At 73.2% G+C, this 57,167-nt stretch carries 48 protein-coding genes (1 of these 48 running past the window's edge); 26 read left to right on the forward strand and 22 right to left on the reverse strand.

The annotated features are described in order from the left end of the window. The first annotated feature begins 332 nt into the window (after nt 1-332). Complete coding sequence (locus AB0O36_RS31600) at nt 333-1,157, forward strand: hypothetical protein (RefSeq protein ID WP_365116090.1); 825 nt, start codon at nt 333-335, stop codon at nt 1,155-1,157. A gap of 709 nt (nt 1,158-1,866) precedes the next feature. Here the strand turns inward: AB0O36_RS31600 and AB0O36_RS31605 are convergent. The 3 genes from AB0O36_RS31605 to AB0O36_RS31615 form a co-directional block, all read right to left on the reverse strand. Further along, nucleotides 1,867-2,742: a geranyl diphosphate 2-C-methyltransferase gene (locus AB0O36_RS31605; RefSeq protein ID WP_365116091.1), complete on the reverse strand. Its 876-nt coding sequence runs from the start codon at nt 2,740-2,742 to the stop codon at nt 1,867-1,869. Between the two features lie 108 nt (nt 2,743-2,850). Further along, nucleotides 2,851-4,299 carry a family 2 encapsulin nanocompartment cargo protein terpene cyclase gene (locus AB0O36_RS31610; protein ID WP_365116192.1) on the reverse strand — a complete coding sequence of 483 codons (1,449 nt, stop codon included), beginning with the start codon at nt 4,297-4,299 and terminating at the stop codon, nt 2,851-2,853. 770 nt (nt 4,300-5,069) lie between these two features. After that, on the reverse strand, nt 5,070-6,482 hold the full coding sequence (locus AB0O36_RS31615) for a family 2B encapsulin nanocompartment shell protein (protein ID WP_365116093.1): 1,413 nt from the start codon (nt 6,480-6,482) through the stop codon (nt 5,070-5,072). 428 nt (nt 6,483-6,910) lie between these two features. Between AB0O36_RS31615 and AB0O36_RS31620 the strand changes: the two genes are divergently transcribed. The 4 genes from AB0O36_RS31620 (at nt 6,911) to AB0O36_RS31635 (ending at nt 12,264) form a co-directional block, all read left to right on the forward strand. Further along, nucleotides 6,911-7,693 carry an SDR family oxidoreductase gene (locus tag AB0O36_RS31620; protein ID WP_365116095.1) on the forward strand — a complete coding sequence of 261 codons (783 nt, stop codon included), beginning with the start codon at nt 6,911-6,913 and terminating at the stop codon, nt 7,691-7,693. A gap of 22 nt (nt 7,694-7,715) precedes the next feature. Continuing rightward, the gene (locus AB0O36_RS31625; RefSeq protein WP_365116097.1) at nt 7,716-10,334 is read left to right on the forward strand and encodes a bifunctional FO biosynthesis protein CofGH; all 2,619 of its coding nucleotides are present in this window, start codon (nt 7,716-7,718) and stop codon (nt 10,332-10,334) included. A gap of 164 nt (nt 10,335-10,498) precedes the next feature. Next, on the forward strand, nt 10,499-11,128 hold the full coding sequence (locus AB0O36_RS31630; RefSeq protein ID WP_365116099.1) for an RNA polymerase sigma factor: 630 nt from the start codon (nt 10,499-10,501) through the stop codon (nt 11,126-11,128). Further along, nucleotides 11,125-12,264 (forward strand): CU044_5270 family protein, encoded by a 1,140-nt coding sequence (locus tag AB0O36_RS31635; RefSeq protein ID WP_365116100.1) that lies wholly within the window; start codon nt 11,125-11,127, stop codon nt 12,262-12,264. The genes AB0O36_RS31630 and AB0O36_RS31635 overlap by 4 nt, the downstream gene beginning before the upstream one ends. Before the next feature lie 102 nt (nt 12,265-12,366). Here AB0O36_RS31635 and AB0O36_RS31640 read toward each other — a convergent pair whose 3' ends face one another. After that, nucleotides 12,367-13,062 carry a hypothetical protein gene (locus tag AB0O36_RS31640; protein WP_365116101.1) on the reverse strand — a complete coding sequence of 232 codons (696 nt, stop codon included), beginning with the start codon at nt 13,060-13,062 and terminating at the stop codon, nt 12,367-12,369. Nucleotides 13,063-13,211: 149 nt separating this feature from the next. Next, the gene (locus AB0O36_RS31645) at nt 13,212-14,294 is read right to left on the reverse strand and encodes a tyrosine-protein phosphatase (RefSeq protein ID WP_365116102.1); all 1,083 of its coding nucleotides are present in this window, start codon (nt 14,292-14,294) and stop codon (nt 13,212-13,214) included. A 424-nt stretch (nt 14,295-14,718) separates the two neighbouring features. On the opposite strand from AB0O36_RS31645, the gene AB0O36_RS31650 reads away from it, so the two are divergent. The 4 genes from AB0O36_RS31650 to AB0O36_RS31665 all read left to right on the forward strand — a co-directional run bounded on the left by AB0O36_RS31650 (nt 14,719) and on the right by AB0O36_RS31665 (nt 18,098). Next, nucleotides 14,719-15,819: an ADP-ribosylglycohydrolase family protein gene (locus AB0O36_RS31650; protein WP_365116195.1), complete on the forward strand. Its 1,101-nt coding sequence runs from the start codon at nt 14,719-14,721 to the stop codon at nt 15,817-15,819. Between the two features lie 195 nt (nt 15,820-16,014). Beyond that, entirely contained in the window at nt 16,015-16,875 is an 861-nt protein-coding gene (locus tag AB0O36_RS31655; protein WP_365116103.1) for a TIGR03619 family F420-dependent LLM class oxidoreductase, read from the forward strand. Nucleotides 16,876-16,963: 88 nt separating this feature from the next. After that, complete coding sequence (locus AB0O36_RS31660) at nt 16,964-17,650, forward strand: hypothetical protein (protein WP_365116104.1); 687 nt, start codon at nt 16,964-16,966, stop codon at nt 17,648-17,650. 49 nt (nt 17,651-17,699) lie between these two features. After that, nucleotides 17,700-18,098 carry a VOC family protein gene (locus tag AB0O36_RS31665; RefSeq protein WP_365116105.1) on the forward strand — a complete coding sequence of 133 codons (399 nt, stop codon included), beginning with the start codon at nt 17,700-17,702 and terminating at the stop codon, nt 18,096-18,098. Here AB0O36_RS31665 and AB0O36_RS31670 read toward each other — a convergent pair. The 3 genes from AB0O36_RS31670 to AB0O36_RS31680 form a co-directional block, all read right to left on the reverse strand. Next, the gene (locus AB0O36_RS31670; RefSeq protein ID WP_365116106.1) at nt 18,095-18,301 is read right to left on the reverse strand and encodes a hypothetical protein; all 207 of its coding nucleotides are present in this window, start codon (nt 18,299-18,301) and stop codon (nt 18,095-18,097) included. The genes AB0O36_RS31665 and AB0O36_RS31670 overlap by 4 nt on opposite strands. 78 nt (nt 18,302-18,379) lie before the next feature. Continuing rightward, nucleotides 18,380-19,174, reverse strand: coding sequence for a DUF4239 domain-containing protein (locus AB0O36_RS31675; RefSeq protein WP_365116107.1), 795 nt, complete (start codon nt 19,172-19,174; stop codon nt 18,380-18,382). Between the two features lie 36 nt (nt 19,175-19,210). Then, nucleotides 19,211-19,582: a helix-turn-helix domain-containing protein gene (locus AB0O36_RS31680; protein WP_365116108.1), complete on the reverse strand. Its 372-nt coding sequence runs from the start codon at nt 19,580-19,582 to the stop codon at nt 19,211-19,213. 208 nt (nt 19,583-19,790) lie between these two features. Here AB0O36_RS31680 and AB0O36_RS31685 point away from each other — a divergent pair, with 208 nt between their 5' ends. After that, nucleotides 19,791-20,387 (forward strand): NAD(P)H-binding protein, encoded by a 597-nt coding sequence (locus tag AB0O36_RS31685; protein ID WP_365116109.1) that lies wholly within the window; start codon nt 19,791-19,793, stop codon nt 20,385-20,387. After that, the gene (locus AB0O36_RS31690; RefSeq protein ID WP_365116110.1) at nt 20,384-20,830 is read left to right on the forward strand and encodes a nitroreductase family deazaflavin-dependent oxidoreductase; all 447 of its coding nucleotides are present in this window, start codon (nt 20,384-20,386) and stop codon (nt 20,828-20,830) included. The genes AB0O36_RS31685 and AB0O36_RS31690 overlap by 4 nt, the downstream gene beginning before the upstream one ends. A gap of 23 nt (nt 20,831-20,853) precedes the next feature. On the opposite strand, the gene AB0O36_RS31695 is transcribed toward AB0O36_RS31690, so the two are convergent. Beyond that, nucleotides 20,854-21,180 (reverse strand): hypothetical protein, encoded by a 327-nt coding sequence (locus tag AB0O36_RS31695; RefSeq protein ID WP_365116111.1) that lies wholly within the window; start codon nt 21,178-21,180, stop codon nt 20,854-20,856. Between the two features lie 217 nt (nt 21,181-21,397). Then, on the reverse strand, nt 21,398-22,960 hold the full coding sequence (locus AB0O36_RS31700) for an APC family permease (RefSeq protein WP_365116112.1): 1,563 nt from the start codon (nt 22,958-22,960) through the stop codon (nt 21,398-21,400). 283 nt (nt 22,961-23,243) lie between these two features. On the opposite strand from AB0O36_RS31700, the gene AB0O36_RS31705 reads away from it, so the two are divergent. Together AB0O36_RS31705 and AB0O36_RS31710 are read left to right on the forward strand one after the other, a co-directional pair. Continuing rightward, a complete protein-coding gene (locus AB0O36_RS31705) occupies nt 23,244-24,335 on the forward strand; it encodes a DNA alkylation repair protein (protein WP_365116113.1) in 1,092 nt (363 codons plus the stop codon). Nucleotides 24,336-24,433: 98 nt separating this feature from the next. Continuing rightward, nucleotides 24,434-26,290, forward strand: coding sequence for a hypothetical protein (locus AB0O36_RS31710; RefSeq protein ID WP_365116115.1), 1,857 nt, complete (start codon nt 24,434-24,436; stop codon nt 26,288-26,290). A gap of 93 nt (nt 26,291-26,383) precedes the next feature. On the opposite strand, the gene AB0O36_RS31715 is transcribed toward AB0O36_RS31710, so the two are convergent. From AB0O36_RS31715 to AB0O36_RS31745, 7 genes are all read right to left on the reverse strand, one after another. Beyond that, nucleotides 26,384-27,871 carry an aldehyde dehydrogenase family protein gene (locus tag AB0O36_RS31715; protein WP_365116118.1) on the reverse strand — a complete coding sequence of 496 codons (1,488 nt, stop codon included), beginning with the start codon at nt 27,869-27,871 and terminating at the stop codon, nt 26,384-26,386. Next, the gene (locus AB0O36_RS31720) at nt 27,868-29,607 is read right to left on the reverse strand and encodes a D-aminoacylase (RefSeq protein ID WP_365116120.1); all 1,740 of its coding nucleotides are present in this window, start codon (nt 29,605-29,607) and stop codon (nt 27,868-27,870) included. Before AB0O36_RS31720 ends, AB0O36_RS31715 begins: the two co-directional genes overlap by 4 nt. A gap of 496 nt (nt 29,608-30,103) precedes the next feature. Then, the gene (locus tag AB0O36_RS31725) at nt 30,104-31,225 is read right to left on the reverse strand and encodes an LLM class flavin-dependent oxidoreductase (protein WP_365116122.1); all 1,122 of its coding nucleotides are present in this window, start codon (nt 31,223-31,225) and stop codon (nt 30,104-30,106) included. A 94-nt stretch (nt 31,226-31,319) separates the two neighbouring features. Continuing rightward, nucleotides 31,320-32,108, reverse strand: a complete 789-nt coding sequence (locus AB0O36_RS31730; protein ID WP_365116124.1) for a glucose 1-dehydrogenase — start codon at nt 32,106-32,108, stop codon at nt 31,320-31,322. Nucleotides 32,109-32,126: 18 nt separating this feature from the next. Further along, on the reverse strand, nt 32,127-33,074 hold the full coding sequence (locus tag AB0O36_RS31735) for a TIGR03619 family F420-dependent LLM class oxidoreductase (protein WP_365116127.1): 948 nt from the start codon (nt 33,072-33,074) through the stop codon (nt 32,127-32,129). A gap of 97 nt (nt 33,075-33,171) precedes the next feature. Next, nucleotides 33,172-34,461, reverse strand: a complete 1,290-nt coding sequence (locus AB0O36_RS31740; RefSeq protein WP_365116198.1) for an ATP-binding protein — start codon at nt 34,459-34,461, stop codon at nt 33,172-33,174. Nucleotides 34,462-34,622: 161 nt separating this feature from the next. Next, nucleotides 34,623-35,303 (reverse strand): response regulator transcription factor, encoded by a 681-nt coding sequence (locus AB0O36_RS31745; RefSeq protein ID WP_365116130.1) that lies wholly within the window; start codon nt 35,301-35,303, stop codon nt 34,623-34,625. A 91-nt stretch (nt 35,304-35,394) separates the two neighbouring features. Here AB0O36_RS31745 and AB0O36_RS31750 point away from each other — a divergent pair, with 91 nt between their 5' ends. The 7 genes from AB0O36_RS31750 (at nt 35,395) to AB0O36_RS31780 (ending at nt 43,960) form a co-directional block, all read left to right on the forward strand. Then, nucleotides 35,395-36,000, forward strand: a complete 606-nt coding sequence (locus tag AB0O36_RS31750) for a hypothetical protein (RefSeq protein ID WP_365116133.1) — start codon at nt 35,395-35,397, stop codon at nt 35,998-36,000. Beyond that, nucleotides 35,985-37,133, forward strand: coding sequence for a peptidoglycan-binding protein (locus AB0O36_RS31755; RefSeq protein ID WP_365116135.1), 1,149 nt, complete (start codon nt 35,985-35,987; stop codon nt 37,131-37,133). The genes AB0O36_RS31750 and AB0O36_RS31755 overlap by 16 nt, the downstream gene beginning before the upstream one ends. Further along, a complete protein-coding gene (locus AB0O36_RS31760; protein ID WP_365116137.1) occupies nt 37,130-37,837 on the forward strand; it encodes an ABC transporter ATP-binding protein in 708 nt (235 codons plus the stop codon). The genes AB0O36_RS31755 and AB0O36_RS31760 overlap by 4 nt, the downstream gene beginning before the upstream one ends. After that, entirely contained in the window at nt 37,837-39,108 is a 1,272-nt protein-coding gene (locus AB0O36_RS31765; RefSeq protein ID WP_365116139.1) for an ABC transporter permease, read from the forward strand. The genes AB0O36_RS31760 and AB0O36_RS31765 overlap by 1 nt, the downstream gene beginning before the upstream one ends. A gap of 128 nt (nt 39,109-39,236) precedes the next feature. Next, entirely contained in the window at nt 39,237-39,683 is a 447-nt protein-coding gene (locus tag AB0O36_RS31770; RefSeq protein ID WP_365116142.1) for an NUDIX domain-containing protein, read from the forward strand. A 200-nt stretch (nt 39,684-39,883) separates the two neighbouring features. Next, complete coding sequence (locus AB0O36_RS31775; protein ID WP_365116144.1) at nt 39,884-41,293, forward strand: oxygenase MpaB family protein; 1,410 nt, start codon at nt 39,884-39,886, stop codon at nt 41,291-41,293. A 216-nt stretch (nt 41,294-41,509) separates the two neighbouring features. Next, complete coding sequence (locus AB0O36_RS31780; protein ID WP_365116146.1) at nt 41,510-43,960, forward strand: protein kinase; 2,451 nt, start codon at nt 41,510-41,512, stop codon at nt 43,958-43,960. A gap of 96 nt (nt 43,961-44,056) precedes the next feature. On the opposite strand, the gene AB0O36_RS31785 is transcribed toward AB0O36_RS31780, so the two are convergent. Continuing rightward, nucleotides 44,057-45,292: an amidohydrolase family protein gene (locus AB0O36_RS31785; protein WP_365116148.1), complete on the reverse strand. Its 1,236-nt coding sequence runs from the start codon at nt 45,290-45,292 to the stop codon at nt 44,057-44,059. Nucleotides 45,293-45,465: 173 nt separating this feature from the next. On the opposite strand from AB0O36_RS31785, the gene AB0O36_RS31790 reads away from it, so the two are divergent. The 3 genes from AB0O36_RS31790 (at nt 45,466) to AB0O36_RS31800 (ending at nt 49,933) form a co-directional block, all read left to right on the forward strand. Then, nucleotides 45,466-48,528 (forward strand): BTAD domain-containing putative transcriptional regulator, encoded by a 3,063-nt coding sequence (locus AB0O36_RS31790; protein WP_365116151.1) that lies wholly within the window; start codon nt 45,466-45,468, stop codon nt 48,526-48,528. A gap of 157 nt (nt 48,529-48,685) precedes the next feature. Then, nucleotides 48,686-48,886: a hypothetical protein gene (locus tag AB0O36_RS31795; RefSeq protein ID WP_365116153.1), complete on the forward strand. Its 201-nt coding sequence runs from the start codon at nt 48,686-48,688 to the stop codon at nt 48,884-48,886. A 252-nt stretch (nt 48,887-49,138) separates the two neighbouring features. Further along, the gene (locus AB0O36_RS31800; protein ID WP_365116155.1) at nt 49,139-49,933 is read left to right on the forward strand and encodes a class I SAM-dependent methyltransferase; all 795 of its coding nucleotides are present in this window, start codon (nt 49,139-49,141) and stop codon (nt 49,931-49,933) included. Here AB0O36_RS31800 and AB0O36_RS31805 read toward each other — a convergent pair. Both AB0O36_RS31805 and AB0O36_RS31810 read right to left on the reverse strand, forming a co-directional pair. Next, complete coding sequence (locus AB0O36_RS31805) at nt 49,917-51,818, reverse strand: sialidase family protein (protein WP_365116157.1); 1,902 nt, start codon at nt 51,816-51,818, stop codon at nt 49,917-49,919. The two genes, AB0O36_RS31800 and AB0O36_RS31805, sit on opposite strands and share 17 nt — an antisense overlap. Before the next feature lie 143 nt (nt 51,819-51,961). Then, complete coding sequence (locus AB0O36_RS31810) at nt 51,962-53,584, reverse strand: FadD3 family acyl-CoA ligase (RefSeq protein ID WP_365116159.1); 1,623 nt, start codon at nt 53,582-53,584, stop codon at nt 51,962-51,964. A gap of 152 nt (nt 53,585-53,736) precedes the next feature. Here AB0O36_RS31810 and AB0O36_RS31815 point away from each other — a divergent pair, with 152 nt between their 5' ends. From AB0O36_RS31815 to AB0O36_RS31825, 3 genes are read left to right on the forward strand one after another with little or no spacing between them, the layout of a single operon-like run. Further along, the gene (locus AB0O36_RS31815) at nt 53,737-54,888 is read left to right on the forward strand and encodes a lipid-transfer protein (protein WP_365116161.1); all 1,152 of its coding nucleotides are present in this window, start codon (nt 53,737-53,739) and stop codon (nt 54,886-54,888) included. Nucleotides 54,889-54,904: 16 nt separating this feature from the next. After that, on the forward strand, nt 54,905-55,360 hold the full coding sequence (locus AB0O36_RS31820; protein WP_365116163.1) for an OB-fold domain-containing protein: 456 nt from the start codon (nt 54,905-54,907) through the stop codon (nt 55,358-55,360). Continuing rightward, a complete protein-coding gene (locus AB0O36_RS31825) occupies nt 55,357-56,148 on the forward strand; it encodes an enoyl-CoA hydratase/isomerase family protein (RefSeq protein WP_365116165.1) in 792 nt (263 codons plus the stop codon). The genes AB0O36_RS31820 and AB0O36_RS31825 overlap by 4 nt, the downstream gene beginning before the upstream one ends. A gap of 45 nt (nt 56,149-56,193) precedes the next feature. Here the strand turns inward: AB0O36_RS31825 and AB0O36_RS31830 are convergent, their stop codons facing one another. Both AB0O36_RS31830 and AB0O36_RS31835 read right to left on the reverse strand, forming a co-directional pair. Next, nucleotides 56,194-56,658, reverse strand: a complete 465-nt coding sequence (locus AB0O36_RS31830) for a hypothetical protein (protein WP_365116167.1) — start codon at nt 56,656-56,658, stop codon at nt 56,194-56,196. Nucleotides 56,659-57,052: 394 nt separating this feature from the next. Further along, nucleotides 57,053-57,167: the 3' end of a peptidylprolyl isomerase gene (locus AB0O36_RS31835; protein ID WP_365116170.1), read on the reverse strand. 386 nt of this gene lie beyond the right edge of the window; only the last 115 of its 501 coding nucleotides appear in the window; its start codon lies beyond the right edge, outside the window — the gene reads right to left on this strand; its stop codon occupies nt 57,053-57,055.

Consider the following 57,167-nt stretch of genomic DNA (forward strand, 5'->3'; position numbering starts at 1 on the left):
CCTTCGTCGCGTCGCCCGGAGGGCGATGGCCCGTTGGGCCACCCTTGACAGGCCTGCCGGCCCCGCAACGACAAGGACTGTCGGGCCGCCCCCGGGGGACGGCACGGGGGGACCGAGGGCACCTCGGGTCTGGCGTTGGCGGGCACGGGCAGCGGCTCCGCTCGGCCAGCCGCCCTCCGGGCGGGAAGCCGAATCGCAGTCGACGGGATGACTGCACGAAACGACGCCCAGGGCGCATCAGATCGCTACGCGCTCCTGTCTCTCAGCGGATTGGGCCTGGCTATCGTGCGAGGGCCGTTTCAGGCCAGTGATCAGCTCTTACGATCGCGTCCATGTCGACCACACCATCCGTCCCTGTCCTGCGCGGCAGCGGCGGCGCCGTTCTCTGCTACGAAGATGAGGCACTGACGCTGCGCCGCGGGGACGAAGAGATACGCATCCCCTTGCAGGCCGTGCGGGAAGTCATACCGGACCGCCGGGCCGTGACTGTCGAACTGCGGGTCCCCGCCGGCGGCACGCCCGTCACGCACCGAGTTCGTGGCGTCAGCGAGGCTGCGGCAGGCCTGTTCGCGATGGGGGTGGGCGCGGCCCTGGCCGCGCTGCCGGAGCCGGACCCGTCCTTCGACGGCGCCTCGCTCGTGACGACCCGCTCGCTGCGCACTCCGGGGCCGTCCCCCAGCATCGGCGAGAGGGCAAGGCATCACAGCTTCAAGGTGATCGCTTTCGGGCCCGGCCTCGTCGCACTCATCCTGACCTGCGTGCTGTTCATCATGCACGGAGAGGCGGGCATGCTCCTTCTCGCGGTCCCGATGGGACTCGTGAACGTGTTGTTCAACGCCGTGAGTGCCGGCGCAGCTTACGGGACCCTCCGCATGTGGCGTCTCCCCCGGCACGTCATCACGGTGATGGCCGTGCGCACCAGTCCGAACGGTGCGCCGGGGAAGTACAAGTACACGGACCCGAGCGGCCAGACCCACAGCTGCGACCGGAACACGTACGCGAGCCAAATCGAAATCAGCTACCACCCGGACCACCCCGGCCAACCGGTCGATATCCATCCCGTCTCCACACGTGTGGCGGCCACCATCGGGACCTTGCTGCTGTGGGCCGTCACGGCGGGCCTCATCTTCGTGGCAATGATGGCCGCCACCCATTGACCCTCACGTGCGGACTGCAGAACGTCAGCCTGGGGCTGCCGACGTCGGTCTGACGCCGAGAGCTGCCGCGACGAGAGGTCTCCCTGTTTGCGCCCGTCAACCTGTCTGCGGACGCTGCCATCCGATCGGTCCGCACACGGACGGCCTGTCGGCCGCCATGCCCTGAATGCCCACGTAGCGATCGACGGCGGCCTATGTCCGGCCACCGGCGGGCCGGATTCGCCTTCCGGCAGGAGCACGTAGCGATCTGACGCGCCCTGGCCGCCCTTTCGTGCAGTCATCCCGACGACTGCACTTCTGCTTCCGCCCGGAGGGCGGCCGGCCGAGCGACAGCCGCTGCCCGTGCCCGCCGAAGCCAGAGTCGATGGCGCCTCGGTCCCCCCGTGCCATCCCCCGGGGGCGGCCCGACAGTCCTTGTCGTTGCGGGGCCGGCAGGCCTGTCAAGGGTGGCCCGAAGGGCCATCGGCTTGCCGACGCGACGAAGGAGCGCCCTTGACAGGACTGACGGACCCGTAATGACACTGGGACTGACGGGCCACCCCCGGGCACCCCTGCGATTCCGTCCGGGCGGAGCCACGGCACACCCCCGACCGAGCCCGGTGGGGCCGGGGGGAGTAGCGGGCCGCCGCAGTAGCGCCGTAGACAAAAGGGCCGGGCCCGTGGGATTCCCACGGGCCCGGCCCCTCGTCTCGGCAGCAACCGCCGACGGTCAGACGCGGTCCGCCGCGATCAGGACGTACTGGAACGAGCCGTCCTCGTAGGACTTGATGAAGGCCTCCTCGATGCCGGTGACCAGGGAGGAGGTCGCCCGCAGCTTCCAGTACGGGAGGGTGTCCGGGGTCAGGTCGATGATGGCCTGGGGGACGAGGCGGTTGTCGGCCATGGCCCGCAGGTACTCGCGGCGGGAGTGGATGTTGCACTCGAAGTGGGCGTTGATCTGGGAGACCCACTTCGAGGGCTGGCCGTAGCGCGGGTTCCAGCAGCCCGTGATGGTCACGTAGCGGCCGCCCACGGCCAGGATGCGGGAGTGCTCGGCCATCAGGTCGTGCAGATCGACGTACATGCTGGACTCGTTGTTCCAGGAGCCCGCCGCCTGGCCCGTCTCGAAGGGCATGTCGAGCATGTTGCAGACCCGGGAGCGGACGGAGTCCGAGATGCCCAGTTCGGCGGCCCGGTTGTTGCCGAAGTCGGCCTGCTTCGAGGAGAGCGTGACGCCCTCCACCTTGCAGCCGAAGCGCTGGTGGGCCATGACCATGGAGCCGCCGCGGCCGCAGCCGGCGTCGACCAGGGTGTCGTCGTGGCCGATGGACCCCAGGTTGTCCAGCAGGACATCGGTCTGAGCCGATTCCAGGCGGTGCAGCTCGGCGACCAGCTTCTTCTCGTACGCGCTGTCCTCGGTGTCGCCGAGGGCGGCGTGGTCGACCTCACCGATGCCGTAGTGGTGGTGGTAAAGGCCGTCGACGTCGCCCAGGCGCAGGTTGACCGGCCGGGCCTCGGCGTTCCAGTAACGGGCGATGTCGCCCTGGTAGGGGGTCGCCGGGGCGGGGATGAACGCGGCGGTGGAGGGGCTGATCTCGGTGGTCACGTATATGTCCAATCCTGTTACCGGAAGTCGGTCGGCTATCAGAAGTCGGTGGGGTTACCGGAAGTCGGTGGGTTACCGGAAGTCAGTGGGTTACCGGAAGTCGGTGGGTTACCAGAAGTCGGGCAGGCTGTAGCGGTAGGTGTTGTTCATGTGCCAGTAGTGGTTGCCGTCGACCCATGCGGCGACGCCCCGGAGGAATCGCAGGACGCGGGGGTCGGGGCAGGAGGCGGCCAGCTCGGCGGAGGCCGACTCGAACTCGTGCATGAGGTCGTTGTGGACCTCGACCGCCTTCAGGTAGGCGTCCTTGTCGGACAGGCCCTCGCGTTCGGCGATCACCACCGGCAGGTTCAGGTGCTTGCCGCGGGCGTCGAGTTCCTTGGTGTACGAGTACAGGTCGTTCATCACGGTGGTGGCGTTGCCCGCGAGCGCGATGACGCGCTGCATGGGGGGCAGCGCGTGCAGTTCGGCCGGGAGTTCGTAGCCGCCGACCGTGTCGGTGATGGTCGGGCAGGGGCGGAAGTTGTTGAACTGCCGCATCCCCAGGTACTCCCACACCTCGGGCACGTAGTCCGTCTGGGCCCAGGCGGCCTCGGCGAGGTAGCCCATGTGCAGGCGGGCCATGTCGTGCCGGAAGCGGTCGGCCTGGGCCGGGGTGGCCATGTGGGTGAAGTACTCCATGGCGGAGCGGTAGGAGCGGCGCGCGGCGTCCGAGAGGAGCGATTCCTCCCAGGCCGCCCCGTACGCCTTCGTGGTGTGGACGGGGTCGAGGGCGGTGTGCGCCATCAGGAGCCGTCCGCCGAGGCCGACGGGCGAGCCGCCGTGGTCCTCGCAGTAGACGTCGTCGACCACGTTCTCGGCGACCATCAGCCGGGTGGCGACCATCAGGTGGTCGACGGTCGGGGCGTCCGGGTGGCAGGCGACCATGTAGCGGCCCACGGAGAAGCCGTCGAACTGGTCCTCCCACTCCGGCGGGTACGCCTCCACCTCGTCCACAGCCCACCGCTTGATGCGGCGGCTGACCTCCGCGACCCGTACGGGGTCGGGCTCGGCGATGGGGTGGTGGTAGAGGCCGGGGATCGCCCTGCCTTCCGCACGGGCGGGCGGGGAGGCGGTGGCCTGGTCGGGCAGGAGCGCAGCAGCGGCGGTCGCTGCTGCGGTCGCTGCGGCCGTCAGGTCCGCCGGGGTGGCCGGGGCCGGGTCGGCGGCCGGCGGCTGCTCGCGCGGGGTGAAGTACAGCCCCGAGGTGCCGACCCCGCTGGGGCCGCGCATGATCCGCTCCAGGGCGGGGTGCGCCTCCCGGGCCGGGGTGCCGGTGGCGGCCTCCCGTTGCGGCGCGGCGACGAGGTCACCGCCGGGGGCGTCCGCGCCGAAGTCCACGCCGGGGGCCGCAGCCGGGGCTGCGGTGGGGACGGGCGCGGGTCCGGGGACGGGCGCGGGTCCGGGGACGGGCGCGGGTCCGGGGACGGGCGCGGCTGCGACAGGGTGCGCAGCCGCGGCCGGGGCTGCGGCAACCGGCGGTTCGGGGATCGACGGGCGGGCGGCCGGCCCGAAGGGCAGTGCGGGCACGGTCGGCAGCGCCCGCCGGGGGGTCCCGGCCGGGGCGGCGGACCCCTCGGGCGTCCCGGCCGCGGTGCCGGCACCCACCGCGGCACCCACCGCGGCCGCGACGGCGGCCACCGCGGCGACCGCGTCCGTGACGGCATCGCCCGACGTGACGGCATCGCCCGCCGGGAGGGCGTCGACGCCGCGGCCGTGGCCGTGCGCGCCGAAGCGGGCTGCGGCGCCGGGCAGGCTCGGCTGAAGGGGGGAAAGCCCGGGCTCGGGCATCCAAGGCTCCTCGGTGAAGTGAGTGGTAGGTCCCTCCCGGGCCCCGGTCCGCGTCCGCGCGCCCGCCCCGCCGACCTGCCCGGGGGAAGGCCCGGGCGGGTCGGGGCGGAAGCGTCGGAGGGAGGGGGAAGGGCCCGGGAGGGCCCTGGACGGGGCCGGGACGGCGGCCCCGCAGTCGGTTCCGCATACGGGTTCCACGCCGCCTGCGGGTTCGGCACCGCTTGTGCGTCGGCACCGCTTCCGGGTTCGGCACGGCCTGCGGGTTCGACACGGCCGACAGGTTCGACACGGCCGACGGGCTCGGTCCCGCCCGGCAGGCCGGTCCCGCCTACAGGCCCGGTCCGGCCCGCAGGCTCGGTGCCCACAGGCGCGATCCCACCCACAGGCGCGATCCCACCCGCAAGCGCGATCCCACCCACAGACGCGATCCCACCCACAGACGACGCGATCCCGCCCGCAAGCGCGGTCCCGCCGGCCGGCACACAGTCCCGTCGGCCGGCTCAGTCCTGCCTGCGGGCGATCTGTACGTTCTCCAGCACGCCGAGCGCGTCGGGCACCAGGACGGCGGCGGAGTAGTAGGTGGTCACCAGGTAGGACATGATCGCCTGCTCGCTGATGCCCATGAAGCGCACCGACAGGCCCGGCTCGTACTCCTCCGGCAGCCCGGTCTGGCGCAGGCCGATGACGCCCTGGTTCTCCTCGCCGGTACGCATGGCGAGGATGGAGCTGGTGTTCTCCTTGCTGATCGGGATCTTGCTGCAGGGCAGGATCGGGACGCCGCGCCAGGCCGGGACCTGCTGTCCGCCGAGGTCGACGTGGTCCGGGTAGAGCCCGCGGGCGTTGAACTCGCGCCCGATCGCCGCGATGGTCTTGGGGTGGGCGAAGAAGAACTTGGTGCCGCGACGGCGGCACAGCAGCTCGTCCATGTCGTCCGGGGTGGGCGGACCGGAGTGGGTCTGGATCCGCTGCTTGAAGGAGGCGTTGTGGAGCAGGCCGAACTCGCGGTTGTTGACGAGTTCGTACTCCTGCCGCTCGCGCAGGGCCTCGATGGTCAGCCGGAGCTGTTCCTCGGTCTGGTTGTGCGGCCCGTTGTAGAGGTCGGCGACCCTGGTGTGGACCCGGAGCACGGTCTGCGCGATGGAGAGCTCGTACTCGCGCGGGTTGAGGTCGTAGTCGACGAAGGTGCCGGGGATCTCCGGCTCGCCGATGTGGCCGGCCGACATCGCGATCTCGGCCTCGCCGTGCTTGTTCTGCCGCTGGAGCGGCAGCGAGCTGAACCGCTCCAGGTGCCCCTGCAGGGCGGGGGCCAGGGCGGCCACGGCCTCGAAGTCGGCGCGGGAGAGGGTGAGCAGGGTGCCGGGGGTCTCGGCGGTGGCCGTGTAGTCCCAGGTGGCGTCCGCGTCGAGCAGGGCGTTCTCGCCGAAGTGCTCGCCGTCCGCGAGCACGGCCACGCGGACCTCGTCCCCGTACTTGCCGACGGAGGTCTGGCCGATCCGGCCGTGGGCGATCAGGTGGATCTGCTCGGCGGGGCCTCCGCGCCGGACCAGGACTTCGCCCGCCTGGAAGTCGCGCTGGACGCAGCGGTTGGCGAGGCCGATCAGCACGCCTTCGTCGTCGAAGCCGCGGAGCAGGGCGAGTTCGCCGAGCTCGCGGGGGATCACGCGGACGGCGGCGCCGTCCTGGACGAACTCGATCCGGCCGTCGCCGACGGTGTAGGTCAGCCGGCGGTTGACCCGGTAGGTACCGCCCTTGGTCTCCACCCAGGGGAGCGTCCGCAGCAGCCAGCGGGAGGTGATCTCCTGCATCTGCGGGGCGGACTTGGTCGTGGTGGCAAGGTTGCGGGCCGCCGCCGTGGCCAGGCTGGACTGCCGCGGGGGCTGCAGCTGTGCCTCGGGGCCGGTGTCAACGCTCATCGGACGAGAACTCCTTCGCAGGGGCCGTGGACGGCGGGCATCCCCGCGTCACCGGTGAAAGAGAAGAGAAGAAATGAAGAACGGAGAAATGGAGGAAGGGGGGAATGGGGGTGGATGTCGGGGAATCCGTGGAATCCGTCCAGATCCTGGGGAACAGTAACGGCCCGTGCGTCCATTCGACCCCACGAACCGGCTGGCATTACCTCGATACGGTGATCTTGTGCGGCGCAGTGTTTGCCGGGCTGATCAGCTGCATTTCGGCCGTGACCGAGAACGGCCCCCGTCGTCCCGCCCCCACGGCCGGGAACATCCCCCGGTTCCCATCCCCTCCGGCCGGGAACACCCCCCGGCGTCCCACCCCTTCCCTCCTGCGGGCCCGCCACCTAATCTGACCCGCCGTCAGACAAATGGCCCCGCCGGGAGGCGACATGCTGCTGCAAGGGAAGACCGTCATCGTCTCCGGCGTCGGCGCCGGGCTCGGCCACCAGGTCGCCTCGACCGTCGTACGGGACGGCGGGAACGCCGTGCTCGGGGCGCGCACCGAGGCCAACCTCGCGAAGTCCGCCGCCGAGATCGATCCCGACGGCACCCACACCGCCTACCGCACCACCGACATCACCGACGAGGCCCAGTGCCGGGCCCTGGCGGAGCTCGCCGTCGAACGCTTCGGCCGGATCGACGCCGTCGTCCACGTCGCGGCCTGGGACTCGTACTTCGGCGGCCTGGAGGACGCCGACTTCGGGACCTGGCAGCAGATCCTCGACGTCAACCTGCTCGGCACCCTCCGCATGACCCGGGCCTGCCTCCCTGCACTCAAGGAGAACGGCGGATCGGTGGTCATCGTCGGCACCCAGTCCGCCGTCGCCGCGCCGAACGAGGTGCAGCAGGCCGCCTACGCCGCCTCCAAGGGCGCCCTGACCTCCGCGATGTACTCCATGGCCCGCGAGCTCGGCCCGCACCGGATCCGGGTCAACACCGTGCTGCCCGGCTGGATGTGGGGGCCGCCGGTGCAGGCGTTCGTCACCTTCACCGCGCACGGCGAGAACGTCCCCGAGGAGACCGTCAAGGCCCGGCTCGCCGAGCGCATGGCCCTGCCGGAACTCGCCACCGACGGTGATGTCGCCGACGCCGCGGCCTTCCTCGCCTCGGACCGGGCCCGGGCGATAACCGGCCAATCCCTGCTGGTCAACGCCGGAGAGCTGATGCGATGACGACCGATCGTATGCTCGGCGCATGACCAATACGGGGAATCTGCCCGCCGACGCAGCTCCGACCGACAACGCCATGCGCCGCGCACTGCGGCGGGCCCGCGACGGCGTCGCGCTCGACGTGACGGAGGCCGCCGTCCTGCTCCGGGCGCGCGGCGCCGACCTGGAGGACCTCACGTCCTCCGCCGCGCGGGTCCGCGACGCCGGCCTGGCCGCCGCCGGCCGGCCGGGCGTCATCACGTACTCGAAGAGCGTCTTCATCCCGCTGACCCGGCTGTGCCGCGACAAGTGCCACTACTGCACCTTCGCGACCGTGCCGGGGAAGCTGCGCCGCGCCGGGCACGGGATGTACATGTCCCCCGACGAGGTCCTCGACGTCGCCCGCCGCGGCGCCGAACTGGGCTGCAAGGAAGCGCTGATCACCCTCGGCGACAAGCCTGAGGACCGCTGGCCCGAGGCCCGCGAATGGCTCGACGCGCACGGGTACGACGACACGCTCGCCTACGTACGGGCCATGTCGATCCGCATCCTGGAGGAGACCGGCCTGCTGCCGCACCTCAACCCGGGGGTCATGTCCTGGGCCGACTTCCAGCGGCTCAAGCCCGTGGCGCCGTCCATGGGCATGATGCTGGAGACCACGTCGGAGCGGCTGTGGTCGGAGCCCGGGCAGCCGCACCACGGCTCCCCCGACAAGGAGCCGGCCGTCCGGCTGCGGGTGCTGGAGGACGCCGGCCGGTCCTCCGTGCCCTTCACCTCCGGGCTGCTGATCGGCATCGGCGAGACCCTTCAGGAGCGGGCGGAGTCGCTGTTCGCGCTGCGCCGCGTCTCCCGCGCGTACCACGGCGTCCAGGAGCTGATCATCCAGAACTTCCGCGCCAAGCCGGACACGGCGATGCGCGGGATGCCGGACGCCGAGCTGGACGACCTGGTGGCCACCGTGGCCGTGGCCCGGCACATCATGGGCCCCGCGGCCTGCCTGCAGGCCCCGCCGAACCTGGTCGACGACGAGTACGGGCGGCTGATCGGCGCGGGCATCGACGACTGGGGCGGGGTGTCGCCGCTGACGCCCGACCACGTCAACCCCGAGCGCCCGTGGCCGCAGATCGAGCTGCTGGCGGAGCGGTCGGCCGCGGCCGGTTTCGAGCTGCGCGAGCGGCTGTGCGTGTACCCGGAGTTCGTGCGGCGGGGCGAGCCGTGGCTGGACCCGCGGGTGCTGCCGCACGTACGGGCGCTGGCCGATCCGGAGACCGGGCTGGCCCTGGCGGACGCCGAGGTGACGGGGCGCCCCTGGCAGGAGCCCGACGAGGCGTTCACCGCCGCCGGGCGGACCGACCTGCACCGGACCATCGACAGCGAGGGCCGCACCGGGGACCGGCGCGAGGACTTCGACCACGTCTACGGGGACTGGGAGGCGCTGCGGGAGGCCGCGGCGCCCGGCATGGCCCCCGACCCGGGCCGGGCGGGGATGGCACCGGAGCGCATCGACGCCGACGTACGGGCGGCGCTGTCGACGGCGGCGGACGACCCGACCCGGCTGACCGACGCGGAGGCGCTGGCGCTGCTGCACGCGGACGGGCCGGCGCTGGACGCGCTGTGCCGGATCGCCGACGGGCTGCGGCGCGACGTGGTCGGCGACGAGGTCACTTACGTCGTCACCCGGAACATCAACTTCACCAACGTCTGTTACACCGGCTGCCGGTTCTGCGCGTTCGCGCAGCGGCGGACGGACGCCGACGCGTACACGCTGTCGCTGACGCAGATAGCGGACCGGGCGCAGCAGGCGTGGGACGTCGGCGCGGTCGAGGTGTGCATGCAGGGCGGCATCCACCCGGACCTGCCGGGGACGGCGTACTTCGACATCGCGCGGGCGGTGAAGGAGCGGGTGCCGGGCATGCACGTGCACGCGTTCTCGCCGATGGAGGTGGTGAACGGGGCAACCCGCACCGGGATGTCCGTACGGGACTGGCTGACGGCCGCCAAGGAGGCCGGGCTGGACTCGATCCCGGGGACCGCCGCGGAGATCCTCGACGACGAGGTGCGGTGGGTGCTGACCAAGGGGAAGCTGCCGGCCGCCGACTGGATCGACGTCATCACCACCGCGCACGAGCTGGGCATCCGCTCCTCGTCGACGATGATGTACGGGCACGTGGACCAGCCCCGGCACTGGCTCGGGCACTTCCGGACGCTGGCGCGGATCCAGGAACGCACGGGTGGTTTCACGGAGTTCGTGACGCTGCCGTTCATCCACACCAACGCGCCCGTGTACCTGGCGGGGATCGCCCGGCCCGGGCCGACGGTCCGGGACAACCGGGCGGTGACGGCGATGGCTCGGCTGCTGCTGCACCCGCACATCACCAACATCCAGACCAGCTGGGTGAAGCTCGGCGCGGAGGGCGCGGCGGAGATGCTGCGGTCCGGGGCGAACGACCTGGGCGGGACGCTGATGGAGGAGACCATCTCGCGGATGGCCGGGTCGAGTTACGGCTCGTACAAGTCGGTGAAGGACCTGGTGGCGGTGGCGGAGGCGGCCGGACGGCCGGCGCGGCCCCGGACCACCCTGTACGGGGAGGTGCCGGAGGAGCGGCGGCGCGCGGCGGCGGCCTCGGACGGCCACCTGCCGGAGCTGCTGCCGCTGGCGGACTAGGGCCTGTCCGACCCTGATCCACCGGACGGCCCCTGGGCGGTCTCCGGTCCGCGGCTCCCCGGCGGGGAGCCGCGGGTGCCGGCGGGCCCCCGGCGGCCGGGGGTGACGCAGGTCACGGGAACCCCGCCGGGGATGCCGGACAGCCGACAGGGGTGACGACAGACATGCGAACCCGGGTGCGGTCCGGGGATCCGGACGCCTATGCGGAGCTGTTCGACGGCTACGCCCGCACCCTCTACAACCATGCCTTCCGGATGACCGGCGACTGGGCGGTCGCGGAGGACGTCATGTCGGCGGCTTTCCTGGAGGCATGGCGGCTGCGCGGCACCGTCGACCCCGAGGGCGGCTCGCTCCGGCCCTGGCTCCTGGGCATCGCCACCAACATCGCGCGCAACCACTGCCGCGGCAACCGGCGCTACCGGGCCGCCGCCGGGGCCGCGGCGGCCGCCGCGGGTGCCGCGTCCGTACCCGACCATGCCGAGGAGGTGGCCGGGCGGCTGGACGACCGGCGGCGGATCGCGGCCACTCTGGCGCAGCTCAGTGCGCTGCGCGCGCCCGAGCGGGAAGTCCTCCTGCTGTGCGTGTGCGAGGGCCTGGAGTACGCCGAGGCGGCCCGGGCGCTCGGCATCCCGGTCGGAACCGTCCGTTCCAGGCTGTCCCGGGCGCGGACGAAGCTGCGCAGGCTCGCCGACGCGGAACTGAGGAAGAAAAGACGGGAACCCGCCGCCCGGCCCCGACAGACACATGGCGACCGCGCGAACGCGGTCCGGTCCGCGCAGGAGGGAACCCGATGAACGCCGACCTTTCCCGTCCCCACCCGGACGGCCGGCAGGAGGACCCGCTCCTCCTGCCGTTCGCCGTACGGGAACTGCCCGCGGACCGCCACCGGTTCCACAAGGAGCGCCTGATGGCCCAGATCCACGAAGACCTCCGCGCCGCCGACGCCGGCACCACCACCGTCACCACCGCCACCACCGCCGTACCCGCCCGTACCGGGCGGTCGCGCAACCCGTTCCTGCGCCGGTCCCTGCTCGTGCCCGCCGCCGGCCTCGCCCTGGCCGGCGCGCTCGCCTTCGGCTTCTTCTCCCGGCTGGAGCGGGGCGCCCTGGACGGTCCCGGCTCCACGGTCGCGGGCGGCCAGGTCCTGACCACCCGGATCGGCACGGCCGACCCGAAGGGCGCGGCCCAGCTCCTGGACCGCATCTCGCTGGCCGCCGCGTCCTCTTCCGGCAACCGCCCGGCCGTGCGCCCGGACCAGTTCGTCTACATCGGGAGCCAGACGGCCGGCACGCACGTGAGGACCGTCAACGGCAAGAGCTCCCTGGTCAGCCAGGAACTGCACATGCGCCACCAGTGGAACTCCCCGGACGGCGCCGAGGGCTGGCTGATCGAGCCCGGCATCACCGGCCCCGAGGGCGTGACCCTGGCGGGCCCCGACGAAGAGGGCCGGACGCCGAAGCCGACCCTGAACGCGCCCTCGTACGACTACCTCGCCGGGCTGCCCACCGATCCCGAGAGCCTGCTGCGGCGCATCTACAAGGAGACCGAGGGCCACGGCCGCAATGCCGACCAGGAGGCCTTCAGCACGATCGGTGACCTGCTGCGCGCCAGTCTCCCGCCGGCCGAGCTCACGGCCGCGCTCTACAAGGCCGCGGGCAGGATCCCCGGTGTGGTGACCGTGGACGACGCGGTCGACGCCGCGGGCCGCCACGGGCCGGCGGTGGCCCGGCTGGACGAGTCGTCCGGCGTGCGCGAGGAATGGATCTTCGACCGGCAGAGCCTGGCGTTCCTCGGCGAGCGGACGGTCCAGGTGCAGGGCGAGTCCGGCGAGCAGGGCCTGATCAAGCCCGGCACGGTGGTGTCCACCAGCGCCGTGCTGACCCGGGCGGTGGTCGACGACGTCAGGGAGATGCCCGCCAAGTCCGGCTGACCGGCACACCGGAGGCCCCTGTGGCAGTGGTGCCTCGGGGGCCTCGGGGGCCTCAGGGGCCTCAGGGACGGACGGTCCCGCCGACCGGGCGGTCCGGCCGGACTACTTCCAGGTGAGGCCCTTGCCCATGAGGAAGGGGTCGCCCCAGTACCGGGCGGCGGTGACCTTGGTTTCGGCGGACGGGGCCAGCGCGATGGCGCAGGAGTCCTGGGTCTTGCCCTTGGTGAAGCCCTTCGGCAGGGACTCGTTGTCGCACTTGGCGAACTTGCCGATGATCATCAGGTCCTGGGCGTCGGTGCCGTCGCCGAGGAGGCCGCGGATGTGGCCGACGGAGGAGTACGCGAGGTCGCCGCTGCCGATGTTCTTCACGGTGTAGTGGATGTAGTACGGGACCTTCCCCTTGACCTTGTCGCCCATCTTGAGCACGTCGAGGTCGGCGGGCTGCCCCGGAACGATCTTGGTCACGGTGAGGGCGATGTCGCCCTGGGTGCTGCCGTACTTGAAGGGGAACGCGGCCGGCTCGCCGAGCTTGAACTGCTGGCCGTCCTTGGCCGCGCCCGCCGGGCCGCCGCCCGGGGCCGCACCGGCGTCGGGGGTGCTCGGGGACGCCGGGGCGCTCGGGCTCCCGGACTGCATCGGCTCGGAGGGCTGGGAGGCCGGTGCCGATGGCGAGGCCGCGGTCGGCTGATCGGATATCAGCTCCTCGTTGCCGTCCTTGCATCCGGTCAGGACGAGGGTTCCGACGACGGCCAGGCCCACGGCGCCCAGGGTGGTCTTGCGCATGCTGCTGTTGCTCATTTCTTCTCCCCCATGGATTGCGCGTCGCGTGGTGCGGCACGACGCCTCTGCGATCTTGATAGGGGATGCGGAGGGCTCCCGGCCAGGCCGGGAGCCCTTTCGTGACGTGCCCCGGACATAAGAGGGACGTAAGCGGAACACGGCAACAATCAGCCGACGAGCAGGTCCTTCTTCAGCCGCTTCAGCTCCCGTGCGTCGATGCCCAGGCCGTCCTTCAGGTAGCCGTCGAAGGAGCCGAACTTGGCGTTGACCTCGTCGAAGCCGGAGTTGAGGTACTCGGGGCGCACGTCGAGCATCGGCTTGTAGACGGCGGCCTGCTGCGGCGGCAGGTGGCCGAGGATCGCGTCGTTGGCGGCCTTGCGGTAGTCGTTGCTGGCCAGGTAGTCGGCCATGACCGTCTCCTGCGGCACGCCGAGGGCGGTCAGCAGGGCGGCGTTCGACCAGCCCGTGCGGTCCTTGCCCGCGGTGCAGTGGAACAGCACGGAGCGGGCGTCGTCCGCGCGGACCCCTTCAAAGACCTGCGTGTAGGCCTTCTTGCCGCCCTCGCCGCTGACCATGGCCTTCTCGGCGTCGACCATCGCCCTGACCGCCTCGTCGGGCGTGCGCGGCATGGTCTGGAAGGAGCCGGAGCCGGCGAACACGTCGGCGACGACGTGGCGGGCGCCCGCGGGGACCCGGTCGGGGTCCTTGGTGCGCTCGTCCGCCATCCGCAGGTCGAAGACCGTCTTGATGCGCAGGCGCTGCAGCTTGGCCAGGTCGTCGGCGGTGAGCTTGTTCAGGGCGTCGGAGCGGTAGACCTCGCCCATCTTGACCCACTGGCCGTTCGCGGTGCGGTAGCCGCCCGCGTCACGGAAGTTGGCCGTGCCCGAGAGCTTGACCAGGCGGTCGGCGAGGCGCAGGCCCTGGCCGCGGTCGGCGTCGAACCGGAACCACTGGCGGTCGGCCGCGGGCAGGCCGGTGACCACGGCCTCACCGGAGGCGCCGCCCTTGGCGACGACCTTTCCGTTGGCCCTGATCTCGACGCGCTTGACGCCCTTGGCCTGCCACTTGAGGGTGTACGAGCCGTCGGCGCCGGCGGTGACGGTGGCGGCGGTGAAGGGGATGGCGTCGGAGGAGTGCCGGCCGCCGCTCCAGGGCCAGTCCCAGCCCGAGGCGGAGGCCGTGGGAACGACGGCCAGGGAGACGGTGAGGGCGGCGGCGACGGCGGTCGCGGCGAGGGTTGCCTTCTTCATGTCGGCGAGGCTCCGCGGCGGCGGCAAACGTCGCGTGAACGCGGAATGGCTGGAACCGACCCCCCGGGAGACGACTGGCAAAACATGTCAGCAATGCCATCCGTGCCGATCTTGTGCCCGCGTCCGGCCGGAAACATTCGCTTTCCGGCCTATCTACGGTCACTTACCGGCTCGATGACTGACTCCTTCCGGTTTCGACCGGGCATGTCCACTACAGTGCGCGCCAGAGCGACGGGTGGGGGGATACCGCATGGACGCTGTGGCGCGCGGCGCTGCGAACGGCACGACGGACGGCACCGAGGAGCACGCGGGCACATTGGCCGAAAGACAACGGATGGGGCGGGCGGAACAGGCCGAACAAGCCGAGCGGGCGGACCCGGTGGTCACGACCGGCGCCGTCCGCACCAGTGCCCTCACCACCGGCCTGTGGGGCCGCGCCGAACAGCAGGACTTCCGCAGCCGGGTCCGCGGCACCCTCCTCGGCACCGCCCTCGGCGACGCGCTCGGCGCGCCCGTGGCCGGCCTCTCCCTCGACGGCATCCGCGAGACCCACGGCCTGGAGGGCCTGACCGAGCCCGCCACCGCCTACGGGCGCCGCGGCACGGTCACCGCCTCCACACAGCTCGCCCTGTTCACCGTCGACGGGCTGATCCGGGCACACGTACGCCGCGACACCGGCGCCTGGCACCCGCCGACCGACATCCACCGCGCCTACCTGCGGTGGGCCGCCACCCAGCACGACTGGGGTCCCGACGAACGCCGCCGGGACAACGGCTGGCTGGCCCACGAGGAGTGGCTCTACGCCCGCCGCGGCCCGGACCGCGCCTGCCTGACCGGCTTCGGCGACGAGATCCTCGGCACCCTGCAGAAGCCGAAGAACCCCACCGCGCGCGATGCCGCCGCCACCGTCCGGTCCTCCCCCTTCGGGCTGCTCGTCGGCTGGGAGCCCTCGCTGGTCCTGCAGCTCTCCGTGGAGTGCGCCGTACAGAGCCACGGCCACCCGACCGCCTACCTGGCGGCCGGCGCCTTCGCCGTGATCGTGCACGGGCTGACCCGCGGCGACTCGCTGGACACCTCGGTGCAGCGGGCGATCGCCCTGCTGGAGCCGCGGCCGGGGCGGCAGCCGGTGACCGACGCCCTGGAGCGGGCGCTCGACGCCGTACCGACGGGGAGCCCCTCCCCCAAGGTGGTGGAGTCGCTGTCCCCGGGCGACGGCCGGGACGCCGAGGACGCCCTCGCCGTGGCCGTGTACTGCGCGATGGCCGCCGAGGACATCCGGCACGGCCTGCGCCTGGCGGTCAACCACGGCGGCGACTCCACGGTCACGGGCGCGCTCTGCGGGGCCCTGCTGGGAGCCCTGCACGGGGAGACCGCCCTGCCGGCGCCGTGGCTGGCGGAACTGGAGGGCCGGGCGACCATCCTCGAACTCTCCGACGACTTCGCCCTGGAGATGACCCAGGGCCCGACCCTGCACGGCCCCGCGGTCTCCTCCCCGGGCTGGCTGGCCCGCTACCCGCGGAGCTGACGCGGGGGCGTCCGGGGTCGCCCGGGAGCCGGGTGGGGTCGCCCGGGACGAGCGTTGCGGTTGCGCCCTCTCAACATTCGAGGGCGCAGCCCTTACGGTGGGGCATCATTCCGAAGACCGCGCCCGGACCGGCCTGGCACCCGAGCAGGCCCGCCGGCCGAACGGGCCCGCCGCCCGCCGGAGGTGCAAGCGCCCATGCGGATCGCCGCCACCATCTTCCTCACCGACCGGACCCCGTCCCCGGTCCGGATCGCCCGCGTCCTGGAGGAACGCGGCTTCGACGGCCTCTACCTGCCCGAGCACACCCACATCCCCGTCTCCCGGGACACCGACGCCCCGATGGGCGGTGACCTGCCCGAGCAGTACGGCCGTACGCTCGACGCCTTCGTCGCACTCGCCCAGGCCGCCGCGGTCACCGAACGGCTGCGCCTGGGCACCGGGATCACCCTGGTCGCGCAGCACGACCCCATCGACCTCGCGAAGCGGATCGCCACCCTGGACCACCTCTCCGGCGGCCGGCTCACCCTGGGCATCGGCTACGGCTGGAACGTCGAGGAGGCCGCCGACCACGGCGTCGAATGGAGCACCCGCCGAGAACTGGTCCGCGACCGGATGGCCCTCATGCGCGCCCTGTGGGCGCCGAAACCCGAGGGGTACATCGGCGAGTTCGGCTCGGTCCGGGCCAGCGAGGCCCACCCCAAGCCGGCCCAGCCGCCCCGCGAACTCGCCGGCGGCGCACCGCTGCACGGCCCCCGCACCCTCCTCGGCGGCACCGCGGGCCCGAAACTCTTCACCCACATCACCGAGTTCACCGACGGCTGGATCCCCATCGGCGGCCGCGGCCTGAGCGAGTCCCTGCCCGCCCTGCGCACCGCCTGGGAACACGCCGGCCGCGACCCGAAGGCCCTGCGGGTGATCCCGTACGCGGTCCAGCCCACGCCCGGCAAGCTGTCCCACTACGCCGACCTGGGCATCGAGGAGGTCGTCCTCCAGCTCCCCTCGGCCGGCGAAGGCGAAGTCCTGCGCGTGCTGGACGACTTCGCGCAGTACCTCTAGACCTCGGCGGGCGGTCGGGGAGGATCTGAGTACGCGCCTGAGTGGGCGTACTCAGGCAGGCCGCCCCGCACCCGGCGAGACTCTCCCCATGACCACACCGCCCGCCACGCCCGCACCCCTGCCCGCGCCCGAAGGCTTCGGCCCGCCACCGCCCGCGCGCCGGCCGCGCAACGGCCGCACCGCACTCCTGTGCACCCTGGTGGCCGTCCTCCTCGCGGTGGCCGGCGCGGCGGGCTGGTGGCTGCTGCGCGACGGGGACACGGGCCCGCTGGCGGGTCGCCCCCGGGTCACCGACCAGGCGGCCGGGATCTCGTACGGGATCCCGGAAGGCTGGAAGCAGCCCGAGGACAAGGGCCTGATCAACGCCTTCACCTCGACGATCGCCAAGAACGACCCGGACGAGGACGGCGGCTCGGGCTCCGACACGAGTGGTTCCCCGGCCGGCTCCACCGTCCTGGCGGGCCGGGCCGGCTCGGTCCCGGAGGCGGACCTGAAGCGGCAGACGGAACGCGCCGCCCGCTCCAACGCCGTCTTCTTCTTCCCGGACGGCAGGTCCACGGTCGAGGAGTCCCGCCCGGCCACGGTCAGCGGCCGTCCCGCCCACACGGTGGCCCTCAAGGTAGACGACGGCAGGGGCGGCTCCGCCCACCTCCGCCTCACGGTGATGACCCTCGCCGACCACCGCTCCGCCTTCCTCCTGGGCGTCACCCAGCCCTCCGACCCGGCGAACCGCCAGGAGATCGACACCATCCTGTCGAGCGCGAAGGCGTCGTAGCCCGAAGCGGCTGCCCGGAAGAGCCCGTTCCGTCCCGTACGCTCGCGCCATGATCGACACATCCACCCACATCCGCGTCGCGCGCCCCTCCCGCGATCTCGCCGCCGCCGAGCGCTTCTACGTCGACGGCCTCGGCCTGGACGTCGTGTGGCGGAGCGCCGAGCACGTCCCGGGCGAGCACGACCTCCTCATGGTCGGCCCGAAGGGTGGCGGCTGGCACTTCGAGCTCACCATCGACCCCGACAACCCGATAGAGCCGACCCCGACGGTCGACGACCTCTTCGTCGTCTACCTCGGCGAGCAGCCCGACGAGGCCCTGATCGACCTCCTGACCGCCCACGGCGGCACCCGCGTCCCCTCCCACAACCCCTACTGGGACGAGTACGGCGTCACCGTCGAGGACCCGGACGGCTACCGCCTGGTCCTCTGCTCCCGCACCTGGGGCTAACCACGCTCCCAGAAGGCGCAGTTGACCCGCTCGCCCGAGCTGGGGCACATGCTCGGCTCCTCTGCGGCGGGAGTGGACACCTCCCACCGCAGGGGCCCACGCTCCTGCGACGAGTCCTCCTCGCGCTGCAGGTACAGGGTGGCCGCGCCGCCGGCCAGAACGAGCACGGCCCATACGGCCACCCACACCCAACGCTTCAACACGCCCCCCAAGCCCGCCGATCCGGTGATCCGGTGATCCGGTGATCCGACGGCCTTATGTAAGCATCCGCGCCCGCCCGGCTACTCCCCCGTCCAGAACCTCGACAGGGCACCCTCCCGGTACGGGGCCGAGCTCACGCTCAGGTCGCCGGAGAAGGGGCGGTCGAGGACGAGGACCAGCAGCAGGCTAAAGCCGATCAGGGCCGCCACCGCCGACACGAACAGCAGCTGCATCTTCAGGCTCCTCAGCCCGAAGAGGAAGGTCAGCGGCAGGATGACCAGCGCGCCCCCGTACACCAGCACCTGCAACAGCACCGGCAGCGACGTCTCCGCCATGGTGATGCGGGCACGGCGCTGTGCCGCCACGTCGTTCAGGCGCGTGGTGGCCTCCTCGTAGAAGGTCTGGGCGCGCACCGACTGCGGCTCGTACGCCTGGAGTCCGCGGTAGATCGCCTCCGTCTGGCTTGCCGTCGCCGAGAAGCTCGGCCGTCCCTCCCGCATCAGCGGCCACTGCACCTCGACCACGGCGTGCGCGTACTCCCCGACCGCCTTCTCGATCCGCGCCCGGTCCTCCGGCGGGAACACCTCCGCGCTGCGGACGACCAGCGCGAGGTCGGTGGCCTCCGTGGCCACGATGGTCTGGGTGGTTTCCACCTGGGTCCACAGCGTGACGACGACGAAGGCCAGGATGATCCCGTAGATCGCACCGAACATGCCCAACGCGACCCCGACCATCTCGTTGTGGTCGCCGCCCGCGAGGTGCGGGAAGCGCCGCCGGACGACGAGGCTTCCCGCCACCGCCAGGCCGACCACACCGCCGACCACCAGGGCGCCGAGCGTGAACGTGCTGAACTGATTGAGCAACCAAAGAGCCATGCCCGGATCAACGACCACCCGCCGCAGGGGATTTGCCTAGCGGCCCGTCGGCCCCGGCGCGGCCGCCGTCCCCGACCCGGCCGCCGTCCCGGCCTCCCGTGCATCGATCAGCTCGTCCCAGTGTTCCCGCGTCCACTCGCACGCCGCGTCCAGCGGCCCCAGCAGCCCGCGCCCGAGAGCGGTGAGGGCGTAGCCGCCCGCCCCTCCGGGCCCGACCCTGGCAACGAAGCCGTCCCGCTCCAGCGCCCGCAGCGACTGGGTCAGCGACTTCGAGGTGATCCCCCGGATCGGCACCTTCAACTCCGAGAAACGCCGCGGCCCGCCTTCCAGACAACGCAGGACCAAGGGGGCCCACTTGTCCCCCACCCGGAACGGAACGAGCGTGGACGGACACACCGGGTCGAACATCTCCGGATCCAACGGGTCCGACGACTCCGACAGGTCCGACGGGTCCGACGGCTCCGACGGCTCCGATGGCTCCGACGGGTCCAGGTCTTCCCACCGCCCTGTTGCCGACAACTGCTCCATGTCCCCCACTTCCACACCACACCACGCCGCACCGCCCACCGTTGGCGGTATCCGATCGGTAACCACCCTCCTCCCTACGCTCATTCCCATGAGCAGCCACAAGATCATCATTTTCGGGGCCACCGGACGGGTCGGCCGTGCCGCCGTCGCCGAGGCCCGCCGCCGAGGCCACCACGTCACCGAGGCGCAGCGCCCCGGCACCGACGTGACCTCGCCCGAGGACATCGCGCGTGCCGCGGCCGGTCATGACGCCGCGATCGTCGCCGTGTACGACCCGGCGGCCGCGCCCGCGGAGTTCTTCCCGGCCGTCGGCAGCGCGCTCGCCTCCGGGCTCCCGGCCTCCGGCGTCCGGCGACTGGTCTCGGTCGGGCTGGCGTCCGTACTGCCGACCGCGTCCGGGGAGCTCCTCATGGACACGGAGGGCTATCCCCAGGAGTGGAGGCCCTTCTACGCCGCCCACGCCGCCGGCACCGGAGCGCTGCGCGCGGCGGCCCCCGCCACGCTCGACTGGGCGGTGCTGAGCCCGTCCGGCGACTTCGACCACGAGGGCACTCCGGCGGGGCGCTACGTCCGGGCACCCGCCGATGCGGCGGCCCGCATCACCCCGGCCGACTTCGCCCGCGCCCTGCTCGACGAGATCGAGACCCCGACCGTGCACGCCGCCCACATCGGCGTCACGGCGTGACGGCCACGGCCGAACCCGTCGTCGACAGCCCCGACCCCTGGGTCGCCGCCCACATCCGCCGCTTCGAGGAGACCGGCGGTCTCCCGCGACCCGGTGTCGACGACCTGCTGCTGACCACCCGGGGCCGCACCTCGGGCGTGCTGCGCCGTACCGCCCTCGCGTACGTGCGGTACGGGGAGGCGTATGTCCTCACCGCCTCCAACCGGGGCTCCGACCGCCACCCGGCCTGGTACCTCAACCTGGTGGCCGACCCCTGCGCCACCCTCCAGGTCGGCCGGGACACCTTCCCCGCGACGGCCCGCCCCGCGACCCCGGAGGAAACGGCCCGCCTCTGGCCACGGGTGGTGGCGGCCATGCCGTCGTACGCCGCCTACCGTGACGCGACCGCACGGGAGATCCCCCTGCTCCTCCTCGTCCCGTCGGGGGCGGGGCGAGGCCGCTGACGCCCGCCCCGCCGTCGGTCGGGTCAGTCGACCTTCGGGGCGTTGGGGAGGCCGTTCTGGAGGGCGCCGCCGGCGCCCGAGAGGGAGGTCTGGGTGGCCTTGGTGGCGCTGCCGGTGGCCTGGGCGGCCACGCCGACCGCGGTCTGGGTGTCCTTGACCGCGCCGGAGGGGTTGTCGACGACGCCGGTGACCCGCTCGACGACCGGGCCGACGCCGCTCATGGTGGTGGAGTCGTCGGCGGTGGCGGCGGCCGGGGCCTGGGCGTGCGCGACACCGGGGATCAGGGACACGGCGGCGCCGCCGGAGAGGACCAGGGCCGCGAGGGTGCGCTTCACCGCGTTCTTGCTCACGTTCATGTTCATGCCCCGCCCAACGACCTCACCGCGGCGCGGGTCACCTTCCGGCGGCTCCGGCGTTGACCTTCCTCCGCTGCCGGACGCCCCGACCCCGCCGTGACGCGCGCGGGCCCCGGATCGGGGGACGATCCGGGGCCCGGTGGCACAGCAGGGGGGCGGGCAGTCGGCCCGTCGGTCAGTCGGCCCGTCGGTCAGTCGGCCCGTCCGTCCGTCAGTCCTCGACCACCAGCGACGGGGTCTCCTTGGTGAGCACCTCGCCGCGGAAGAAGGCCGGGCTGCGGCGGGCCGTGACCAGCATGATCGCCACTCCGAGCAGCAGCAGGCCCACGCCGATGATGAACACGCTGCCCACGCCGAGGATGCCGGAGCCGGAGCCGTAGGCCGGGTCGAAGGTGTCGAACAGGGTCTTGAAGAAGACCGCGGCGAGCAGCAGGCCGCCCAGCACCGGGAAGACGCCCTTGAGGAACAGGTCGCGGACGGACCGGCCGAGCTCCTTGCGGAAGTACCAGGCGCAGGCGAAGGCCGTCAGCGAGTAGTAGAAGCAGATCATCAGGCCGAGCGCGAAGATCGTGTCCGTGAGGACGTTCTCGCTGACCAGCGTCATGACCGTGTAGAAGGCGCCGGTGGCGACGCCCGCCATGACCGTCGCGCGGCCCGGGGTCTTGAACTTCGGGTGGACCTTGGCGTAGGAGGCGGGCAGTGCCTCGTACGTCGACATGGCCAGCACCGTACGGGCGACCGGGATGAAGGTGGTCTGCAGCGAGGCGGCGGCGGACGCGAGCACCGAGACGAAGAGCAGGATGCCCAGGACCGGGCCCATCACCGGGCCGGCGAGGGCGGCGAAGACGTTGTCCGAGGTCTCCGGGTTGGCGAGGCCGAGGCCCTGGCCGCCGGAGCCGACGACCATCTGGGCGGCGATGCCGGTGGCCAGGTACGAGCCGACCAGCACGACCATCGCGAGGAGCGCGGCGCGGCCGGGGGTCTTCTCGGAGCCGAGGGTCTCCTCGTTGGTGGCCAGGCAGGCGTCCCAGCCCCAGTACATGAAGATCGAGAGCGAGAGTCCGGCGGTGAAGGCGCCCATGGACTCGACCGCGAAGGGGTTCATCCAGGACCAGGAGAAGTCCACACCGGTGTCGAAGGTGCCGGCGGACGCCTTCTGGAAGGCCATGGCCACGAAGATCGCGAGGACCACCAGCTGGAGGCCGACCAGGGTGTACTGCACGCCCTTGGTGGCCGTCATGCCGCGGTAGCTGATCGCGGTGGCGCAGGCGATCAGGGTGAGGCAGGTGGCGATGTGGACGGCCTTGTTGTCGTCCAGGGCGGCGATCGAGGGGTTGCTCGTGATCTCGCCGGCGAGCAGCCAGAAGTAGGAGGTGGCGACGCCGGCCAGGTTCGAGAGCACGATGATCGTGGCGATCACCAGGCCCCAGCCGCACATCCAGCCGACGCGCGGGCCGAACGCCTTCACGGTCCAGGTGAAGGAGGTGCCGCAGTCCGGCATGGCCTTGTTGAGCTCGCGGTACGCGAAGGCGACCAGGAGCATCGGGAGGAAGCCGGCCAGGAAGACGGCGGGCATCTGGAGGCCGACCTCGCCCGCGGTGGAGCCGAGGGTCGAGGTGAGGCAGTAGACGGGGGCGACGGTGGAGACGCCGATCACGGCACTGCCCAGCAGGCCGACGGAACCCTTGCCGAGTCCCTTGCCGCGTACGCCGCCGCCGTCGGCGACGCCGCTTACCGTGTCTCCGGCCTGGGGCCGCACGTCCAGCTGAGTCATGAGACAGGACGTTAGATGCTGCGGTTTCCATATCCGGAAGAATCAAGTCCGGCAAACTTCAGGGTGAAAGTCCTTGGAATGCCGAGATCAACTCAGTTCACGAACTTGCAATGAAAGGTTCACTCAGGCATCCATCCGCGATTCAACAGGTGCTGCATCCGCGGTTCCGGAATGCGGAAACCGCAGGAGTACCCGTTTTGTCCGTTTCAAAACTTTCCCGTGGCAATTTTCCAAGGTCCCGGAGCCGGGCCCCGACCGGCCTGAAGTCCGGCAGACTGGGCCCGTGCCCACCGCAGACGAACTCATCGGCGCGGATACCGTCAGCGCCCTCGCCCGGCTGCTCGGCCGGGCGACCGGCCGACGCTCCCCCGCCCCCGCGCTGCGCGACTGCGCCGGCGCCCTCGACGGCCTGTCCTACAGCGGACGGGTCACCGCCGTCCGGGACGCCGTCCTCGCCGACCTGCCCGCCGACTGGCCCGGCTTCGAAGCCGTCCTGCGCACCGCCCTCGAAGACCCCGGCTTCGACGGCTGGATGACCTTCCCGGTCAACGAGGCCGTGGCCGTCCGCGGACTGGAGGTCTTCGAGCCCGGCCTCGCCCTGCTCCACGACCTCACCCCCCGGCTCACCGCCGAGTCCGCCGTACGCCCCTTCCTGCGCGCCGACCCCGCCCGCGCCCTGGCCGTCGTACGGGACTGGACCGCCGACCCCGACCCGCACGTACGCCGACTGGCCAGCGAGGGCACCCGGCCCCGGCTGCCGTGGGCGGCGCAGCTGCCCGCCTTCGTCGCGGACCCGCGGCCGGCGCTCCCCGTGCTGGACGCCCTCTACCGCGACGAGTCCGAGTACGTACGCCGCTCCGTCTCCAACCACCTCAACGACATCAGCCGGGACCACCCCGGACTCGCCGTCGAGACCGCCGCGCGCTGGCTGGCCGCCCCCGCCCCGACCACCGACCGCGCCGTCCGGCACGGCCTGCGCACCCTGGTGAAGGCGGGGTGGGCGGAGGCGCTCAGCGTCCTCGGGCACTCCCCGGACGCACCGGTCACCGTGAGCGGGCCGGTGATCGGCACGCCGCGGGTCAGCGTCGGCGAGTACCTGGTCTTCGACTACGAGGTCACCAACGACGCCGCCGGCCCGGCGGAGCTGGTCCTCGACTACGTCATCCAGCACGTCAAGGCGAACGGCACCCGCACCCCGAAGGTCTTCAAGCTGGTCACCCGGGCCGTCCTGTCCGGCGAGACCCTCGCCGGGACCAAACGCCACTCCTTCAAGCCGATCACCACCCGCCGCTACCACTCCGGGGAGCACCTGGTGCAGCTCCAGGTCAACGGCGTGGTCCACGGCGAGGCCGCGTTCTCCCTGGACGCGGGCTGAGCCGGTCCGCCGGCCGCGGGCGATTTTCGGTGGACGCCGCGTGATCACACCTGGCACGCTCCCCGCATGACCCACGGAATCGAGTCCCACCCCGCCCGGTGAGCGCCCGCGAGGAGCGCACGGCGCTCACCCCCGGAGCCCCACTCCACGACTACGCCCTCTTCCGGCACGGCATCGAGCCCGACGGCCGGATCCCGCGCGGCGGGTATCCGCTGCCCGACGCACCGCCCGCACAAGGCGGTGGACCCGCCGAGGAATCCAGGCGCCCCCGCCTGACCATGCGGCAGGCGCAGGCCGAAGCCACCGGGGCCCTCGCCCCGCCGCTGGCCGACCCGGACCCCGTCCGGGCCGCGGAAACCGTCCACGCGCGGGTCCGCGAGCTGCGGATGCCGCGCCGCACCCTCCGCGCCTGCGTCCGGCGGATGCCGCTGCCCGACGAGGCGGCCGCCCGGCGGACCGCCCGGCTGCTGGCCCGCACCGGCAGCGACCCGGCGGCCGTGGGCATCGGCGTCGCACTTCTGACCCGGCTCGGTGAACCCGAGGACCTGGACGTCCTCCGCACGCTGGGGACCCTGAACGAGTTCTCCGGGGAGGCCGTCGCCGCCCTCGACCGGATCGACCGGCAGGCGGCCGCCGTACTCGCGCTGAGCACCGGAAGACACGCCGAGCCCTGCCCGCACGCCCTCCTCACCGCCCTCGCCGACGGGAACCGGGACGCCGTCCGTGCAGCCCTGACCGACGCGACCGCCGAGGAGCCGCCCGACCCGCCCCGCCGGTTCGCCGAGGCCGCCCGGCTGGACGAACTGCTGCACTCCTTCCCCCTGGACACCCGGCTGACCACGGCCGCCGGGCGACTGCTGCTGGCCATGGCCCACACCCACCAGCGGCCGGAGATCCTCGACTACGGGCGGGCGCGCACCGTGTACGAGGCCGTGGTCGCCGGGGCCCACCGGCTGACCCCGTCCCGGGACGCGTACGCCCTGCTGCTCTCGCTCGCGCAGGACCTGCACAGCGGGGCCGGATCGGTCCTCGACTGGGCGCCCGGCCGGCGTACGGAACTGCTCGGCACCCTCGGCCCGCTGCTGGCCGGACCTGCCTGGGCGGCCGTCCCGGAACGGGCCGCGGCCGAGGCCGCGAGCGCCGGCCACGGCACGGACGCGGGCAGCCGCAGGACGGCGTGGATCCTCCGCACCGGGCAGCGGCCGTTCGCCGGGCCGACCGTTCCGGAAGCGTTCCGCATCGAGGTCGTGGTGGCCGACCCGGCCGACCGCAACCTGGTGGAGACCAGGATCCTGCTCGACGGCCGTCCGGTGGTCCCCTCGCTGTTCGCCTCGGGCGGCGCCAACCCGCCCGAGCAGCTCCTCGACACCGGGCGGCTGCGTGCCGGGCCGGAACCCCGGGAGGTCCAGCTCGCCGAGGCGTACTGCACCGAGGGGTGCTGCGGAGCGCTCTACGTCACGGTCCGCCGGGACGGCGACGCGGTGGTGTGGGACGGCTGGCGCGGCGTCGAAGGAGGCGCGGAGCCGCCCGCGTACCGCTTCGACGCCGCCGTGTACGACGCGGAGGTCGAGCGGGCCGAGAACGACCGGAGCTGGTCCTGGCCGGCCCGCGACACCGCCCGGCTGATCGCCCGGGGGCTGCGGGAACGTCCGGAGCTGCTTGGCGCATGGGGGTGCCGCCCGGGCTGGGCCGGCACGGTGTGGGACGAGCCCGAGACCGTCCTGCTCTCCTTCGTCTACGCCCCCGGTGACGCATCCGGTCCGGTGGGCACGGACAGGCCGTGGCTGCAGTTCGCGTGGCGGATCCCGGACGACGGGACGCCGCCGGAGGCACGGGCCCGTGCGGCCCTCGGGCGGCTCGCGGAGGCGGATCCCCGCACCTGGGCCCGGATGTGCGGGGGCAGCAAGGAGCACGCCGAGGCTCTCGGCCATCCCTGGCCGCCCGAGGACCCGTAGCGGGCCTTCCCCCTCATACGTTCCCCACGTACCCCGTGGCGATCCGCCGACCAGGGCGGGCCACCACGGGGTGCGGGGCGCGGGCGGTCCGGCTCAGGTCGTCCAGACGATCGACTGGATCTCGCTGTAGGCGTGGAGCGCGTACGAGCCGACGTCGCGGCCGACGCCCGACTTCCTGAAGCCGCCGAAGGGGGCCTCCATGTTGCGGCCGATGGTGTTGACGCCCACCCCGCCCGCGCGCAGGCCGCGGGCCACGCGGAAGGCGCGCGAGACGTCCCCGGACCAGACGTAGCTGATCAGGCCGTAGTCGGAGTCGTTGGCCAGGGCGACGGCCTCCTCCTCCGTGTCGAAGGGCACCACCACCACGACCGGGCCGAAGATCTCCTCGCGGACCACCCGCATGTCGTTGGTGCAGTTCGTGAGGAGGGCGGGGGCCACGTAGAAGCCCTTGCCGTCGGCGCGGACCTGCGGGCGGTCGCCGCCGGCCGTGACGGTGGCACCCTCCTTCCGGCCCAGTTCGACGTACGACTCGATGCGGTCGCGGTGGGCCGCCGAGATCACCGGGCCGACGACCGTGCCACGGGTCGCCGGTTCGCCGACCTTCATGAAGGCCAGGTAGCCGGTCAGCTTCTCCACGAGGGCGTCGTGCACCGGGCGGTGCACCAGGACCCGGGTCGGGGCGGTGCAGATCTGCCCGGAGTAGAAGGAGAAGGTGGTGCCGATGCCCATCACCGCCGCATCGAGGTCGGCGTCCTCGAAGACGATCGCCGCGCCCTTCCCGCCGAGCTCCATCAGCTGCCGCTTCATGCCGCGGCCGCAGACCTCGGCGATGCGCTGCCCGACGGCCGTGGACCCGGTGAAGGACACCATGTCCACGTCCGGGGAGTCCACCGCCGCCTCGCCCACCTCCACCGAGCGTCCGCCGACGACGTTGACCACACCGGGCGGGGCGCCCGCCTCGGCCAGGGCCTCCGCCATCCGGAACACCGACAGCGGGTCCTGCGGGGCCGGCTTGACCACCACCGTGTTGCCCATGGCCAGGGCCGGGGCGACCTTGCCCGCCGGGTTGGCCCAGGGGTTGTTGTACGAGGTGATGCAGGTGACCACGCCGACCGGCTGGCGCACTTCGAGGGCGCCGAGGACCGATGCCGCGCCCATCGGGCCGGCTTCCGTGACCTGCGGCGGCAGGCCCTTCTCCACGGGTTCCAGGGCGCCGCGCGCGTACCGCCGGAAGCGGGACACGCCCACGCCGACCTGCATGCCGCGGGCGATGCCGGTGGGGGCGCCGGTCTCCGCCCGGGCCAGTTCCGCCCACGGTTCGAACTCGCGCTGGATGATGTCCGCGGCCCGGTCCAGGATCGCGGCGCGCTCCTCCGGCTTCGTACGGGACCAGCTCGCGAACGCCTCCCGGGCCGCGCGCGCGGCCTCGTACACCTGGGCGCGGGAGGCTTCCGGAGCCAGACCGACGACGGACTCGTCGGCCGGGTCGACGACCTCGTAGTGGCCGCCGTCCGGCTCCACCCACTCCCCGCCGATGAACAGCCTGCCCGCGCTCCCGTTCCCGCCCCCGCCCCCGCTCATCGGGTGCTCACCGTCCTGGTGTCGCGGCCGGAGCGCAGGACGATGCCGGGGACGGCGCCGGTGACCTCGTCGTCGCGGATGGTCTCCACGCCGTTGACGCGCACGGAGACCACGCCGATCGCGCGGGAGTCCAGCCGCGGGCTGTCCCCGGGCAGGTCGTGGACCAGGGTGGCGGGGCCGGCGTCGATCCGCTCGGGGTCGAAGAGGACCAGGTCGGCGTGGTAGCCCTCGGCGATCCGGCCGCGTTCGCGCAGGCCGAACAGCCGGGCGGGGTCGTCGGTGAGCATCTTCACCGCCTGCTCCAGCGGGACGAGCCTGCGGCCGCGCAGGCAGTCGCCGAGGAAGCGGGTGGTGTACGGGGCTCCGCACATCCGGTCCAGGTGCGCGCCGGCGTCGGAGCCGCCCAGCATGACGTCCTCGTGCTGCCAGGTCTCGGCGCGCAACTCCCAGGTGGCCGGGTCGTTGTCGGTGGGCATCGGCCACAGGACGGTGCGCAGCTCGTCGTTGGCGCAGATCTCGACCAGGCAGTGGAAGGCGTCCTGGCCGCGTTCGGCGGCTATGTCGTTCACGACCCGGCCGGTGAGGCCCTCGTTGGCCTCGCTGTAGGTGTCGCCGATGACGTACCGGCCGAAGTTGGCGAGGCGGCGGAAGACCCCGGCCTCCTTGCTGTCGGCGCGGCGCAGCATCTCGGCCCGTACGTCCGGGTCGCGGAGCTTCTCGATCCGCTCGGGGACGGGCAGGGCGAGGACCTCGCCCCAGCCGGGGATGAGGTTGAGGGCGCAGAAGGTGCCCAGCGACATGTTCATGGGGGTGAGGATCGGCATGGTGAGGGCGACGATCCGGCCGCCGGCCTTGCGGGCGCGTTCGCTGGGGACCAGCTGGCGGGGGACGCGCTCGGGGACGGAGGCGTCGATGGTGAGGACGTTCCAGTTGAGGGGGCGGCCCGCGGCGGCGCTCATCTCCACGAAGAGGTCGATCTCCTCGTCGGAGAACTGGTCGAGGCAGCCGGCGACGATGGCCTCCAGCTGGGTGCCCTCGTGTTCGGCGACGGCCCGGGAGAGGGCGAGGAGTTCCTCGGGCCGGGCGTGCCGGGAGGCGACGGGGGCGCCGTCGCCGTCGGAGTGGGTGGCGGACTGGGTGGTGGACAGGCCCCAGGCGCCGGCGTCCATGGCCTCGTGCAGCAGGTCCAGCATGCGCTGGAGCTGTTCCCCGGTGGGCTGCCCGCCGACCGCCGCCTCGCCCATGACGTGACGGCGGAGGGCGCAGTGGCCGACCATGAAGCCGGCGTTGACGGCGATGCGCCCTTCGAGGGCGTCGAGGTACTCGCCGAACGTCGACCAGGTCCAGTCGACGCCTTCCTCCAGGGCGGCCAGGGCCATGCCCTCGACCCGGCTCATCATGCGGCGGGTGTAGTCGGCGTCCTCGGGGCGGTCGGGGTTGAGGGGCGCGAGGGTGAAGCCGCAGTTGCCGCCGGCGACGGTGGTGACGCCGTGGTTCATGGAGGGGGTGGCGTACGGGTCCCAGAAGAGCTGGGCGTCGTAGTGGGTGTGGGGGTCCACGAAGCCGGGGGCGAGGACCAGGCCGGTGGCGTCCTCGGCGGTCCGGGTGTCCTCGGTGATGCCGCCGGGTTCGGAGATGACGGCGATGCGGCCGTCCTTGATGCCGATGTCCGCGGTGCGGGCGGGGGCGCCGGTGCCGTCCACGACGGTCGCGCCCTTGATGATGTGGTCGAGCATGACGTCCCTTCTCCTGGCCGGTCGTCCGTGCCGGGCGGCCGGTTGCCGATGGCTCGCGCTGGGCCGATGCGCTCGCGCGGTGCCGCTGCCTCTGTCTCACGGCCGCGTGGCCGCGTGGCCGCCTGGCCGTGTGGCCGCCTGGCCGCGTGGCCGCCTGGCCGCGTGGCCGCCTGGCCGTGTGCGGTCGCACCGCGTGCGTGTGCCCCGGCCGGGGGCGGCCGGGCCGGCCGCGGCCCCGGTCTGACCTCCGGCCGGGGCCGGTTCGGGACGGCGGTCCGGGAAGACGCCGTCCCCGTTCACGCGGACCGGGATTTCCCCCACCCCGCCCTTTCCCGAAACCGGGGCTCCGCCCCGGGCCCCGTGCCTTCGCCTGCGGGCCGGTGGTGGGCCGGTCGCGCAGTTCCCCGCGCCCCTGGCAGCTGCGGTGTGGGCAGCCGTTCCGCAGGGCTCCGCCGAAGCCGCCGCCCGGCGGGCAGAGCACCGGAGCCCGTGCCGACTACGCCGAATCGCGGAAGCGGGTCGTCCGGTGGACCGGATCGGTGTCGATCTTCGGGATCACGTGCTCACCGATGAGCTTGATGGTGTTCATCGTGTCCTCCTGCGAGACCCCGGTCGGAAGGCCGAAGGAGAGCTGGTCCGCACCGGCCTGCTCCCAGCGCTTGCACTGGGCGAGGACCTCGGACGGGTCGCCGCAGATCATCAGTTCCTCGGCGATGAGGAGCTCGATGATCTCCGCGTTGTACTCGGGGAGCGTCTCGGGCCACTGCGGGATCGCCTCGGGCCGCGGGAAGGTGTCGTGGTAGCGGAAGACCAGCGACTGGAAGCGGTTCATCCCGGCGTTGACGGCGATCTCGACCGCCTTGTCGTGGGTCTCGGCGCAGATCGCCGTCGAGGTGACCATGACGTTGTCGTTGACGAACGCGCCGACGGCCTTGGCCTCCCGGATCGCCGTCTTGTACTGCTCCAGCACCCACTCCATGTCGGAGACCTTCTGGACGCTGAAGCCGAGGACGCCGAGGCCCTTCTTCGCGGCCATGGCGTACGAGGAGGGCGAGCCGGCCGCGTACCACATGGCCGGGTGGGCCTTGCCGTACGGCTTGGGGAAGATCTTGCGCGGGGGCAGCGACCAGTGCTTGCCCTGGAACCCCTCGTATTCCTCCTGGAGGAACATCTTGGGGAACTCCGCGATGGTCTCCTCCCAGATCTCCTTGGTGTGGTTCATGTCCGTGATGCCGGGGAGGAAGCCGAGGATCTCGTGGCTGCCCGCGCCGCGGCCGGTGCCGAACTCGAAGCGCCCCTTGGAGAGGTGGTCGAGCATGGCGACCTTCTCGGCCACCTTGACCGGGTGGTTGACCTGGGCGAGCGGGTTGAAGATGCCGGAGCCGAGGTGGATGCGCTCGGTGGCGTGGGCGAGGTACCCGAGGAACACCTCGTTCGCCGACAGGTGCGAGTACTCCTCCAGGAAGTGGTGCTCGGAGGCCCAGGCGTACTTGAAGCCGGACTTGTCGGCCTGGATGACGTACTCGGTCTCCTCGATCAGCGCCTTGTGCTCTGCCTCGGGGTCGACCTTGGACCGCGCCTCGGGCACGTATCCCTGCACAAAGATGCCGAATTCCAAGGGAGTTCACCGTCCTTTGCTTTCTGACGCATCGTCAGATCGATGGGTTCGACTGTTCCATCCACGGGGTGCCGCGTCAATAGCTGACACTGCGTCAGAGAATGCTGACCCCGGCCATCCAGCCACCGTCGATGACGAAGGGCTGGCCCGTGATGTACGAGGAGTCCTCGCTGGTCAGGAAGAGGGCCAGGCGGGCCACCTCGGCCGGCAGGCCGGCCCGCCCCAGCGGAACCACCTTCCGGTAGAGCTCCGCCATCGCCTCCGTCGCCTCGGCCGACGGCCCGTCCGGGTCCAGCAGCGCCGGATTGGCCATCGGGGTGTCCACCGCGCCCGGGCACATCGCGTTGACCCGGATGTTCCTGGCCGCCAGCTCCAGCGCGGCGACCCGGGTCAGGCCGACGATCGCCGCCTTCGTCGCGGCGTACGACCCGACGAAGGCCATCCCGGTCAGCCCGGTGTAGGAGGAGGTGTTGACGATGGTGCCGCCCCCCGCCGCCTCGATCTCCGGGGCCACGTTCTTGATCCCCAGGAACGCCCCCACCTGGTTGACCTGCACGATCTGCTGGAATTCCGCCAGCGGCGTGTTCACCAGCTCGTTGAAGCGCAGGATGCCCGCGTTGTTGACCAGGCCGTCGATCCGGCCGCCGAACGCCTCCTTCGCCGCCGCCACCGCGGCCGCCCAGTCCTCCTCACGGCTCACGTCCAGCCGTACGTACCGGGCGTTCGCCTCCCCTATGTCCTTGGCGACCTGTGCGCCCTGCTCGTCCAGCACGTCCCCGAGCAGCACCTTCGCGCCCTCGGCGGCGAACAGCCGGGCCTCCTGCTCGCCCTGGCCGCGCGCCGCCCCGGTGACGATGACGACGCGCCCGTCCAGTTTCCCCATTGCCCTTCTCCTTCACCCTCAGTCGTTCAGCAAGGGGCCCACCTCGGCCCCGAAGGCGGTGATCTGGTCGCAGAGCTCGGACCGGTCCCGGCTGCGGAAGCGCACCTGGATCTGGTCCACGCCCAGCGCCGCGTACGCGCGCAGGGACTCGGCCAGCCGCTCCGGCTTGCCGGTCAGGGTGCGGCGGCCGGTCTCCCAGCCGGGTTCGCCGACGTACAGGGCCTCGGTGATCGCCCCGATCTCGACCGGGTCGGTGATGCCGGCGGCCTCCCGCAGCTCGCGGATGCGGGCGATCCTGGCGGGGAGCCGGTCCCGCGGGTCGCCCTGCGGCAGCCAGCCGTCCCCGCGCACGGCGGCCCGCCGGACGGCGGCCGGCGAGGAGCCGCCCACCCACACCGGGATCCGCTCCTGGGCCGGCCGGGGCAGCTGGCCGAGCCCCTGGAAGCGGAAGAACTCCCCCTCGAACTCGGGGAACTCCTCGGGACCCAGCGCCACGCGCAACGCGTCCAGCACCTCGTCCAGTACGGCCCCGCGCCGCTCGAAGTCGGCCCCGAGGACCTCGAACTCCTCCTGTACGTGCCCGGCGCCGACGCCGAGGATCAGCCGCCCGTTCGAGAGGTGGTCGAGGGTCGCGTACTGCTTCGCGCTGATCAGCGGGTGCCGCAGGGCCACGATCGCCACGTGGCTGAGCAGGCGCACGCACTCCGTCACCCCGGCCAGGAAGGACAGGGTGGCGACCGGGTCGTACCAGACGGTGCTCATGGCGGCGGCGAGCCGCCGCGGGATGGCCACGTGGTCGCAGGACGCCAGGTAGCCGAACCCGGCCCGGTCGGCGGCGCGGGCGACCTCGGCGAGGTCGGTCGCGGTGGCCGACGCCTCCCAGGGCTCGGCGTAGATGGTGCTCTGCGACTGCACCGGGAGCTGCATCCCGTAGACCAGCCGCCCCTCCGGAAACACGCGCCCCATGACGACCCCTTCAGCAGACGACGATGCCCACGAACCAATCGATCTGACGATCCGTCACATCGATCGGCTGGTGGTCATCGTCGTGGCTGACTGTCCGTCAGGCAAGGGGTGGGGCGGAGCGGGGTGCGGAGCGGGCTGCGGAGCCCGGGCGGGGGGAGGCCGCCGGGAAGCGCACGCGCACGGTGAGGCCGCCGCCCGGCGCCGGATTGGCCTCCGCCGACAGCTCCGCACCGTGCGCGCGGGCGATCGACGCCACGATGGACAACCCCAGTCCCGCTCCCTCGCCGGGCAGGTGACGGCGTTCCGCGCGGCGCCGGAAGGGCTCCAGGAGCGCCGGTACCTCCGCCGGGGCGATCACCGCACCCGTGTTGGAGACGGTCAGCAGACCGGTGGCGGAGGTGCTGAGCGTGATGCGGCCGCCGGGCCGGTTGTGCCGGACCGCGTTGCCGAGGAGGTTGCCCACGAGGTGCCCCAGCAGCTGCCGGTCGCCCGTCACCGGCAGCGGGGCGAGATCCCGCCGCACGGTCGGACGGGGTGCGGAGTCCGCTTCCCGCCCGCCCGCTTCGGCCAGTCCGTCCGCCGCCGCGTCCGTCAGTTCCGCCAGGTCCACCTCCTCCGTGGCGGACGGGCCCTCCTCCGAGACCGCCAGCAGCAGGAGCGACTCGATCAGGTGCTCGCTGGCCGCGGCCGTGTCGATCAGCTTGGCCCGGATCCGGGCCACCTTCTCCGGCGGCGGATCTCCCGCCAGCCCGATCTCCGCCGCGGACCGCTGCACGGCCAGCGGGGTGCGCAGCTCGTGCGCCGCGTTCGCCGCGAACCGCCGCTGGGCCGACACCAGGTGTTCCATCCGGTCGAGCATCCCGTCGAAGGTGTCCGCCAGCCGCTTCAGCTCCCCGGGCGGCGCCTGCAGCCCGATCCGTTCGTGCAGGTTCTCCCCGGACAGCCGGCGGGCCGTCTCGGTGATCACGCCGACCGGGCGCAGCACCCGTCCGGCCATCCACCAGGCCAGCCACACGGACAGGACCGCGAACACGGCGAGGGCGGCCAGGGAGACGATCAGCAGGTTGTGCAGGGTCGCCCGTTCGGCGGCCAGCGAGAGGGGCTGGGTGATCCGGTACTGCTCCAGCTGCTCGGGCGAGAAGTCGGCGGCGCGGCCGGCGGGCACCATGCGTTCGGCCGGGACCGCCGCCTTGAGCCCCTCGCGCAGTCCGTCGCGCAGTCCGTCGCCGCTGCCGGGCAGGGCGACGGTGGTGGCGAGGGCGCCGTTGATGCTCGCGAACAGCCCTTTCCGCAGCAGTACGTTGACCAGCACGACCAGGCCGCCGCCCGCGAGCACCAGCAGGGAGCCGCAGAGGGCGGTGAGACGTCCGCGTTCGCTGCGCGGCAGGGCCAGACGGGCGAGACGCGTGAGACGAGTCGGACGGGTCGGACGGGCGAGACGGGCGAGACGGGCCGGACTGGCGAGACGGGTCAGCCGGGTCAGCCGGGTCAGCCGGGTCAGCCGGGTCAGCCGGGTCAGGCAGGTCGTACCAGGGATCCGGAGGGGCGTCACCGGGGGTCCTGACGGTCCGGCCGGGCCATTCGGTAGCCCGCGCCCGGCACCGTCTCGATCAGCTGCGGCTCGCCCAGCTTGGCGCGCAGCTTGCTGAGGGTGACCCGGACCGCGTTCGTCCGGTAGCTGGTGTCCTGCTCCCACACCTGCTCGATCAGGTCCTCGTTGCTGACCACCGCGCCGTCCGCCCGGAGCAGCGCCTCCAGTACGGCGAACTCCTTGCGGGACAGGGCGAGCCGGCGCCCGTCCCGGGCGGCCGAGCGGGCCGCCGTGTCCACCGCGATCCCCGCCCGTTCAAGCACCGGCGGGAGGGCCGGGCGGGCGCGCCGGCCGAGGGCCAGGACGCGGGCGAGCAGCTCGTCGTACGCGAACGGCTTGGTGAGGTAGTCGTCGGCGCCCAGGCCGAGCCCGGCCACCCGGTCCCGGACGGTGCCGGAGGCGGTCAGCATCAGCACGCGGGTGAGCAGGCCGTCCCGTACGACCTGTCGGCACACCTCGTCGCCGTGCAGACCGGGCAGGTCCCGGTCGAGGACCAGGACGTCGTACTCGCCGAGCCCGAGCCGGCGCAGTGCCTCCAGGCCGTCGGACGCCTCGTCGACGGCGATCGCGTCGCGGCGCAGCCCTTCGGCAATCATCTCCCGGAGGAATTCCTCGTCCTCCACCACCAGAACCCGCATGGGCTCCATCTCTACCGGAGACCGGGGTTTCGCCGTTGTAAGCGGAGGCTGTGAAGGAAACGAAACCCGGTTCCGGCGCAGGCTCGGGCGCATGGACCGATCCCTCACCACGACCGAGACCACGACCACGGCCGGGCACACGGCCACGACGGCCACGACCGGGAGCACGGCCGGGGCCAGGAGCAAGAGCACGACCGCGACGATGGCCGCGGCCGCGCTGCTGACCGCGCTGGCCCTCTCCCTGACCGCCTGCGCGGGCGGGAAGGGCGACGGGAAGGACACGTCGGCGGACGGCACCGCCTCAGGCGGCTCCGGTGCCTCAGGCGGCTCCGGCAGTGACGCCGGGAAGGCCGCCGACGACGCCCTCAAGCTGCGCCGGTGCCTGCGCAAGCAGGGGATCGACGCCCCCGACCCGCAGCCCGGCCAGGACCCGCGGGCCATGACCCTGGGCGGCGACGCCGACCCGCAGAAGATGCAGAAGGCCATGGAGGCCTGCGGCATGAAGGGCGCCGGAGCGAACGGCGGCCCCACCCAGGAGCAGAAGGACCAGCAGCTCAAGTGGGTCCAGTGCATGCGCAAGAACGGGATCAACCTCCCCGACCCGAAGTGGGAGGGCGGGATGACCGCCGCCAACGAGATACCCAAGGGGCAGGAGAAGGCGTTCGAGGAAGCCACCAAGAAGTGCGAGAACCCGTGACCCGGCGGCGCGGCACCTCCTGGATCACGGCCGGGGTGGCGGTGCTGCTGGCCGTCACCGGCGGCGGCTGTCTCGTACTCGACGGCCGTACGCAGGACGCCGACGCGCGCAACGCGCGTTCCGCCGACGGGCTGCCCCCGGCCACGGCCCCCGTCGTACGCGGGGACCTCGGCAGCAGTGTGCAGGTGGACGGCGTCCTCGGCCGTTCCGGGGAGCGGCGGCTCAACTCGGCCGGCCCCGGCGTCCTGACCTGGCTCGCGCCCGAGGGCACGTCGGTCGAGCGGGACGGGAAGCTCTACGAGCTCAACGGCCGCCCGGTGCGCCTGATGTACGGCTCCGTCCCCATGTACCGGGCGCTGAAGGCCGGCGACAAGGGGGAGGACGTCAAGCAGCTGAAGCGGAGCCTGCGGGCGCTCGGCCACGGGACCGGGCTGGACCCGGAGGACGGCAGGTTCACCGAGGGCACGGTCACCGCCGTCAAGCGCTGGCAGAAGGCCCACGGCATGAAGCAGACCGGCGAGGTCGCCCGCGAGGACCTCGCCTTCGCCGCCGGACCCCAGAGGATCGGCAAGGCGGAGGCGGCCGTCGGCGACGAGCCGGGACCGAACCGCCCGGTCCTGGCCGTGACCGGCACCGACCGGATCGTCCGCTTCTCGCTGGACGCGGCGCAGGCGGGCACCGTCAAGGCGGGTGACCGGGTGTCGGTGTCGCTGCCGGGCGGCGGTACGGCCGCGGGCCGCGTCGACACGGTCGGCGCGGCCGCGAACCCGGACGACGGGAGCGGCTCCGGCGGCAGCGGCGGGGGCGGAGCCGGAAGCGGCGGGGGCGGTGGCGGCGGCGACGGGAAGGCGAAGATCGAGGTCTCCGTCGTCTTCGACGACCCGGCCGCGGTCAAGGCGCCCGACCGGTCCCCGGTCTCGGTGCGGCTGACCGGCGAGATCCGCCGGGGCGTCCTGTCCGTGCCGGTCAACGCCCTGCTGGCCCTCACCGGCGGCGGCTTCGGCGTCCAGGTGGTCGAACACGGCACGGTCCGCGAGGTGAAGGTCGGGCTCGGCATGTTCGGCGACGGCCGGGTCGAGGTCACCGGCGACGGCCTGAAGGAAGGCATGGAAGTGGGGGTCCCGCAGACATGACGCACACCCACCCGGTGGTCGAACTGACCGGGGTGACCAAGGAGTACCCGGGCGGGGTCACGGCCCTCCGCGGTGTCGACCTCACCGTCGCCGCCGGCGAACTCCTCGCCATCGTCGGCCCGTCAGGCTCCGGCAAGTCCACCCTCCTGCACATCGTCGGCACCCTGGACCGGCCCACCGCCGGCCGGGTGGTCATCGCCGGACACGACGTGGCCGCGCTCTCCGACCGGTCCCTGTCCGCCCTGCGGTCCCGGCACGTCGGCTTCGTCTTCCAGTCCTTCCACCTGGTGCCGGGCATCAGCGCCCGCGCCAACGTGGCCGAGGGCCTGCTGTATTCGGGGCTGTCGCGCGGCGAGCGCCGGCGGCGGGCCGAGGAGGCCCTGGACCGGGTCGGGCTCGGCGACCGGATGGACCACCGACCGCACGAGCTCTCCGGCGGTCAGAAGCAGCGCGTGGCCATCGCCCGCGCGGTGGCGGGCGAACCCGACCTGCTGCTCGCGGACGAGCCCACCGGCGCGCTGGACACGGCGTCCGGGGAGTCCGTCATGGAACTCCTGCACGGGCTCAACCGGGAGGGCGCGACCATCGCCGTGATCACCCACGACCAGGAGATCGCGGCGAGCCTGCCCCGGTCCGTACGGGTCCGGGACGGCCGGGTCGTCGCGGACGGGTCGGCCGCCGCCCGGCAGGCGGGGGCCGCGTGATGCCCCGTACGCGATCCGGTGCGCAATCCGGTGCCGGAGCCGGTACGGGAGCCGGTGCGCGCGTCCGCAAGCGCGCCCGTACGGCACTCAGACCGCCCCGGCTCCGCCCGCGCGACGTGCTGCACGTCGGCTCGGCCGGACTGCGGTCGCGCCCGGTACGGGTCGTCCTCTCCGCCCTGGGCATCGCCATCGGCATCGCGACGATGATCGCGGTCGTCGGCATCTCCTCCTCCAGCCAGGCGAAACTGCTCCGCGAACTGGACCGGCTGGGCACCGACGTCCTGGTGATCACGCCCGGGCAGTCGATGTTCTCCGGTCAGGACACCCGGCTGCCGGCCGAGGCGCCGGGCATGGTCTCCCGGGTCGAGGGCGTGCGGTCGGTCGGCACGACCGGCACGGTGAAGCACTCGGTGCGGCGCAGCGAGCACATCCCCAAGGAGGAGACCGGCGGGATCTTGGTGCAGGCCGTACGGGACGACCTGCTGGGCACCCTCCGGGCCGAGGTGGCCCGGGGCACCTGGCTGAACGCGGCCACCGGCCGCTACCCGTCGGTGGTGCTGGGCGACGTGGCGGCCCGCCGGCTGGGCATCACGGCGCCCGGGCAGCAGGTCTTCATCGGGGGCCGGCACTTCACGGTGGTGGGCGTCCTGGGGCCGGTGCCGCTGGCGCCGGAGATCGAGCGCTCGGCACTGGTGGGCTGGGAGGCCGCCCGTGGCCTCCTGGGGTTCGACGGGTATCCGACCGCGATCTACGAGCGGTCGGCGGACGAGGCGGTGGCGGCCGTACGCGAGCTGGTCCCGCGAGCCGCCAACCCGCAGTCGCCGCACTCGGTCGCGGTGACGGACCCCTCGGCGGCGCTCAAGGCGAAGGCGGCGACGGAGGGTGCGTTCAGCACCCTGCTGCTGGGGCTGGGCGGGATCGCACTGCTGGTCGGCGGGGTGGGCGTGGCCAACACCATGATCATCTCGGTGCTGGAGCGACGGCACGAGATCGGGCTGCGGAGGTCGCTGGGCGCGACGAAGGGGCAGGTCCGGATCCAGTTCGTGACGGAGTCCCTGCTGCTGTCCGGCCTGGGCGGGCTGGCGGGGGTCGCGCTCGGCGCGGCGGTCACGGGCGTCTACGCCCGGACCGGGGACCTGCCGTGGGTGGTGCCGCCGTGGTCGGTGGGCGGCGGCTTCGCGGCGACCCTGGCGATCGGCACCCTGGCGGGCCTCTACCCTGCGGTCCGCGCGGCCCGGCTGTCCCCGACGCTGGCACTGGCGGCGGCGTAGCGGGGCGGGCGGGGCGTTCGCCCACGGGCCGGACCCGGCCGGACCCTCCCCGGACCGGGCCTCCGGCCCGGAGGCCCGGTCCGGGAAAATCCCAGGTCGGGGCGGGGTTCTCGTCGTACGCTGATCCGATGCGAACTCCCAGGCGGGCCGCCCGCGTTGTGATCCTGTCCCCCACCGGCTCGGTGTTCCTCTTCCGCGAGAACAACGTCGAGGTCGGCATCCACTGGCTCCCGCCCGGCGGCGGCATCGATCCCGGCGAGAGCCCGGAGGAGACCGTCGTACGGGAGCTGCGCGAGGAGACCGGCTGGACGGACCTCGCGCCGCAGCGGCTGCTCTGCACGTGGGAGCACGACTTCACGCACGAGGGCGTGCCGGTGCGGCAGCACGAGCACATCTACGTCACCTCCGGGCCCGCCCGGCCCCCGAAGAAGAAGGAGAAGGGGCGCGGCACATGGCGCTGGCTGGACCGGCCGGCCCTCGCGGCGCTCACGGAGCCGACCTGGCCGCCGGGACTCCCGGCCCTCCTGGCCGCCCCGGCGGACCGGGGCCCGGTCGACCTGGGCCTGGTCGGCTGACGCCTCCGCCGCCGTGCGGGCGCGCAGGCGCCGGCTCCGCCCGAGGCGAGGGCGTCACGCCTCGGGCGGAGCCGAGCACCGCCGTCCGCGCGGGAGTTCGTACGGACGCACGTCAGGGTGATCATCGGCCTGGTTCCGCCCCGCAGGGGTGGTGGTGGCGTTGTAGGTGCTGCCGGACCCAACAGCCCCAGGAGCACCACGTGACACCCACGACGCCATCGATCGCCGCGCCCGACAGCCCCCTTCGCCGGACCCTCGGTGAACGGCGCATCGGGCTGGTGGCCTGGCGGCTGCTCGTGCTCCAGGCCGCACACCCCGCCGTCGCGGCCGGCATGAGCCGTTACTCCACCTACCGGGGCCACCCCTGGCGGCGCATCGAGCACACCATGGACAGCGGCCGCCGACTGTTCTTCTCCACCCCGGAGGACCGGCAGCGCGAGATCGCCCGACTGGAGCGCACCCACCGCCGGATCCGCGGCACCGACGACGCCGGGCGCCCGTACTCCGCCGAGGACCCGGAGGTCCGCGCCTGGGTGATGGTGACCCTGTACGAGGCCATGACGGCCATGGGCGAGCTGTCCGGGGATCCCCTGAAGCCGGCCGCACGGGACGCGCTGTACACCGAGTTCAAAGCGGTCTGCGACGCCCTCGGCATCCCCGAGGAGGCCCTCCCCGCCACCGCCGCCGACGTGCCGGCGTACGTCGACCGGACCGTCCGCGAGGTCCTCGAATGCGGTGAGGTGGCCCGGCACCTGCTCTTCGACATGCTCCGCGAGGCCCCGGCGCCGCGGCGGCTCGGCCGGCTCCGGCCCGCCTGGCCGCTGCTGCGCGTGATCGTCGCAGCCGTGCTCACCAACCTCACCGTCGCCGACCTTCCCCCCGCCTGGCACGGGCGGTTCGGCATGCCCCGCACCCGTACCGCCGCCGCCCTGTCGTGGACGCTGCACCGCGGCGCGCGGCAGATCATGACCCGGCTGCCGGACCACCTGCGCTACCGCAGCCACGGCGCGGAGGACGGCCGTACCGCCGGCCGCCCGTCCGCGGCGGCCCGTCTGCCGAAGCCCCGTACGGCCGACTCCCGTCCGGAGCGGCTGGCGGCGTTCTTCCGGCAGGTGCTGGACCAGACCGGCGACGGCCGCGTCGACTCCGCCGACCTCCAGGCCATGGTGCACAACGTGTGCTGGCAGCTGGAGCTGCCCGTCGAGCGCGAGGACCGCCTCTACGCCGCCTTCGAGACCTGGTGGAAGCAGCTGTGCGCGGCCATGGACGCGGACGGCGACGGCTCGGTGGAGTGCACCGAGTTCGTGTCCGCGATGCTCGCCGGCATCGACGGGGACCCGGGCTACCTGGAACGGGGCCTGGCACCGGCGATGCGCGCGCTGTTCCGGGCCGCCGACACCGATGCGAGCGGCCATCTGTGCGCGGACGAGTACCGCACCCTGTTCGGCGGTTCCCGCGTCCACCCGGCCGAGCTCAACGACGGCTTCCGGCAGCTGGACCGCGACGGCGACGGGCGGATCAGCGAGGAGGAGTTCACGGCCGCGTTCACCGACTACTTCACCGCCCGGACGGACACGGTCGCCGGCGCGGCACTGCTGGGCCGCCCCTGAGCCGGCCCGAAGCCGCCCCACCCCGAAGCCGCCCCACCCCGGGGGCGCACGCGCCGGGGCGTCACCGGACCGCCCGGTGCCGGGCACACGCATCCCCGCCCGCCCGGCACCGGGTCCCGTGCCACGGGTCTCCGGTCCGGCCCGCCCGGCGCAGGCCGGATAGGCTGCCGCCGGGCCCGGCACGGCCCACGGCACAGGCGCGGGGGGACGACGGCGATGGCACTGCGGGACGGCGATCCGCGCTCGATCGGCGGGTACGTCCTGATCGACCGGCTGGGTTCGGGCGGTATGGGGACGGTCTACTCGGCCCGGTCGGCCTCCGGCCGGATGGTCGCCGTGAAGCTGGTGCACCAGCAGTTCGCGGACGACTCCGAGTTCCGCACCCGGTTCCGGCAGGAGGTCGCCGCGGCCCGCCGGGTCAGCGGCGCCTTCACCGCGCCCGTACTGGACGCCGACCCGGACGCCGAGCGCCCCTGGATGGCGACCCTGCTGGTGCCCGGCAGCACCCTGCGCGCCCGGGTGCGGGAGGGCGGCCCGCTGTCCGGCGGGGAACTGCGGATGCTGGCGGTGGGGCTGGTGGAGGCGCTGCGGGAGCTGCACACCACGGGGGTGGTGCACCGCGACCTCAAGCCGGACAACGTCATGCTGACCGAGGACGGGCCCCGGGTCATCGACTTCGGCATCTCGCGGGCCGCCGGACACCAGACGCTCACCGCGACCGGGCAGATCCTCGGCACCCCGCCGTACATGTCCCCCGAGCAGCTGTCGGCGCCGGGCCGGGTGACCCCCGCCTCGGACGTGTTCTCCCTCGGGTCGGTGCTGGTGTTCGCGACGACCGGCCGCGGTCCCTTCGACGACCACTCCCACTACATGACCGCCTACCGGGTGGTGTCGGACCCGCCGGAGCTGGGGCCGCTGTCCGGGTCCCTGCGCCGGGCCGTGGAGTGGTGTCTGGCCAAGGACCCCGCGGACCGGCCGCGTCCGGACGAGCTCCTGGCGGCGTTCACCGCCGCCGGCCCGGCGGAGTGGGAACTGCCCGCGGACGGCCTCCCGGAAGGGGACGGGCCCGCCTCCGCCCCCGGCCCCGGGTCGGCATCCGGCCCCGGGTCGGCATCCGGGACCGGGTCGGCGTCCGGGACCGGGTCGGCGTCCGGTGCCGGCGTCGAGACCCACCCCAGCGGCCCGCCGACGGCCCCGACCGACCCGGTCGCCCCGGCCGAGCCGACCGCGCCGGGCGCCCTGGTCCCCTCCGCTCCCCGCGCCCCGCGCGAACCGGGTGGTGCGCACGACCCGGCCGACCCGACCGCCCCGGCCGCGCGCCCCCGCCGCCGTTCCCGCCGGCGCACGGTCCTGGCGGGTGCCACCGCCGCGGCCCTGCTCGCGGGGGCCGGGCTCTACTTCGGTCTGGGCGTGCCGTTCACCGCCGAGGGCCATGCCGAGGGCAACCCGGGCCGGGCCTCCACCGCCACGCCGGGGAAGACCGGCGGCGCCGCCGCCGCAGCCGCGCTCCCCGCCTACGTCGCGACGGACGGCGGCAGCCCGGCCGGCACCCGCGCCTACGCGGACTCCCGGGACCGCCGCCCGGCCGGCTGGCGGCCCTGGAACGGCGCCCAGGGGCTGGGCCGGTGCGTGTACGCCGCCTCGTCCCTGCTGTGCACCTCGCAGGCCACCGGCGGCGCCGGCACCCTCACCCGGCTCGACGCGGCGACCGGCGGGGTCAGGTGGTCGGTCCGGGCCGATGTACTGATGGCCGAGAGCCCCGCCGTGGTCAGGGACACCGTGGTGGTGGCCGGCCGCGGGGGTTTCCAGGGCTTCGCCCTGTCCGACGGGAAGAGCCGCTGGCCCAGGCCCCTCTCGGCGGCCGCCGCGGCCGGCTCGGTGCTGCGCGGGCTCGTCGCGGACGGCGACCGCGCCTACGCCGTCGGCCAGAACGGGACCCCGGTGGCGCTGGACGTGGCGGCCGGCCGCGTACGGGCGCTGGCCGGTGCCCCCGAGGTGTCCCAGAACGGATACCCCGCGGTGCGGGTGCTCGGCGGGCGGGTCTTCCTCGAAGGCCAGGCCCTGGCCGACGACACGGGCTTCTACAGCTCCGTCAGGTCGGTGGACGCCGGGGGCGGCCCGGGAGCCGGCCGCGCCGACCTGCCCGGCCCGTGCGCGCCCGGCGGTCCGGCGGTGACCTCGCCGTCCGGCGGCACGCGGCGGACCGTGCTCCTGTGCCACAAGGAGACCGGGCCGGGCGTGCTGCGCGTGGACGCGGAGGAGAACGCGGCGGTGGACATCCCGTTCGGCAGCCACGCCCTCTCCGGACTCGCCGCAGCCGCGGGGAAGGTGTACTTCATGGCCGCCTCGATCAGCGGGGAGCCGGCCTTCATGGAGCTCAACCAGGACTCCGGCGGCAGCCTGTGGCGGGTGCCGCTGCCGGAGGCGTGTGCCGCGCCGGACCGGCCCGAGCAGGCGAACGCGCTGGTGGTGACGGACGGCCTCGCGTACGTGCGGTGCGGGGCGGAGGGGCGCGTCATCGACCTGGCGGCGCACAAGGCCGTCAAGCGCTTCGGCGTCCCCGCGCAGGCGTGGTCCGACGGCCCGGCGGAGTTCCTGGTGGCCGGCGGAGCGGTCTTCGCCCCGTCGGGCACGGGCTGGGCCTCGGTGGAGCCGCGGCCGCTCTAGCCGCAGCCGGCCGGACTCCACGGGGACACTCGGCCCCGCCCCGGGCGAAACCTCCTCGCGCTCCTACACCCCTACACCCCTACAACCCCTCCGCCCCTACGCCCCCGCGCCGCCCGGTCCCGCCCAGAGCCCGTCCTCGGTCAGTCCCAGCAGCGAGATCGCGTTGCCCCGCACGATGCGCTGCACGTCCTCCGCCGGGAGGTGCCCCATCTGGGCCTCGCCGACCTCGCGGGACTTGGGCCAGGTGGAGTCCGAGTGCGGGTAGTCCGTCTCGTAGAGGACGTTGCCCACGCCGATCGCGTCCAGGTTCCGCAGGCCGAAGGCGTCGTCGAAGAAGCAGCCGAAGACGTGCTCGGCGAACAGCTCCGACGGCGGGCGCGTGACCTTGTCGGCCACCCCGCCCCAGGCCCGGTTCTCCTCCCACACCACGTCGGCCCGCTCCAGGATGTACGGGATCCAGCCGATCTGGCCCTCCGCGTACATGATCCGCAGGTTCGGGAAGCGTTCGAACTTGCCGCTCATCAGCCAGTCCACCATCGAGAAGCAGCAGTTGGCGAAGGTGATCGTGGAGCCGACCGCCGGCGGGGCGTCGGCGGAGGTCGAGGGCATCCGCGAGGAGGACCCGATGTGCATGGCGATGACGGTGCCGGTCTCGTCGCACGCCCGGAGGAAGGGGTCCCACTCGTCGGTGTGGATCGACGGCAGCCCCAGGTGCGGCGGGATCTCCGAGAAGGCGACCGCGCGGACGCCGCGCGCCGCGTTCCGGCGCACCTCCGCCGCGGCCAGTTCGGCGTCCCAGAGCGGGATCAGGGTCAGCGGGATCAGCCGGCCCTGCGCCTGGGGGCCGCACCACTCGTCCACCATCCAGTCGTTGTACGCCCGTACGCCGAGCAGTCCGAGCTCGCGGTCCTTGGCCTCGGTGAAGGTCTGGCCGCAGAAGCGCGGGAAGGTGGGGAAGCAGAGGGCGGACTGGACGTGGTTGACGTCCATGTCGGCGAGGCGGTCGGGGACGGAGAAGGAGCCCGGGCGCATCTGCTCGTAGGTGATGACCTCCAGCCGGATCTCGTCGCGGTCGTAGCCGACGGCGGTGTCCAGCCGGGTGAGCGGGCGGTGCAGGTCCTCGTAGACCCACCAGTCGCCGATCGGCCCGTCGTCCCCCTTGGCGCCCATCACGGGAGCGAACTTGCCGCCCAGGAAGGTCATTTCCTTCAGGGGGGCGCGCACGATGCGCGGGCCGCTGTCGCGGTATTTGGACGGGAGCCGGTCCCGCCAGACGTGAGGAGGTTCAACCGTGTGGTCGTCCACCGAGATGATCTTCGGGAAGGTCTCCATGTCCTCCACGGTAGCGTTGATCTGACGAACCGTCAGCTAGTTGGGACGTGCTCGGTACACAGCAGGGCCCTGGCGGGCTGCCGCGCTCGCCCCAAACAGGGCAGACTGACCGTTGCACTCCACATCCGCTCGAACACGACCGCCACCGGCCAGGCCCAGGGAGGGGGAGACACATGGAAGGGACGGCAGGCGCCGGAAACACGGCAGGCACGGCAGGCACGGGAAGCGCCCCGGGCACCGCAGGCACCGCGAGCACCGCACGCACCGCAGGCGCCGCGGGCGCCGTAGGCAGGGACAGCGCACCCGGGACCGGAACCGCCTCCACCGGCTCCCGGTTCGCCGTGCTCGGCCCCATCCGCGCCTGGCGCGGGACCGAACCCCTCGCCTCCGGCAGCCCGCAGCAGCGCGCCCTGCTCGCCGCCCTGCTGCTGCGCGACGGCCGTACCGCCACCGCCCCCGAACTCATCGACGCCATCTGGGGCGAGGACCCCCCGCCGCAGGCCCTGGCGACCATCCGGACCTACGCCTCCCGGCTCCGCAAGATCCTCGACCCCGGCCTCCTGGTCAGCGAGTCCGGCGGCTACGCCATCCGCCTGGGCACCCTCGCCGCCCTCGACCTCGGGGTGGCCCGCAGCCTCGCCGGCGACGCCGAGACGGCACGGGCCGGCGGCGACCGGTCCACCGCCCGCACCCTGCTCGGCCGCGCCCTGCAGCTCTGGGACGGCGAACCGCTGGCCGGCGTCCCCGGCCCGTACGCCGAGACCGAACGCACCCGGCTCAGCGAATGGCGCCTGACCCTGCTCGAAAACCGGCTCGACCTGGACCTGGAGACCGGCCAGCACGCCGAGGCCGTCTCCGAGCTCACCGCCCTCACCGCCGCCCACCCGCTGCGCGAACGCCTCCGCGAGCTCCTCATGCTCGCCCTCTACCGCAGCGGACGGCAGGCCGAGGCCCTCGCCGTGTACGCCGACACCCGGCGCCTCCTCGCCGACGAACTCGGCGTGGACCCCGGCCCCGAACTCGCCGCCCTGCAGCAGCGGATCCTGCGCGGTGACGCCGAACTCGCCCGCTCCGCCGAACCCGCCCCGGCCGCCGCGCCCGTCCAGGTCCGGCCCGCCCAGCTGCCCGCCACCGTGTCCGACTTCACCGGCCGGACCGCCTTCGTCGACGAGCTCTCCGAGGTGCTGTCCGGCGCCGGCGCCGAGGGCCAGGTCATGGCCGTCTCGGCGGTCGCCGGCATCGGCGGCGTCGGCAAGACCACCCTCGCCGTGCACGTCGCGCACGCCGCCCGCCCGCACTTCCCCGACGGACAGCTCTACGTCGACCTCCAGGGCACCGACCCCCGCCCGGCCGAACCCGCCGCCGTCCTCGGGTCCTTCCTGCGCGCCCTGGGCACCCCCGACACCGCCATCCCCGACTCGGCCGCCGAACGGGCCGCGCTCTACCGCTCCACCCTCGACGGCCGCCGCGTCCTGGTCCTCCTCGACAACGCCCGCGACGCCGCCCAGGTCCGGCCCCTGCTGCCCGGCACCAACGGCTGCGCCGCCCTCGTCACCAGCCGGGTCCGCATGGCCGGCCTCGCCGGAGCACACCTCGTCGACCTCGACGTGATGTCCCCCGAGGAAGCCCTCCAGCTGTTCACCCGCATCGTCGGCACGGAACGGGTCGGGCACGAACGCCAGGCCGCCCTGGACGTGGTCGGCGCCTGCGGCTTCCTGCCTCTGGCGATCCGCATCGCCGCCTCCCGACTGGCCGCGCGCCGCACCTGGACCGTCTCCGTGCTCGCCGCCAAACTCGCCGACGAACGCCGCCGCCTGGACGAGCTGCAGGCCGGTGACCTCGCCGTGAAGGCCACCTTCGAACTCGGCTACGGCCAGCTCGAACCCGCCCAGCAGCGCGCCTTCCGGCTGCTCGGCCTCGCCGACGGCCCGGACATCTCGCTGCGCGCCGCCGCGGCCGTACTGGACCTGCCCGAGTACGAGGCCGAGGACCTCCTGGAGACCCTGGTCGACTGCTCCCTGCTGGAGTCCGCCGCGCCCGGCCGCTACCGCTTCCACGACCTCGTACGCCTCTACGCGCGTGCCTGCGCCGAACGCGACGAGCAGCCCCCGGCCGAGCGCGACTCCGCCCTCTCCCGGCTCCTCGACTTCTACCTGGCGACCGCCGCCGCCGTGTACGCGCTGGAACGCCCCGGCGACCGCCTCGTCGCCCACCTGGCCCCGACCCGCTACCCCGGGCTGGAGTTCACCGACCGGCACACGGCACTGGACTGGCTGTACGCCGAGGCGAACCCGCTGCTGGCCTGCGTACGGCAGGCGGCCGCGCGGACCGGCGCGGAGGTGGGCGCACTCCGGCGCGCCGCCGACCTGCTGCTGGCCGCCAAGGACCTGCTGGAATCCGGGGCGAACTCCAAGCAGTACGCCTCCGCGGCCGAATCGCTGTGCGAGGCGGCCCGGGCATCCGGCGACCCCTACGCAGAGGGCCGGGCCCGGACCATCCTGACCAATGTGCACCTGGTCGCCGGCCGGTTCACCGAGGCCGACGACGAGGCCCGGCGGGCCGGACTGCTCGCCCGCGGCACCGGCGACGCGCTGTCCAGCTGCTGGGCGGCCAACGACCGCGGCATCATCGCCCTCTACGAGGGCCGGCACGCGGACGGCGAACGGCACCTGCTGGAGGCCATCGACGCCTTCCGGGCCGACGGCAACAAGGTCGGCGAGGCCAGCGCACTGTGCAACCTGTCCCGGATCCACGCGGCACTGGGCCGGCTGTCCAGCGCCATAGAGCTGGCCGGGGAGGGCATCGGCATCTACGACCGGATGGGCCTGACCCTGCGCCTGGCCAACGGCCGCTACGCGCTGGGCATCGTGCTCGTCCAGGCCGGCCGGCCCGTGGAGGCCCTCGACCAGCTGACCGCCGCGCTGGCCCTGTTCCACGACAACCGGCAGCCGCTGTGGGAGGGGATCACCCACTACCGGATCGCCGAGGCCCACCTGGCCGCAGGACGGGCCACCCTGGCCGCCTCGCACGCCGAACAGGCCATCGCCCTGCGGGTGATGGGCGGCGAGTGGCGGCGGGCCTGTGTGGTGATGGTGCTCGGCCGAGCGCTGCACCGGATGGGGCAGCGGGACCGGGCGCGGGCCTGCTGGATGGACGCGGAGATCGTCTTCGAACAGCTCGGCTCGTCCGAACTCTCCGAGGTCAGGGCGCTGCTCGCATCCGAACTGGCGGCGTGAACGGGGGCGTTCATCGTTCGTTTATCGCCGTCCTACATGATGAATGCATCGACTCGCCGCGCCGGGGGGCAAGCGGGTCGAGGTGAAGGCCCGTTCGGCGGTCCGCGGGGGAATCGCCGAACGGGTAAGGCCCAGCCCCGCCCAATCAGGAGTGACGATGACGACGACCGAGAACGTGACGCCGGAGAACGGCGACATCGAGACGCTCGACAACCACGCCACGGGCGTCGAGATCAAGCCGCTGGACGAGCCGGCCACGGGCGCCGGCACGGGAACCGCCCCGGCCGCGGGCACCGGCGCCGTCGCCGCAGACGAGCTCCGCACGCTGGACAACCACGCCACGGGCCCGCGCCCGTAGGACACGGCTGTCCCGCACGGGGCACGGGGGGTACGGGGGAACCACAGGGGGAAAGCCCGGAGGTCAGTCGGGGGACGAGGACCGACCGGGTGGTACGGGGGAACGGCGGCCGCGGTGGCCCGGAGGGGGAGCCACCGCGGCCGCCGCATGCGTGCTGCCCTGCATGCGTGTTTCCGGGCGTGCGTGCTTCCGGGCAGGCGTGTTTCCGGGCAGGCCCGGCATGATCCGAAAGGCACGGCCTAGGCTGGGACCATGTTCGCTCCGAAGGGCCCCAGCCTGCGTGAACTGGCCGTGCAGGCCATGTCGTCCACCGAGCACGGCTATGACCTGCTCGCCCCCAAGTTCGACCTGACCCCCTTCCGCACCCCCGACCGGATGCTCGACGCGGTCGAGGAGACCCTCGCCCGGCACGGGGACGGCTTCGGGGCCGGCCTGGACGTGTGCTGCGGGACGGGCGCCGCGATCCCGATGCTCCGGCGGCTGTGCCGGGACCGGGTCACCGGAGCGGACTTCAGCGCCGGCATGCTCGCCGAGGCCGAACGCGCCCACGGCACGGGCCCGGCCGGCCCCGGCCGCAGCACCGGAGGCGGCCCCGCCGTGGACTTCGTACGGGCCGACGCGCGGGCACTGCCGCACGGGCTCGGGTCCTCGTACGACCTCGCCGTGAGCTTCGGGGCCTTCGGCCACTTCCTCCCGGCCGAGCGGCCCGCGCTCTTCGGCAGCGTGTACGGGGCACTGCGGCCCGGCGGGGTCTTCGCCTTCCCGGTGCCCGCCCCGCTGCCGATGGCCTCGCCGTACTACTGGATGACGGCCGGCTTCGACGCGGTCATGCGGGTCCGGAACGCGGTCTGGCGCCCGAGCTTCGTGATGTACTACCGGACCTTCCCCTTCGGCGGGGTCCGGGAGGACCTGCTCCGGACCGGCTTCACCGTGGAGACCCTCCCGCTGGCCCACTTCGGCCACCGCCCGGACGGGACCCCCCACTGGCGCCTGCTGCTGGCCCGGCGGCCATGGCCGCCGGGCCGGGCGTTCACCAGATCGCCGTGAAGAGGAGCCGGAGCCGGTCCTGCGGGTCCTGGGCGTTCTCGTCCGCGCGGATGCGGCCCAGGTCCTCCTTGGTCAGGGCGCGCCCGGTGATGCGTACGTCGTCCAGCGCGCCGGCGAAGAAGACCTTCTGGTCGGGCTGGGTGCCGACGTAGACGGTGAAGGCGTCGTCCGGCTGGATGTTCATGTCCTCCGGCCGGAGGTCGGCGGTCTGGCTGTAGCCGCCGTCCACGGACAGCTGGAGCTGGCTGCCCAGGCGCTGGAACGCCACGTGGTGCCAGCGGTCGTCGTCGAACCGGCTCATGGTGGACACCTGGACCGGGCGGCCGCCGCTGTTGGTCCGCGCCTCGATCCGGCCGTCGACCGCCTCCACCACCAGCTGCTTGGCGGAGGCGTTCTGCCCGGACGCCCAGATCAGCGGACGACGCCCGGACTGGCCGCTGAACTTCACCCAGGCCGTGACGGCGAAGTCGCCGCCGGCGACCCGCAGCGAGTCCGAGCAGCCGATCCGCAGGAAGTCGGAACTCCCGTTGAGGGACAGCGCCTTGCCGTCGGCGCGCGGTACCAGCTGCGGGTCGCCGTGCACCAGGGCGTGGTTCTTGTTCGGGGTGTTGTCGCTGGTGCGGCGCGGGGTGAGGTCCTCGGACGCACCGCCGAGCGCGGCCGGGGCGAAGGAGGTGAACACCACGGATCCGGTGGAGGCGGTGGTCCCGGTCTCGTAGAGCAGGCCGACGTCCCCGGAGCGGAGCAGGGTCATGTCGGAGTAGCCGGCCCGGTCGCGGGCCACCACCGCGCCCTTGGCGGACCAGGTCTTGCCGCCGTCGGCGGAGGTGCGGACGGCGAGGGTCCAGCGGTCGGAGAACTCGCCGCCCTGCCGGGCCGGCGAGGAGAACAGCAGCGGGCCGCCGTCGGGCAGTTGGAGCAGGGAGCCGGAGACCGGCGGGGCGGGCAGGTTGGACACCGGCTCGAAGCCGCGGTCCGGGAACGAGGGATCGGCGACCTCGTCGATCACCGCGGAGACCCGGTGGTCGTTGGTGCCGCAGGTCTGGAGGCTGCGGGCGTTGATGTAGACGTGGCCGTCCGGCAGCTGGGTGATCGCCGGCTCGCCGGGGGCGGGCTGGCCCTGGGGTGCGTCCCAGCTCGCGCCGAGCTGCCAGGTGAGGCCGCCGTCGTCGCTGTAGTAGAGCATCGCGCCGTGGGCCTCGTCGCGGGTGCGGTAGTCGCCGGTGACGACCATCCGGCCGGGCTTGCCGGACCGGGTGGGCTGCAGCTGGATGCCGTGCCCGGGGCCCACCGAGACCCATGCCCAGTCGTCCCGCTTGAGCTGGTCGAGCTGGGTGAGGGCGGCGGTCCAGGTGGCGCCGTTGTCGGTGCTGTGGGCCATGCGCAGTTCGCGGGGGGCGCGGACCCGGTCGCCCTTGGGTCCTGCGCTCCAGTCGTTGTACGCGTAGATCAGCGTGAGGCGGCCGGATTCGGCGTCGACCATGGGGACGGGGTTCCCGAAGCCGCCGGAGTCGTCGGCGCCCCGGATCACCTGGAGCTTGCCCCAGGTCTTCCCGTTGTCGGTGGACCGCTTCATGACCAGGTCGATGTCACCGATGTCGGAGCAGCTCTTCGTACGGGCCTCGGCGATGGCCAGGAGGTTCCCGTTCCGGGTGCTGGTCAGGGTGGGGATGCGGAAACAGTCGTAGCCCTCGGAGAAGGCCCGGAAGGGAGTGGACACCTCGGGCCGCAGCGGGCCGGACGGCCCCTTCTTCTCCGCACCGTCCGAGCCGCCGCCGTTTCCCAGCAGCGCGACGATGCCCACGATGAGGACGGCGAGGGCGAGGATGCCGCCGAGGACGGGTATTTCCCAGCGGAACCGAACGACTGATCTTTGCCTGGTCACGCGTGCAGGCTAACCGGAACCGGCGCCCGTCCCGCCCGGGGCGCCCCGGGCGGGCCCCGGGCGGGGTCGTTGGTGAGCGCGCGGTGAGCCCGCCGTGACGCAGGGGTGATCCCCGGCCGGGCCGCGAATCCGGCGGCGGCCGGCTACGGGGTCCGGCGGCGGGCCCGCAGTTCGGTCTTGAGGACCTTTCCGCTCGCGTTGCGCGGGAGTTCGGTCACGAACTCCACGGCGCGCGGCACCTTGTAGTTCGCCATCTCCCGCCGGGACCAGGCGATCAGGTCGTCGGAGGTGAGGGTGGAACCGGGGCGGCGGACCGCGTACGCCTTGCCGACCTCGCCGAGCCGCGGGTCGGGGACGCCGACGACCGCGACGTCGGCGACGTCCGGGTGCAGCCCGAGGAGCTGCTCGATCTCCGCCGGATAGGCGTTGAACCCGCCGACGATGAACATGTCCTTGATCCGGTCGGTGATGCGCAGGTTGCCGGCCGCGTCGAGGACGCCGATGTCGCCCGTGCGCAACCAGCCCTCGGGCGTGATGGTGCGGGCGGTCTCCTCGGGGTCCTCGTAGTAGCCGCGCATCACGTTGTGGCCGCGGACCCGCACCTCGCCCGGCTCGCCGGGCGGCAGGGCCCGCCCCCCGGGGCCGGTGACCCGTACCTCGGTGCCGGGGATGGCGCGGCCGGAGGTGGCGGCGACCACCTCGGCCGGGTCGCCCCGCCGGCACATGGTGACGATCCCGCCGGCCTCGGACAGCCCGTACGCCGTGAGCACCGTCGCGATCTTCAGTTCCGCGCGCAGCCGTTCGACGAGCTGCAGCGGGACCACGGCGGCACCGGTGACCACCAGCCGCAGCGCGGACAGGTCGTGCTGGTCGCGGGAGGGGTGGTCCAGGACGGACTGGTGGAGGGTGGGCGGTCCGGGCAGTACGGAGATCCGCTCGGCGGCGACGTTGGCGAGCACGGTGTCCACGTTGAACACCGGCTGCGGGACCATCACGGCGCCGCGCATCAGGCAGGCGATGATCCCCGCCTTGTAGCCGAAGGTGTGGAAGAAGGGGTTCACGATCAGGTAGCGGTCGCCCTCGCGGAGCCCGGCCAGCTCGCTCCACACCTCGTAGCAGCGGAGGGTCTGCGCGTGGGTGATGACCGCGCCCTTGGGGCTGCCGGTGGTGCCGGAGGTGAAGATGATGTCGGAGGGGTCGTCCGGGCGGATCGCGTCGGCGCGGAGGCGGACGGCCGCGCCGGGCACGTCCGCGCCGTCGGCCAGGAAGTCCGTCCAGGTGCGGAAGCCGTCCGGGGCGTCCTCGGCGAAGACCACCGCGTCCCGCAGGTCCGGCAGGCCGGGCAGCGGGCCGGTGCCGGGGCCCTCGGCGGCGGCCCGGCGCAGGGAGGCGACGTAGGAGGTGCCCAGGAAGGTGCCGGTGACGAACAGCAGCCTGGCCCCGCTGCGGCGCAGCACGTATGCGGCCTCGGTGCCCTTGAAGCGGGTGTTGAGCGGGACGAGGACCGCTCCGGCGGTCACCGCGCCGAGCGCGGAGACGATCCAGTCGAGGGAGTTGGGAGCCCAGACCGCGACCCGGTCGCCGGGTTCCACGCCGGCGGCGAGGCAGGCGGCCGCGGCCCGCTCGACGCGTTCGCCGAGTTCCCCGTAGGAGATCCGGTTCCGGCCGTCGACGACGGCCTCCAGGCCGGCGTACCGTTCCGCCGCCGCCCTGACCAGGCCCGGGATGCTGCCCCAGCGCAGATCGCCCCGCTCGTCCTCGGCCATCGCCCACCACCCTCACGGTCGCCAGTAGCTGACTATCCGTCAGATTAGCTGTAGCCTTCGCGGCTGTCAGCACACCGGTGCAGCAGGCTCGAACTCGAACGCGAACCCGGACCCGAACCCGGACGCGAACCCGGACCCGAAGAGGTGGGGCGATGGCCGCAGGACTCAAGGACGCCACGGCGATAGTCGGGATCGGGCAGACCGCCTTCGCGAAACAACTCCCGCAGACCGAGAAGGAACTGGCCTGCCGCGCCATCCTCGCGGCCCTCGCCGACGCCGGGATCGCACCGTCCGAGGTCGACGCCTTCGCCTCCTACACCATGGAGGAGACCGACGAGGTCGAGGTCGCCAAGGCCATCGGGGCCGGGGACGTCACCTTCTTCTCCAAGGTCGGCTACGGCGGCGGCGGCTCCTGCGCCACCGTCGGCCACCTCGCCGCCGCCATCGCCACCGGACAGGCCTCCGTCGGCGTCGCCTGGCGGTCCCGCAAGCGCGGCTCCGGCCCCCGGCCCTGGAAGAACACCGCCGTCCAGCTGCCCACCCCCGGCCAGTGGACCCGCCCCTTCGGACTGCTCCGCCCGGCCGACGAGATCGGCATGCTGGCCCGCCGCTACATGCACGAGTACGGCGCCACCCGCGACCACCTCTTCAACGTCGCCCTGGCCTGCCGCAACCGGGCCAACCAGAACCCGGCCGCGATGATGTACGAACGCCCGCTGACCCGCGACATGTACATGACCGCCCGCTGGATCAGCGAACCCCTCTGCCTCTTCGACAACTGCCTGGAGACCGACGGAGCCCTGGCCTGCGTGATCGTCTCCGCCGAACGCGCCCGCGACTGCCGGCAGAAGCCCGTCTACGTCCACTCCGTCGCCCAGGGCCTGCCCGCCCAGCACCACGGCATGGTCAACTACTGGAACGACGACCCGCTCAGCGGCCCCGCCTGGACCGCCGCCCGCCACCTGTGGAAGCAGGCCGACTTCGGCCCGTCCGACATCGACGTGGCCCAGATCTACGACGCGTTCACCCCGCTCATCCCGCTCTCCCTGGAGGGCTACGGCTTCTGCGGCCGCGGCGAGGGCGCCGCCTTCACCGAGGGCGGCGCCCTGGAGATCGGCGGCCGGCTGCCCATCAACACCGGCGGCGGCGGACTCTCCGAGGCGTACGTCCACGGCTTCAACCTGATCAACGAGGGCGTCAAACAGCTGCGCGGCACCGGCACCGCCCAGGTCCCGGACGCCTCGACCTGCCTGGTGACGGCCGGCGAGGGCGTCCCCACCTCCGCGATCCTCCTCCGGAACTGAAAGGGAACGCCGCCAGATGACCACCACCGCCGAAGGCCCCGGGGGCCTGCTCCTGCCCGTCCCCGACGAGGACGGCGCCCCCTTCTGGGAGTACGCCGCCCGCGGCGAGCTCCGCGTCCAGGCGTGCGCCGACTGCGGGCGGCTCCGCTTCCCGCCCCGGCCCTGCTGCCCGCACTGCCAGTCCTTCTCCTCCCGTTGGGAGCCGATGAGCGGCCGCGGCCGCATCTGGTCCTTCGTCCGCCCCCACCCGCCCCTGCTGCCGGCGTACGCCGCGCAGGCCCCGTACAACGTCGTCCTCGTCGAGCTCGCCGAGGCCCCGCACATCCGGCTGGCGGGCAACCTGGTCTCGGCCCCGGACGCCCCCCTCGACTCGGTGGACCCGGCCCGACTGAAGATCGGCGCGAAGGTGCAGGTCACCTTCACCGAGCAGGACGGGATGACCGTGCCGCGCTGGCTCCTGGCGGCATCATGAGCCTGCCCACCGGCACCCTGACCCTCGACCGGGACAAGGACACCGGCGTCGCCGTCGTCACCCTGGACCGGGTCCGCCGCCACAACGCCATCGACCTGGCGACCGCGGACGCACTCGTCTCGCTCTGGCGGGAGCTGCGCTTCGACGAGGACGTCCGCGCGGTCGTCCTGACCGGCGCCGGCACGGCGGCCTTCTGCACCGGCATCGACCGGAACGCGGACGTGCCGCAGCCCGGCTCCCCCTACTCGGTGGACGACCCGCTCGCGACGATCGGCCCCAAGTCCAACGACCTGTGGAAGCCGGTCGTCGCGGCGGTCAACGGCATGGCCTGCGGCGGCGCCTTCTACCTGCTCGGCGAGGCCGACTTCATCGTCTCCTCCACCACCGCCACCTACTTCGACCCGCACACCACCTACGGCATGGTCAGCGCGTACGAGGCGGTGTACATGGCCCAGCGCATGCCCTTCGGGGAGGCGGCCAGGATGGCCCTGATGGGCACGGCGGAACGGGTCGGCGCGCAGCGCGCGTACGAGATCGGCCTGGTCTCGGAGCTGACCGACCCGGCCGACCTCCTGCCGTCCGTCCTCCGCACCGCGGAAACCCTGGCCGGCTTCCCCACGGAAGCGGTCCAGGGCACCGTACGGGCCCTCTGGTCGGCCAAACAGGCCGCACTGCACCAGGCCCTCGCCCAGGCCCCGGCCCTGATCGCCCTGGGCAACCTGCCCCCGGACCGCCAGGCCGCCCTCTTCACCTCCCGCCGCACGTCCCCGGACTTCCGGGTGCGCTGAGCGGGGGCGGGGCGGGACCGGTGGGCGGGGCGGGCCCGCAGCCCCTCAGCGCTTGCGGGTCTTGGACCCGGAGCCGGAGGAAGACCCGGACGAGGACCCGGACGAGGACCCGGACGAAGACCCCGTCGTCCGCTTCGACGTGGGCTTCGACGGGGGCTTGGGCACGGACACGTGCGTGGACGAGGCAGGCCGGGGACTCCTGCCCGACCCCTCCTCGTCCACGACCCGGCAGGTCCTGACCTCGCCCGCCCTGCCGGACGCGGCCATGGGAATCGTGAAGGTCCGGGTCCCGCGCGCCTCCAGCTCACCGCCCCGGCTTCCGGTCTCGATCTGCGCCCCGGAGGCGTCGTCGAGCCGCACCGTCAGGTCGTAGGCCGCCTTCCGGTCGAGCCGAGAGGTGATCTTCACGGTGGTGACCGGCAGGCCGGTGGTCGGGCAGGTCAGCGAGACGACGAAGTCATCGCCGACGGCCGACGGCGACGGGCTCGCCATCCCCTCGCTCACGGACACCGCACCACTCTTCTTCTTTTTCTTGCTCTTGCTCTTGCTCTTGCTGCCGCACCCACCAACGGTGAACGCGAGCGCCACCGCAACGACTACCGCCGTGCCCCTGACAAAACGACGACCGGCCACAACAAACGGCTCCTCCCCCTGGACCACGGCGGGTGAGGGTACCAGCAGGCACCGACATGCGCCCCCACAGCGCCGGGCGTAGGTTCGGACCAGAGGCGGCGGACCCGCCGCCCCCATCCGGGCCCCAAGAACGACGGCCGCCGTCCGACCCCCTTCCGTGAGCGGTACGACGGCCGTCCCGCGTGCCACCGCCCCGTGGCCGCCATCGGAACGGCGACGGCCCCCGTCCCCTTGCGGGGAGCGGGGGCCGTTCGACCTGCGGGCCGGTGGATCAGGCCTGGACGATGCCCGAGTCGGAGACGCGGATGTCCTTGGCGGTGCGGCCGGAGCCGGAGCCGAGGCCCTCGACGGCCTTGACGACGTCCATGCCCGAGACGACCTCACCG

It is taken from the genome of Streptomyces sp. NPDC089799, assembly GCF_040684755.1.
GTDB lineage: Bacteria > Actinomycetota > Actinomycetes > Streptomycetales > Streptomycetaceae > Streptomyces.

What these genes read in the sequence shown, in the direction of transcription:
- AB0O36_RS31600 (WP_365116090.1), top strand. Translation starts at nt 333, where the DNA reads ATGTCGACCACACCATCCGTCCCTGTCCTGCGCGGCAGCGGCGGCGCC.
- AB0O36_RS31615 (WP_365116093.1), bottom strand. Translation starts at nt 6,482, where the DNA reads ATGAGCGTTGACACCGGCCCCGAGGCACAGCTGCAGCCCCCGCGGCAG.
- AB0O36_RS31620 (WP_365116095.1), top strand. Translation starts at nt 6,911, where the DNA reads ATGCTGCTGCAAGGGAAGACCGTCATCGTCTCCGGCGTCGGCGCCGGG.
- AB0O36_RS31625 (WP_365116097.1), top strand. Translation starts at nt 7,716, where the DNA reads ATGACCAATACGGGGAATCTGCCCGCCGACGCAGCTCCGACCGACAAC.
- AB0O36_RS31630 (WP_365116099.1), top strand. Translation starts at nt 10,499, where the DNA reads ATGCGAACCCGGGTGCGGTCCGGGGATCCGGACGCCTATGCGGAGCTG.
- AB0O36_RS31635 (WP_365116100.1), top strand. Translation starts at nt 11,125, where the DNA reads ATGAACGCCGACCTTTCCCGTCCCCACCCGGACGGCCGGCAGGAGGAC.
- AB0O36_RS31640 (WP_365116101.1), bottom strand. Translation starts at nt 13,062, where the DNA reads ATGAGCAACAGCAGCATGCGCAAGACCACCCTGGGCGCCGTGGGCCTG.
- AB0O36_RS31645 (WP_365116102.1), bottom strand. Translation starts at nt 14,294, where the DNA reads ATGAAGAAGGCAACCCTCGCCGCGACCGCCGTCGCCGCCGCCCTCACC.
- AB0O36_RS31655 (WP_365116103.1), top strand. Translation starts at nt 16,015, where the DNA reads ATGCGGATCGCCGCCACCATCTTCCTCACCGACCGGACCCCGTCCCCG.
- AB0O36_RS31660 (WP_365116104.1), top strand. Translation starts at nt 16,964, where the DNA reads ATGACCACACCGCCCGCCACGCCCGCACCCCTGCCCGCGCCCGAAGGC.
- AB0O36_RS31665 (WP_365116105.1), top strand. Translation starts at nt 17,700, where the DNA reads ATGATCGACACATCCACCCACATCCGCGTCGCGCGCCCCTCCCGCGAT.
- AB0O36_RS31675 (WP_365116107.1), bottom strand. Translation starts at nt 19,174, where the DNA reads ATGGCTCTTTGGTTGCTCAATCAGTTCAGCACGTTCACGCTCGGCGCC.
- AB0O36_RS31680 (WP_365116108.1), bottom strand. Translation starts at nt 19,582, where the DNA reads ATGTTCGACCCGGTGTGTCCGTCCACGCTCGTTCCGTTCCGGGTGGGG.
- AB0O36_RS31685 (WP_365116109.1), top strand. Translation starts at nt 19,791, where the DNA reads ATGAGCAGCCACAAGATCATCATTTTCGGGGCCACCGGACGGGTCGGC.
- AB0O36_RS31700 (WP_365116112.1), bottom strand. Translation starts at nt 22,960, where the DNA reads ATGACTCAGCTGGACGTGCGGCCCCAGGCCGGAGACACGGTAAGCGGC.
- AB0O36_RS31715 (WP_365116118.1), bottom strand. Translation starts at nt 27,871, where the DNA reads ATGAGCGGGGGCGGGGGCGGGAACGGGAGCGCGGGCAGGCTGTTCATC.
- AB0O36_RS31720 (WP_365116120.1), bottom strand. Translation starts at nt 29,607, where the DNA reads ATGCTCGACCACATCATCAAGGGCGCGACCGTCGTGGACGGCACCGGC.
- AB0O36_RS31730 (WP_365116124.1), bottom strand. Translation starts at nt 32,108, where the DNA reads ATGGGGAAACTGGACGGGCGCGTCGTCATCGTCACCGGGGCGGCGCGC.
- AB0O36_RS31735 (WP_365116127.1), bottom strand. Translation starts at nt 33,074, where the DNA reads ATGGGGCGCGTGTTTCCGGAGGGGCGGCTGGTCTACGGGATGCAGCTC.
- AB0O36_RS31745 (WP_365116130.1), bottom strand. Translation starts at nt 35,303, where the DNA reads ATGCGGGTTCTGGTGGTGGAGGACGAGGAATTCCTCCGGGAGATGATT.
- AB0O36_RS31750 (WP_365116133.1), top strand. Translation starts at nt 35,395, where the DNA reads ATGGACCGATCCCTCACCACGACCGAGACCACGACCACGGCCGGGCAC.
- AB0O36_RS31760 (WP_365116137.1), top strand. Translation starts at nt 37,130, where the DNA reads ATGACGCACACCCACCCGGTGGTCGAACTGACCGGGGTGACCAAGGAG.
- AB0O36_RS31765 (WP_365116139.1), top strand. Translation starts at nt 37,837, where the DNA reads ATGCCCCGTACGCGATCCGGTGCGCAATCCGGTGCCGGAGCCGGTACG.
- AB0O36_RS31770 (WP_365116142.1), top strand. Translation starts at nt 39,237, where the DNA reads ATGCGAACTCCCAGGCGGGCCGCCCGCGTTGTGATCCTGTCCCCCACC.
- AB0O36_RS31780 (WP_365116146.1), top strand. Translation starts at nt 41,510, where the DNA reads ATGGCACTGCGGGACGGCGATCCGCGCTCGATCGGCGGGTACGTCCTG.
- AB0O36_RS31785 (WP_365116148.1), bottom strand. Translation starts at nt 45,292, where the DNA reads ATGGAGACCTTCCCGAAGATCATCTCGGTGGACGACCACACGGTTGAA.
- AB0O36_RS31790 (WP_365116151.1), top strand. Translation starts at nt 45,466, where the DNA reads ATGGAAGGGACGGCAGGCGCCGGAAACACGGCAGGCACGGCAGGCACG.
- AB0O36_RS31795 (WP_365116153.1), top strand. Translation starts at nt 48,686, where the DNA reads ATGACGACGACCGAGAACGTGACGCCGGAGAACGGCGACATCGAGACG.
- AB0O36_RS31800 (WP_365116155.1), top strand. Translation starts at nt 49,139, where the DNA reads ATGTTCGCTCCGAAGGGCCCCAGCCTGCGTGAACTGGCCGTGCAGGCC.
- AB0O36_RS31810 (WP_365116159.1), bottom strand. Translation starts at nt 53,584, where the DNA reads ATGGCCGAGGACGAGCGGGGCGATCTGCGCTGGGGCAGCATCCCGGGC.
- AB0O36_RS31815 (WP_365116161.1), top strand. Translation starts at nt 53,737, where the DNA reads ATGGCCGCAGGACTCAAGGACGCCACGGCGATAGTCGGGATCGGGCAG.
- AB0O36_RS31820 (WP_365116163.1), top strand. Translation starts at nt 54,905, where the DNA reads ATGACCACCACCGCCGAAGGCCCCGGGGGCCTGCTCCTGCCCGTCCCC.
- AB0O36_RS31825 (WP_365116165.1), top strand. Translation starts at nt 55,357, where the DNA reads ATGAGCCTGCCCACCGGCACCCTGACCCTCGACCGGGACAAGGACACC.